Origin of the sequence: Massilia sp. CFBP 13721, assembly GCF_014842025.1 — a bacterium.
Taxonomy (GTDB): Bacteria; Pseudomonadota; Gammaproteobacteria; order Burkholderiales; family Burkholderiaceae_D; genus Telluria.
The window spans coordinates 163,582-220,229 of record NZ_JACYUY010000008.1; the positions used below are offsets into that span (position 1 = coordinate 163,582).

Sequence of the window (56,648 nt, forward strand, 5' to 3'; positions counted from 1 at the left end):
CGGCTGGACGCCGTCGCCCACGCCATCGCGGCGCACAGCTTCTCGGCGGCGATCGCGGCGACCACCATCGAAGCGAAGATCGTGCAAGATGCCGACCGCTTGGATGCCCTGGGCGCGGTCGGCCTGGCGCGCATGTTTTACGTCGCCGGCAGCATGGGCCGCGCGCTGGCGCACCCGAGCGATCCGCTGGCCGACGCGCGCCCGTTCGATGACCGCGCCTGGACGCTCGACCACGTCATGGTCAAGCTGGCGCGCTTGCCGGACATGATGCAGACCGAGGCCGGGCGCGCGCTCGCCAACGAGCGGCTGGAGCGCCTGCTGGCGTTCCGGCGCGAGTTCGCGGCCGAGTGGCTGGGCGAATTTCCAGAAGCGGACGCGTGAACGCGCCGGCGCCGACACCCGAGCCACACAGCACAGCCAGCGCGGGCAAGCTCAACTTCGTCCTGATCAGCGTCTTCCTCGACATGCTCGGCATCGGCCTGATCGTGCCGGTGATGCCGGTGCTGGTTGGTCAGTTCGTACCCGGACGCGACGAGCAGGCGCTGTGGTACGGCATCCTCGCCGCCGTGTTCGGCCTGCTGCAATTCCTGTTCATGCCAATGGTAGGGGCTGTGAGCGACCGCGTCGGACGGCGTCCGGTGCTGCTGTATTCGATGGGTGGCATGAGCCTCAGCTTCCTGGTCACGGCCTGGGCGCCCAGCCTGGGCTGGCTGTTCGTCGGACGCGCCATCGGCGGCGTGTCGGCGGCCAGCATGTCGGCGGCGATGGCCTACGCCTCGGACGTGTCGACGCCGGAGAACCGCGCCCGCAGCTTCGGCAGGATCGGGGCGGCATTCGGCGCCGGTTTCATTTGCGGCCCGGTGCTGGGCGGCCTGCTGGGAGAAATATCGCTGGCGCTGCCGTTCTGGGTGGCCGGCGGCCTGGCCGCGGCCAACCTGGCATATGGCGCCCTGTTCGTGCCCGAGTCGCTGCCGCCGGGTCCACGCGCGCCGTTCGACCGCAGCCGCATCAATCCGCTGCGCGCGCTGCGCCGGCTGCTGGCGCGGCGCGCGATTCGCCCGCTGGTGCTGGTGTTCGCGCTGGCCACCTTCGCCCAGATGATGACGCAGGGGACTTGGGTGCTGTACACGACCTTCCGCTTCGGCTGGACCCCGCGCGACAATGGCATCGCCATGTTTTGCGTGGGGCTGGCCACCGTCGTCGTCCAGGCCTGGCTGCTGGCGATCCTGGTGCGCCGTTTCGGCGAAGCACGCCTGGCGGTGTTGGGCCTGGCCTCGGGCGCGCTTACCTATCTGCTGTACGGTCTCGCCACCCAGGGCTGGATGATGTATCTCTTCATCTGCTGCAACCTGCTGGCCTTTGCCGCCGGGCCCGCGCTGCAGGCGCTCATTTCGCGCGAAACCGATCCCGCCGCGCAGGGCGAGCTGATGGGTTCACTGCAATCGATCAGCAGCCTGGGCGTGGTCGTGATGCCGCTGCTGGGCGCGGCGATCCTGGGCGAAGTGAGCCACCTGCCGGCAGGCGACTGGCGCATCGGCAGCAGCTTCTACGTCACGGCGGCGATGCAGGCGCTGGCGGTGCTGGCGGCGCTGCGCTACTTCCGGCGGCGCCGCGCTGGAGAGTCCATTTGAACGAGCGCTTGTCATGTCCGATCCTGTCATCGCCGCCGTCCTCTGCGCGGCGCTGCTGCACGCCGGCTGGAACACGCTGATCAAGGCCCATGGCGGCGCCGTGGCGACCATCCTGGTGGCCGTCGGCGCCGGCCTGCTGTGCGCGCTCGCCCTGCCCTTCGTGACGGCGCCCGCTCCGGCCAGCTGGCCGTATATCGGCGCCTCTGCGTTGGCCCAGGTCGGGTACTACTTCCTGCTCATCGCCACCTACCGCAGGGGCGACCTCAGTCACCCTGAGAGCCTATCCCAGTAGCCCGGAGTCGCAGCGAGCGCGCCTGACAAGCGGGTGCTGCGTTGCTTGTCGGTTGCATGGCCCGCCATGCGCCCTCCTCGTGCCTTGCCCGCGCTTGCCATGCATCGCTCGCTGCTTCCCCCGGTCTACTGGCATAGGCTCTTGTCCGCTGATGCGCGGCTGCGCGCCGCTGCTTGTCGCGCTGGTCGGTGCGCTCGGCGGCGAAGTCCTGGGCGCATCGCAATGGCTGGCCGTCGGCTTGATCTGCGGCGGCGTGTTGGCGATGGTCGGCGGCGGTCATTCCGGGTCGCGCCGTACGACGCTGCTCGCACTCGGCACCGCCGGCGTCATCGCCCTGTACACGTTGATTGACGGCGCCGGGGTGCGCCGCTCCGGCGCGCCCGCCGGCTACACGATGTGGATTTTCGTGCTGACCGCCGTGGGCGTGCTGGCATTGGGATGGCGCCGCCATGGCCGCGGGCTGCTGCCATTCGCGCGGCGTCACCTGGGCGTGGCGCTGGGCGGCGGCCTGATGACGGCGGGTTCCTACGGCATCGCGCTGTGGGCGATGACGGCGGCGCCGATGGCGGCGGTAGCCGCGCTACGCGAGACGGCGATCCTGTTCGCGACGCTGATCGCGGCGCTGCTGCTGCGCGAACGGGTCGGCCCGGCGCGCGTGATCGGCGCCGTGCTGATCGCCTGCGGCGCAGCGGCGATGCGGCTTACCTGACGCTTAAAACTTCATCTCCAGCGTCGCCCGCGCGCTCGGCCCGGCCTTGAAGCGCGACTCGCGCAGCACCAGGCCGCGGCCCGCTTCCACGAAGCTGCTGCGGTTGACGAAATCCTGGCCGAGCAGGTTCGACAGCGCCACGCGCAGCGCCTGCTTCTGGTTGAACTTGTAGAGCACGTAGGCTTCGAGATCGCGCCGCGGCGTGATGAACGACGTCTGGCGCTCGGACACGCGCACCGTGCCGCCCTGCTTGTAGGCGAAGCTGGCGCCGGTGGTGATGGCGGCGCGCTTGTAGTCGATGCCGAGGTTGCCGGACAGCGGCGTCTGGCCATCGAGGCGGTTGTCCGGTCCCGGCACGCCGTCCACGCGCGACCAGTTGGCCGACAGGCTGGCGCGCAGGTCGATCGCCGGCGCCTCCTTCATCAGCGCCTTCAGCGGGAACTTGGTTTCCAGTTCCAGCCCGCGCGTGGTGGCCCGTCCCGCATTCATCGGCATCGCCACCCAGCGCGCGCCGTCGAAGTCGACCAGGTGGCGGATGTAGCCGTCGATGCGGCGTGTCGAGGCGCTGACCGAGAACAGCGCGCCCTCCGCCCAGTAATGCTCGTAAGACGCGTCGAAGCCGAGCGCCAGTTCGGGCTGCAGGTCGGGGTTGCCGGCGTAGTCGGGATCGGTCGAGCGGTTGTCGACCGAGGTCTGGCGGCGCGGGATCAGCTGCTGGAAGCTCGGCGCTTTATAGGTGCGGGTGACGGCGAAGCGGACCTGGTCGCCCTTCGTACCCGGGATCTTCCACAGGGTCTGCATCACCGGGCTCCAGACGTTCGAGCTCGAACGGCCGGTAACAAAAGTGTTGCCGGAGGTGGTCGTGCGGATGCCTTCCCAGCGCGCGCCCAGGTAGACCGACCAGCGCGGTGTCAAGCTCCATTCGTCCTGCGCGTACATGGCCAGGCGCGTGACGCGCGATTCGGAGGTTTCGCCGTCCGGCAGCGCCGGATACAACGTGCGCCCGGCCTCGAATTCCTCGCGGCTGTCCTCGCGTACCGACCAGCCGGCATCCCAGCCCATGCCGAGCGCGTGGTCCTTCAGGATGGTCTTGCTGAACTTGCCGACCGTGGTCGCACCGACTTCGTCGGCTTCCAGGTGGACCTGGTTGTCGAGCGCGCGCGGCGAGCCCGGCGCCGTCCAACGCCAGTTGTCGGTCGTGTTCTGGCCGCCCACCAGGCTGGCCTTGACGTCGAGCTTGGCGCCGTCGGCCATCTTGTGCACCCAGTTCAATTCGCTGCGCAGCACGTCGTTATTCGAGCGCAGCGCCGTATCGAGCTCGGGATAGAGCGGGGCCGCGCCCAGGGTCGTGCGCGTGCTCTCGTGGCTGCGGTTGCGAAAGCGCACCAGGTTCACGAAGGTTTGCGATGTCACGGTGTCGCCGTTCTCCAGCGTCCAGTTCAGGCGCGGCGCCAGGTTGAAATGGTTGAAGCGCGCGCGCTCGTCGCCGTCGCCCTGGCGCACCAGGTTGGGGTTGCCGGCCAGGTCGAAGCCCTGCTCGTCGCTGCTGGTCTCGCGCCGGAACTGTTCGAACATGGCGCTGCCGGCGATCGAATACGACATCTTGCCCAGCTTGTCGGACAGCTGGATATTCGCCGTCGGGCCGGAAAAGCCGCTGCCGGCGCGTGCGCCGAGCTTGAATTCGCGCTGGCCGCTGCGTACCGCCTTTTTCAGCACGATGTTGACGGTGCCTGCCACCGACTGGGTGGAAAACTCGGCGCTGGCGGCGCGCAGCACTTCGATGCGCTCGATCACGTCGGGCGACAGCGAATCGAGCGTGAAGCCGTTCGGCGCGCGCTCGCCGTTGATCAGGATCTGCGTGTAGCCGGCGCCCAGGCCGCGCATGCGGATTTCGGCGCCGCGTCCGTTCGGGCTGCTGACGGTAATGCCGGGAACCCGCTTGAGCACGTCGGCGACGTTGGTGTCGCCGTACTTCAGGATCTCTTCCTGCCCGACCACGATCCTGGTGGCGGTGTCATCGCGGCGCGGATCGTAGCTGTCGGCATTGCCGCGCACTTCGACTTTCTGCATTTTCTGCTCAGGCGCAGCCTCCTCGGTTTTCGAGACATTGGACGTGGCCTGCTGGGCAAACACAGGGAAGGCGGCGGCCAGCGCGGCGGCCAGCAGGGTCAGGCGGATCGGTGCGAGGATATACATATCAGAAAGCCAAGTTTATGAGGATGTATTGTCCTCGAACTGACAGACGAATAGATGCCTTAGGGAATATATTTTCGATATGCATGTCCGGTACACCCTGCGCTGGCGCGCCCGCCGTGGGCGATGCGCTACACTGCTGCGCAGGGCTGCCGCCAAACAAAGATATGCAGCGCCACGTCGCTTATTTATAATTCGCCATCATCACAAGTAATAAGGGCTGCCATCGTGTCCGATCGTTTCAAAGTACTGCCGCAATATGTCCTGCCGAAGCAGGCGCTGACCTCGTTCGCCGGCCGCGTCGCCGGCCACCGCGGCGGCAGGATGACGACCCGCCTGATCCGCTGGTTCGTGGCCAAGTACGGCGTCAACATGGACGAGGCGCACAATTCGGACATCGCCAGCTACCCGAGCTTCAACGAATTCTTCACGCGCCCGCTGAAGGATGGCGTGCGTCCACTGGCGCAGGCTGATTTCGTCTGTCCGGTCGACGGCGCGATCAGCCAGTTCGGCGCGATCGACGACCACCACATCCTGCAGGCCAAGGGCCACAAGTTCACCACCACCCAACTGGTCGGCGGCGACGCCACGCTGGGCGCCCAATTCCAGCACGGTTCCTTCGCCAACCTGTACCTGAGCCCGAAGGATTACCACCGCCTGCACATGCCCTGCGACGGCCGCCTGACGCGCATGATCTACGTGCCGGGCGCGCTGTTCTCGGTGAACCCGACCACCGCGCGCGGCGTGCCGGGCCTGTTCGCGCGCAACGAGCGCGTGGTGTGCGTGTTCGAGTCCGAGCAGTTCGGCACCTTCGTCATGGTGCTGGTCGGCGCCACCATCGTCGGCAGCATGGCCACGCCATGGCACGGCGTGGTCAATCCGCAGCGCACCGGCCGCATCTCGGAATGGACCTATGAATCGAAGCCGGTCGTGCTGAAAAAGGGCGAGGAGATGGGCCGCTTCCTGCTCGGCTCCACGGTCGTCATGCTGTTCAAGGCGAAGACGATCGCCTTCAATGCCGACTGGGCGCCCGAGCGCAAGGTGCGCCTGGGCGAGATGATGGGCAACCGGCCGGTTTGATGTTGTACTGACAAGGCTTTCGTGGGAGTATGACGCATCCATTCTCCTGCGGAGCCTGCCCATGAGCGCCCTGCCCCGGACCGCCACCGCCATCCCGGCTGACCTCACCATCGCCGACGCGCAGCGCGACATGCGCCACGCCTACATGGATGGCGCGCCCGGCATCCTCACCTCCGGCACCGTCTGGTGCATCGCCGGCCTCGCGTGCATCCTGCGCTCGCCCGCGCAAGCCGTGTGGGCCTTGTTCATCGGCGGCATGCTGATCCATCCGGCCGCACTGGTCCTGCTCAAGCTGTTCGGGCGCCCGGCGGCGCATGCACGCGGCAATCCGCTCGGCATGCTCGCCTTCATGACGACGATCTGGATGATCCTGTCGCTGCCTCTCGCTTATGGCGTATCGATGCTGCGCATCGACTGGTTCTTTCCGGCGATGCTGTTCGTGATCGGCGGGCGCTACCTCACCTTTGCGACGCTCTACGGCATGCGCATCTACCTGCTGTTCGGGGCGGTGCTGGCGCTGGCCGGCTATGCGCTGGGGTCGCAAGGCGCCAGCGCGGCGGCGGGCGCGTTCGCGGGTGCGGCGATCGAGGTGGGCTTCGGCGCCTTCGTTCTCATCACGGCGCGCCGCAGTAGCGTGGGCTGAGCGCGGCCTTGCGGCGGCATCGTCAACGCCTCAAGCTAGTTCGACTGCCGCACATTCGCGAGCGCCACGCGCAAGTCGGGGTTGCCGGCTTTTTTGCCAGCGCCGCTGCCAGCGGCGCTGCGAAATCGGCCGGCAAGGGGCCGATACGGGCGAGCGCATATGCCGCATGTGCGCTGCCGTGGCGCGTCGCCTCGAGCAGCAGTTGGCGCTGTACCGGCGGCGACGCAGGCGCGATCGCGGCCAGCGCGCGCACGATACCGACCGCCTTCCCTTCGTCGCCACGACTGCGCTGGAGCTTGTCGATCAGGAGCGGCACCGCCCTTGTACCTGCGCTGCCGAGGGCCCCGAATGCGTCCACCGCAGGCGCGTCCAGCACGGGGTCGCCGAGCAGGCCGATCAGGACCGGGACGCTCTCGCCAGGCGTGCCGATGGCTACCAGGGCATCGAGCGCCGCGGCGGCCTGTCTGCCGTCACGCCTGACCTTTGCCTGTTCGAGCGCACCCAGCACGGCGGGCAGCGCGCCGCGCGCATCCTTGCCGATCGCGGCCAGGGCGGGCAGCACCCACAGGTCGCCCGTCGAGTCGATCAGCGTCGCGCTCAGGTGGGGAACCACACGGCGGCTGTCGTACTTGCCCAGTTTGCCGAGGATGCGCAGCGCCTGGACGCTATGGTCCGGGTCGCGGGTCCTGTCCAACAGCAGCGGGATCGCCGGCCTGGCCGCCGGGCCGAGGGCGCCCACCGCGTCGTAGAGCTCGCGGTACAGTCCGTTCAGCGCCGCGGGCGGTTGCCGCACGTGCGCCATCAGCAGCGGCAAGGCGGCATGCGCAGCGGGGCCGATGGCGGCAACGACCTCGAGCGCCCCGATCAAGGGCGCACCTTGGTCGGAACGGAGCATGGCGACGACCACCGGCATGGCGGCGCCGCGCGCAGCCAGGTCCTGGACCGCGCATTGCTGGACATGCGAGTCAGTATCGGCCGCAATGATCGCACCCAGTGCAGCGGCCGACACGCCCGCCTTCGCGGGAACGCAAGGCGGCGCCGGGGGTGGCGCGGTGAAGGCGCGCCCCGGCAGCGGCATCACGATGGCGAGCATCGATGCCGCCAGCAGAAGTACGGGGCCGGATCGCGTCGTCATGTTCTCTTTTCCAGGTTGGCGGTGAAGGGCTAGCTGTCGCCGCCCGCTTCGCCGCAAAACATCTCTTCCATCATATCGAGAAACGCCCGCGTCTTGGCAGGCATTAATCTCCGCCCCGGAAAGACAGCCCAGCCGACCGCGGGCGGCAGGTCCCATTCCGGCAGCACCCGCACCAGTTCGCCCTTCTTCACCAGCGGCGCGGCGAACAGTTCGGAACTGGCCGCGATGCCGGCGCCGCTGCAGGCGATGCGCGCCAGCAGGTCGGGAGAATTGGCCGTCAGGCGCGCCGGCAGTTCGCGCTGCCAGCGCAGCTTGCCGCGCGTGAGCGTCCACGACAGCGCGCCGCCGGCCCGGCTCAAGAGGCACAGCAAGTCGTGGCCGAGCAGGTCGTCCGGATGCTCGGGCAGGCCGCGCACGGCTGTGTACGACGGCGCGGCATACAGGCCGAAGCGCTGCAGCGTGACACGGCGCGCGGCCAGCGTGGCGTCGTCGGGCAGGTCGCCCATGCGGATCGCGATGTCGAAATTTTCCGCCACCAGGTCGACCCGGCGCGGCGACAAATCGAGCTCCACGCTCACCGCCGGATAGCGCGCCAGGAAGCGCCCGATCATGGCGCTCATGCCGAGGTTGGCGAAATCGGCCGGCAGCGAGATGCGCAGGCGCCCGCTGGGCGCGGCCTGGCGGTGCTGGGCGAGGGCGCCGGCCGCTTCCGCTTCTTCCGCCACCTTGCGCGCGTGTTCGAGCAGGCTGGCGCCGAATTCGGTCACCATCAGTTTGCGCGTGGTGCGCTGCAGGAGCCGTTCGCCCAGGCGCGCCTCCAGCAGCGCGATGCGGCGCGAGACCGTCGACTTCGGCAGGTTGACGCGCAGCGCCGCCGCGCTGAAGCTGCCGGCTTCGACGATGCGTGCGAACAGCAGCAGGTCGTTCGGTTCGACTTCCATGGCATTGTTCCACTGGCTGAATAATGTTATCCATTCTAGCGTCTTCTGGATTGATTTTGGAACTGCTAAAGTAGCTCCATCGAATCACCGAACCCTCACCACAAGGAACGACATGAACATCCTGCAGATCACCTCCAGCCTGCGTGGCGCCGACTCCGAATCGAGCCGCGTCACCAACAGCATCGTCGCCCGCCTGCTCGCCGCCACCCCGGACGCGACCGTCGTCAGCCGCGACCTGGCGCGCGATCCGCATCCGCAGCTGGACGAAGCGGCGCTGGGCGCCCTGTTCACCCCGGCTGAATCGCGCAGCGCCGACCAGGCTGCCCGCGTGGCGCTCGACGACGCCCTGATCGCCCAGGTGCAGGCGGCCGACGTGGTCGTGATCGGCGCGCCGATGTACAACTTCGGTATTCCGGTGCAGCTGAAAAGCTGGTTCGACGCGATCGCCCGTGCCGGCGTGACCTTCCGCTACACCGAGAACGGTCCGGAAGGCCTCCTGAAGGGCAAGAAGGTGTACGTGGCCACCGCGCGCGGCGGCATCTATCCGGCGGAGGCCGACCCGCAAGTACCGTTCGTGCGCATGCTGCTGAACTTCCTGGGCATGACCGACCACGTCTTCATCCATTCGCCGGCACAGTCGATGGGTCCGGAAGCGTCGGCCAAGGGCCGTGCGGAAGCGGATGCCACGATCGCAGCGCTGGCCTGAGTTGTTCAAGCGGCGCAAACTAGGAGAACATGATGAATGCAGTGATGACTAAACGCGTGGCGCGGCCGCGCGGCGTTGAACGCGTCATCGCAGGCCAGTTCGTGATGGACGGCGCCGGCGTCAGGATCAACCGCGTCCTCACGCAAACCTTGCAGCGCCGCCTCGATCCCTTCCTGATGCTCGACGCCTTCGGCAGCGAGAAGGCGGGCGACTACATCGCCGGCTTTCCCGAGCATCCGCACCGCGGTTTCGAGACCGTCACCTACATGCTCGCCGGGCGCATGCGCCACCGCGACAGCGCCGGCAACGAAGGCCTGATCACGGACGGCGGCGTGCAGTGGATGACGGCCGGCCGTGGCGTGATGCACTCGGAGATGCCCGAGCAGAACGAAGGCTTGATGGAAGGTTTCCAGTTGTGGCTGAACCTGCCGGCGAGCGAGAAGATGCGCGACCCGTGGTACCGCGACATTCCGAATGCCGAGGTGCCGCGCTTCACGCTCGATTCCGGCGTCACCGTGCAGGTGATCGCCGGGAGCACGCACGGCGTCGACGGCGCGGTGCAGCGCGCGGGCACCGAACCGCTGTATCTCGACATCGAACTGCCGGCGGGAGCGTCTTTCGAGCAGCCGCTGGCGGCGGGACACAACGCCTTCTTGTACGTGTTTCGCGGCGAGGCAGTCGTCGGCGGCAAAGGCGTGGCGCAGGCGCGCATGGCGATCCTCGACAATGCCGAAGGCGCGGATGGGGTCGTCATCAAGGCCTCCACGCCGACGCGCCTGCTGCTGATCGCGGGCCGTCCTTTGAGGGAACCGATTGCGCAGTACGGTCCGTTCGTGATGAATACCCAGGCCGAGTTGCAGCAGGCGGTCGAGGATTTCAGAAGCGGACGCTTTGCCGCCTGAATAGCAGTTTTATGCGCGCCCGGACTGCCCGGGCGCGCTTGCGTTACACTGCCGGCATCCGCATTTTTATCCACCTGCCATGCCCCTGATGCCCGTCGTCCTCGACCTGCTCTCGCGCGCCAGCCATGCGCTCGGCTTCGAGACGCTCGACCGCTTCCCGCGCAACCACCTCCATGCGCGCACGCACTGGGACCGGGCCTATTTCGACATCGCCTCCGATTTGAAACCCGAGGCCATCGAGCGGTCGCTATGCGATTCGATCGCCAACACGCCCTCCATCTTCGCCCACATCGCCAACCCGACCCCGGCCATGCAGCGCACCCTGCTCGGCGTGATCGACACGCGCCTGCGCCGCTCCTGCGGCGCGCCGTCCGACCTGGTGCTGCTGCTGATCGAGGCCTACCGCAGCCCGTACACGATGGAAGCGCGGCCGGGCCTGCGTACGGCGATCGAAGCGAGTGCCGGGCAAGAGCCGCGCGAACGGGTGCACGCGACGCTGGCTTTCCTGGGCGCGATGCCGGCCGCCTTTGACGTCATCGAAGCGTCATAGCCTGCACGAGATTGCTCGGCACATAGCGTTCGCGCAGCGCCATGAACGGCGTTTCCACCAGCCGGTAGAGGATCCAGCCCGACAGCACCGACAGCGCCAGCAGCAATCCGATCGCCACCATCGTCTGCGGTCCGTAGCCAAGCGCCTGCAAGGGTTTATAGGCGACCGCGCAGGCGCCGCGGTGGGTCAGGTAGATGGCGTAGGACCAGACGGCCAGGCGCCCGGCGCCGGGGATGCGCAAGTCGCGCAAGAGCGAGCGCTCCGACAGTGCCGCCAGGATCAGCAGGCCGAACGCCAACCCGAGCAGCGAAAAGCCGAACACGGTCGGCGCGAAACCGTAACGGTCATCCAGGAACAGCCAGAAGGCCAGGCCGGTCACGAGCAAGCCCGCCGCCAGCAGGCCGTTGCCGTGGCGCGTGGCGCGCGTCCACACATCCGGATGGCGGTTCTTCAGCAGCGCCAGGGCGACGCCGGCCACCAGTTCGTCGAGCCGGCATAAGCTGGCGTAATAGATGAGCTTGTAATAGAAGTAAGTCCCATAGGTCTGGCCATCGACCTGCGCCGCCCACAGCTGCGCACGCAGCAGCATGCCGCCCACGACGACGCAGGCGATGAAGACCCAGGCGAACACGATGCGACCGCGCAGCGCGGCCCCGAGCAGGGCCAGCGCCGGCAACAGCAGGTAGAACTGCTCTTCGATCGCGAGCGACCAGCTGTGCGAGAACGCGGTGCCGGGTTTCAAGCCGAGGTTCTGGGTAAAGCTCAGGTAGCGCAACAGCGGCGCCAGCGGCGCGTTCTCGCCCCAGGCCGGCCACAGGACATACAGCGCCAGCACCACCAGGTAATTCGGCAGCGTGCGCAGCAGACGGCGCGCGTAAAAGGCCCGCAAGGACAGGCCGGCGTCGGTCGCCATCGCCTTGAAAATCTGGTTGCCGATCAGGTAGCCCGACAGCGCGAAGAACAGGTCGACGCCGGCCCAGCCGATGCGCCCGACCCAGCCGAAGGTAGCGTCGTCGTTCGAGACGAACAGCGTGTAATGGTGCAGCACGACCAGCGTGACGGCCAGCGCGCGCAGGGTATCGAGGCCGTTCAGGCGGGCGCTGCGGGGATCTTGCATCGGATCGTTCGAAAGGAAGAGTGGCGGATCATGCCATGCCCTTTTCGCATGTGCCAGTGATTCCCGATAAAATGACGGCACCGAAAATTCCCTGGATCACCACGCATGGCTTCCGCCCCGAATCTGCAGTTCAAGTTTGTCAACTATACCGGCCTGGACGATGGTCCGAGCGTGATCATCATGGGTGCGACCCATGGCAACGAAATCTGCGGTACCGAAGCGATCCGCCGCGTCATGGCCGAGCTCGACAGCGGCGCGCTGCGCATCGCCGCCGGCAGCGTCACCTTCGTACCGATCGTCAATCCGCTCGCTTATTTTAAAAACCAGCGCAACGGCGACCGCAACCTGAACCGCAACCTGTTCCCGAAAGACGACCCGCAGGATTTCGAAGACCGCATCGCCAACTGGCTGTGCCCGCTGCTGGCGCAACACGACGTGCTGCTCGACCTGCATTCCTTCAACGCCGCGCACGGCGAACCGTTCGTGATGGTCGGCCCGGTCAACAATGACGGTCCGCTCGAGCCCTTCGTCCATGCGGACAAGGAACGGGCATTGGCGCGCCGCCTCGGCGTGCGCCGTTTCGTGACCGGCTGGATGGCGGCCTACGGCGGCGGCGTGCAGCGTCGCTCGCGTGGCAACGCGGCCGAGCTGGAAACGGTGCTGCGCTACGGCGTCGGCACCACCGAATACATGCGCAGCACCGGCGGCTATGCGCTCACCCTCGAATGCGGCCAGCACGTCGACCCGCAGGCGCCGGAAGTGGCCTACCGCGCCATCATCAACACGCTGGCGCACCTGGCGTTGATCGAAGCGCCGCAGCCGGAACCGGTGCCCTTCGACGAAATGGAAGCGCTGCACATGGTCGCGGTGTACGACAAGCTCGACGCCGGCGACAGTTTTGTGCGAAGCTGGGCCAGCTTCGATCCGGTGACGGAAGGCGAACAGATCGGCACGCGCGCCGACGGCACACCGGTGCTGGCCGAGTTCAGCGGCCGTATCCTGTTCCCGGATGCCAAGGCGGGGGCGAATTCGGAGTGGTATTACCTGACGCGGGCGAATCCGGAGTTCGGGCGCGGCTGAAACCCATAAGGCGTACAAGCGTGCGCCGTTGTCCCCGACTGCGTTCTAGTGGATAATTCGACACCATGACCGATACCGCAACCCTCCCCCCTCTCCCCGACCGGCTCTCGATCGATCCGAGCAGCCCTTTCCACAACCGCGACGTGTTCCAGCATGACGTCGGCATCCGCTTCAACGACAAGGACCGTTTCGACGTCGAAGAGTATTGCCTGAGCGAAGGCTGGATCAAGGTCGCCGCCGGCAAGACGCTCGACCGCAAGGGCAAGCCGATGCTGATCAAGCTGAAGGGCAAGGTCGAGGCGTTCTACCGCTGAGCGGCCACGCCGGCAAGCGTGCCGGCATGTTGACAATTCATCTTTCGAATACGAAAACGGCGCATTCAGGCGCCGTTTTCCATTGCAATATTCCCTGTACAACGCTCGGCTTGATTGTTAAATAAGAGCTGTCGCCACGTCACAACGGAACATGTTTCGGTGCGGCAAATTGCTTGCCCACGCTAAACATCGTCCATATCATCGGGTCCTCTCATTGCCACACGGCAATCCATCGCCCGCACCAGCGCTTGCTGGGATATTGGACATCACATGAAATTCCCCAAGATTTTTTCGATCGCCCTGCTCTCGCTGGCGACGGCAACCGTGGCCCAGGCCGCCGACATCGCCACGACCGTCGACCTCGGCACAACCGGCCTCGGCCTGCACCTCAGCGCGCCTGTCGCGCCGAAACTGAACGCCCGTGTCGGCCTGAACTACGCGACCTATTCCTACGACGGCCACACCTCGGACGTGAACTACGATTTCAAGCTGAAACTGGCCACCGTCGACGCCCTGCTCGACTACCACCCCTTCGACGGCGGCTTCCGTTTCAGCGCCGGCCTGGTCCATAACGGCAACAGCATCGACGCCAGGTCGCGTCCGGACGCCAACGGCAACTACACCATCAACGGGCGCAGCTACGACGCCGCCGTCGCCGGCAACCTGATCGGCAAGGTCGAATTCCGCAAGAATGCGCCCTACCTGGGCATTGGCTGGGGCAATGCCGTCAAATCGGCGGGCTGGAGCTTCGGCATGGACCTGGGCGTGGCCTTCCAGGGCGCACCAAAGACGAGCCTGGCCTTGCGCGGCTGCACGGCGCCGGCGCTGGTCTGCTCGCGGCTCGCCGACGACGCGGCCGGCGAGAACGCGCGCCTGGCCAAGGAAGTGAAGGATTTCAAGCTGTACCCGGTGCTGCGCGTGGGGATCAGCTACCGCTTCTGAAGCGGCTGGCATGTGTGAAGAGGCAGGCCATGGGCCTAATGCCGTTCAGTTAACCTACGCGAACCGTTTTATCTGGCGCTGAGCTGGCCACATTAAGTGAGTTTCGATAATTGTAGGGTGGACTCCCGAGTCCACGCGGTACGTGCCCTTGCATACCTTGACGCTTGGGGAGGCCTGGGCGTGCGCACTCCCAGGCATGTGGCGCATCTCGGCATCTCGATATGCATAAAAAGGGCCGTGGACTCAGGAGCGGTTCGCCGCCCGGTCCACCCTACCTATCGCGCGACTCGAAGTGCGCGACCGGGGTTAGTGTTAGCTAAAAGACGTGGCCGATCGCTTAACTGAACGGCATCGAGGCCGCAGGCCTGCCTTTTTCGTTTCGGCTCAGGCCGGCGTCAACAGTTTCAAGCCGGCGATCCCAAGCGCGATCAGGCCGATCGAGCCGATGCGCAGCGCGCCGGCCGGTTCGCCCAGCATCATCATGCCGAAGATGGCCGTGCCGATGGTGCCGATACCGGTCCAGACCGCGTAGGCGGTGCCCAGCGGCAGGTTACGCAGCGCCAGGCCCAGCATGCCGACGCTGAGCAGCATCGCCAGCAGCGTGAAGGCGGTCGGGATCGGTTTGGTGAACCCTTCCGTGTATTTCAGACCGGCGGCCCACGCCACTTCCAGCAGCCCCGCCAGCACCAGGTAAAACCAGCTCATCATCGACCTTTCGCGGGGCGTGCCCGTTCATAAAAACGGGCGCAAGTATAACATTCGTCTACGCCAAGGCCCGGCGGCCGGCGAAATCCGGCCGTGCCCGGCAGGAATTCGTGGCGTCCCGTAAGATGCCCGGACCGACACACCGAGGATTGCACATGACGACACTGTTTGACCCGATCACCATCGGCGCGCTCGCGCTGCCGAACCGCATCATCATGGCGCCGCTGACGCGCGCCCGCGCTATCGGCCCGGACCGCGTCCCCAACGCGCTGATGGTCGACTACTACGTCCAGCGCGCCAGCGCCGGCTTGATCCTGTCGGAGGCGACCTCGGTCACGCCGATGGGTGTGGGCTATGCCGACACGCCGGGCATCTGGTCCGAGGCGCAAGTCGCGGGCTGGAAGCAAGTGACCGAGGGCGTGCACGCCGCCGGCGGACGCATCGTCATGCAACTCTGGCACGTGGGCCGCATTTCCGATCCGGTCTTCCTCGACGGCGCGGCGCCGGTCGCGCCGAGCGCGGTCAAGCCGGCCGGCACCGTGAGCCTGGTGCGTCCGAAGCGCGACTACGCCACGCCGCGCGCGCTGGAAACGCAGGAGATCGCCGGCATCGTCGCCGCCTACCGCCAGGGCGCGGAAAATGCGAAAAAGGCCGGCTTCGATGGCGTCGAGATCCATGGCGCCAACGGCTACCTGCTCGACCAGTTCCTGCAAGACAGCACCAACCTGCGCAGCGACGAATACGGCGGCTCGATCGAGAACCGTGCGCGCCTGCTGCTGGAAGTGACCGACGCCTGCATCGACGTCTGGGGCGCCGACCGCGTCGGCATGCACCTGGCGCCACGGCGCGATGCCCACGACATGGGCGATTCGACCCCGGTCGAGACCTTTGGCTACGTCGCGCGCGAACTCGGCAAGCGCGGCATCGCCTTTATCTTCGCGCGCGAAGCGGTCGGCGAGGACAGCCTGGGACCGCTGCTGAAGAAGGAGTTCGGCGGCCCCTTCATCGCCAACGAAAAGATGACGGTCGAAACCGCCGAACGCCTTTTGAGCGCGGGCGACGCCGACGCCATCGCCTTTGGCCTGTGGTTCATCGCCAACCCGGACTTGCCGCAGCGTTTGCAAAGCGGTGCGCCGCTGAACCCGCTGCGTCCGGAAGTGATCTACGGTAGCGGCGCCGAAGGTTATACGGATTACGCGTCGCTGAAGCAGGCCTCATAAGGACCGTATGAGAACCGGTGCGCGGGCTCGCCTGCGCACTGTGTTTACATGTATGTATGAGGTATGTACGCCCCGTAAAACACCTTTTTTCCCCTGCAAATCCTGTTGCACTCATGATATTCTTGCGCGATTCGCATAGCGCGCCGGTGGCCGGCGCCTGCTCACCAGGAATCCGTCTTGAAGATTTTTGTTCCCCGCGTCATGGCCTTCGCCATCGCCTCCGCACTTGCCTTCTCCGCCGTCCACGCCGCACCCGCCGCCAAAGCCTCTGCCTCGACCCCACGCGCCGAAAATGCCTTCCTGTCGCAAGAAGACGCCGCTGCCCGTTCGGCGCGCGTGTCGAACGTCGACTATGCGCTCGAATTCACGCTGACCGGCCAGCCGACCTTCAGCGGCGTCACCACCGCCACGTTTGATCTGACCGACAACGCCCAGCCGTTGACGATCGACCTCGACAAGGCGACCGTGAAATCGGTCAGCGTCAACGGCAAGAAGGTCGAGACCAAGTACAACAACTGGTTCGTGACGATTGCCGCCGCCGACCTGGCCAAGGGCCGCAACACTGTCGTGATCGCCTACGAGCGCCTGCACAGCACGAACGGCGAAGGCTTGCACCGCATGGTCGATCCGGTCGATGGCCGGGTCTACACCTACTCCCACTTCGAACCGGCCGCTGCGCACCAGATGTTCGCCGTCTTCGACCAGCCCGACCTGAAGGCGACCTACCAGGTCACGGCCACTGCGCCGGCCGACTGGCATGTGGTGTCGACCACGCGCGAGACGCGCATTGAAGAGGCTGGAACGGCTAAACGCTGGATCTTCCCGAAATCGAAAAAGCTGAGCCCGTACAATTTCTCGCTGCACGCCGGCCCCTACAAAGTGTGGGAAGACAAGAGCGGCAAGTACCCGATGCGCCTGTTTGCGCGCCAGTCGGTCGCCGCCCAGGTGACGCCGGAAGACTGGTTCCGCTACACCAAAGACGGCCTGGCCTTTTTCGACAATTACTTCGGCATCCCTTACCAGTTCGAGAAGTATGACCAGCTGCTGGTCCCCGACTTCCTGTACGGCGCGATGGAAAACGCCGGCGCGATCACCTTTGCCGAAGGCGGCTTCCTGCACAAGGCGAAGATGACCGACGCCCAGCGCCAGTCGCTGGCGTCCGTCATCATGCACGAGATGGCGCACCAGTGGTTCGGCGACCTGGTCACCATGCAGTGGTGGAACGGCCTGTGGCTGAACGAAAGCTTCGCTTCCTTCATGGGCACGCTGGCCACGGCCGAAGCGACCGAGTTCAAGGACGCCTGGCAGCATTTCTATTCGACCGGCAAGCAGGCGGCCTACGTGCAGGACCAGAAGTCGAATACGCACCCGATCGAGGTGCCGGTGCCGTCGACCGCGAACGCCTTCGACAACATCGATGCGATCACCTATTCGAAAGGCGCCTCGACCCTGATCCAGCTGCGCCACCTGCTGGGCGCGGAAGTCTTCCGCAAGGGCGTGCACAATTACCTGACCAAATACTCCTACCAGAACGCCAGGCTCGACGATTTCATCGGCAGCCTGGGCGAAGCGGCCGGGCGCGACCTGTCGGGCTGGACCAAGCAGTGGCTGTACGAGCCAGGCGTGAACACGATCGCGGCCAACTTTACCTGCAGCAGCGGCAAGATCAAGTCGTTTGCCTTGCAGCAGACGGCGCCGAGCAAGGCCTTGCCGACGCTGCGCGAACAGCGCGTGCAGGTTGCCACCTTCAAGGTCGAGGGCGGCAAGTTCACGCAACTGCAGAACGTGCCGGTAACCTATGCCGGCGCCAATACCCGCGTGCCGGCCCTGGTCGGCAGCGCCTGCCCGGACATGGTGTACCCGAACTACCAGGACTGGGGCTTCGTGAAGGTGCAGCTCGACAAGCGCTCGTTCGAGACCGCGCGCGCCAGCCTGGCGGGCGTCGAAGACCCGCTGCTGCGCACGATGCTGTGGCAGAGCCTGTGGGATGGCGTGCGTGACGGCAAGCTGCCGCTGAACGAATTCATCAAGACCGCGCTGGCGAATGCGCCGCTGGAAAAGGATTACACCCTGCTCGGCGACGTGCTCGGCAAGGTCGGCATGGCCAAGTACTATCTCGATGCGATGGGCCTGCATTCTGGCTGGGCGCAGCAGACCCGTGCCGACCTGGAAACCATGGCATGGAACGGCGTGCTTGCGAACAAAGGCAACGACAACTTCCAGCGTCGCTGGTTCACGACCTACATCGGGCTGGCCAGCACGCCGGCGGCGCTCGAGCGCCTGGCGGGCATGCTGGGCGGCACGGTCAAGGTGGAGGGCCTGGACCTCAACCAGGACCTGCGCTGGACCATCGTCGCCCGCCTGAACCGCTACGACCACGCCGGCGCCGCCGCGCTGGTCGAGCAGGAAGCGCAGCGCGACAAGTCGGACAGCGGCCAAGCCGCGGCGCTCGCCGCCACCGTGGTGCGTCCTGATCCGCAGGTCAAGGCCGAATGGCTGGCAACGGTCGAAAACCTGAAGACCGAGCTGCCGTTCTCGAAGATCCGCACGGCGATGGGCAGCCTGTATCCGGCCGAGCAGAACGCGCTGGCCGAACAGACGGCGGCCGCGCGCCTGGCCAAGCTGCCGGCGATCGACAAGGCGGCCGGCCCGGTCTACATGCGCAGCTATGCCAACACCTTGATTCCTGCCAGCTGCACGCCGGCCAGCGTCAAGCGCCTGACCCAGGCCGCGGACAGCATGAAGGACCTGTCGGCCGGCACCCGCCGCTCGCTGCTCGACGTCCAGCAGGAAGACCAGCGCTGCGTGACGATCAAGCAGGCCATGACGGCGCCGAAGTAAACGTTGGCGTACGCCATCGTGCCAGGCTATGCGGCGTCCCGCTCGTGGACGCCGCTGGTCCTGACGGTCGGGCTGCACCTGCTGCTGGTGCTGGCCTGGCTCACCGGCGTGCAAGGCCCGGCGCTCCAGCCAACGCCGGCCGAGCGTACCTCGACCCTGGTGCTGGTGCAGCCGCTGGCCCGGCCCCGGCCGGCGCCAGCCGAACCGCCTCAGATTCCCAAACCGCGCACGCGCAGCCCGGCAGCGATGTCGGTTCCTGTGCTCGTCTCGCCTGCGCCTGTCGTTCCATCCTCCCCTGCCCCCGCACCGGCGGACGCGCCGCAAGCCGACCCGGCCCCCGATTCGCCCTCCGCAGCGGCGCTGCCCGGCGAGCTGCTCGCCACGTCGAAGGCGATGGCAGGCAAGGTCGACCGTGAATTGCGCAACGGATCCAGCCCGATCACGGCCGAACCCGAGCGCAAATGGGAACGCTTTGCCGAAGCCTTTGCCGCCGCGCGCAAGGGCGCTCCGCCCGGCGTCACCCTCGAGAGCTACACCGAGCCGGACGGCGTGATCATTTACCGCAAGACGGTGGCCGGCAAGACCAGGTGCTACCGCAGCGGCAGCGTCGGCGGCCTGACCACGCAATTCGGCAATGCCGACCTCCACGGCGGCGGCAACACGACCTGCCCCACGAGCGTCAGTTGGTCCCGCCACTGATTTTTCGTCAGGCACTCAACCTCCTTTCGTTACAGGTTTACCGCCCGTGCCCGGCACGCACAGCTCGGCCAGGCGGCGCCAGGAACCGTCGGCAAAGCACTCGCCTGGCGGCGGCGCGCGTTCGAACAGCTGGCCCAGGCCCTGCGGCGACACGTCGTTCACTTTCACTTCCCGATCGATCGGCAGACACACCGCGTCGTGCCAGGCGGCGGCATAGGTGCGCGGCGTCGGCAGCGGTCCGCGCAGGCGGGTGGCGGCCGCCTCGCATTCGGCGCGCGTGAGGTAGGCGCCGCGCAGGCTGCTGCCCTCGAGCGTCACCTCGAGATGCTGCTGCAGGTACAAAAGCAGGACGATCGTGAACACTGAGTCCTCCACTTGCTGTCTGTCGGTTGGAGTCGTGTTCCAGGGGCGCGGTTCGGCGCGCACGGCTGACCTGGATCAGGTCGGAGCAGCACACTCCGGGTCACCCAGGGCTGGTCGGCAGCGCGACGGCCGAGCGGCTAGAATGGGCGCTTTGGCGGCGCCACAAAGCCGCTTCGACCGAGGAATGACTTTGACCTGGGATTATCCGCAACCCTTCCTGCTGTCCCTGGCGCCCGGCGCCGCGGACATCGATGGCCTGAACCACACCAATAATGCGGTCTACGTGCGCTGGTGCGAGCAGGCCGGCTGGGCGCACTCCGAGGCGCTGGGCCTGGGCATCGACGATTACCGGCGCCTCGACCGGGCGATGGCGATCCGGCGCGCCGAATACGATTACATCCTGCCGACGCTGCTGGGCGAGGCGCTGACGCTGGCTACCTGGCTGGTCGGCGGCGACGGCAAGCTGTCGATGGAACGGCGCTTCCAGCTGGTGCGCGAGGGCGATGGCGCGACCGTGCTGCGCGGGCGCTGGGAACTGGTCTGCATCGACATCGGCGGCGGCCGGCCGCGCCGCATGCCGCCCGAATTCCTGGACGCCTACATGCCGCAGGTGGTGAAAAGCGCCTGAACCCACCCGGGCGGTACGCTATGCATGGGTTAGCTTGAGACACCTTGCGCCTGCTCAAAGGCAAACTTGAGCAAACCGCGCCGGGGGGCGTTCGCGCCGGGGGACACTGCATTGGTGTCCGCCGTCCACGAGGTTTTGCCATGCCCGGTCCAGCCAATCGTCCCGCCAATCCCTCCCTCGCGGTATTGTTCTGCGCCATCCTGCTCGGGCTCGACGGCTGCCGCCTGAGCGAAGGTTCGTCCGAACAGCTGGTCGTCCCCGAAGTCGTGCGCACCAACCTGTTCGTCGCGCCCAACGGCTCGGACGCCAATCCGGGCACCCAGTCCGAGCCCTTCCGCACGATCGCGCGCGCGGCCCAGGTCGTGACCGCCGGTACCACCGTGTACGTGGCGCCGGGCCAGTACACGGGCGGCTTTCGCACCAGCGTCAGCGGCACCGCCGAGGCGCGCATCATCTTCGTGTCGTCCGAACGCTGGGGCGCGAAAATCGTCCCGCCGCTCGACTCGCGCACCAGCAGCGCCTGGGACAACCGCGGCAACTACGTCGACATCGTCGGCTTCGACGTCGACGGCTTCCAGTACCAGAGCGGCACCAAGTGGCTCAGCGGCATCTACAACGGCGGTTCGTACAACGGTATCCGCCACAACCACGTGCACCACATCGGCCTCGACGTGCCTTGCGAGGCGGCCGGCGGCGCCGGCATCGGCGTGGACAGTTATTACAAGGGCAAGCACGGCGAAGTCATCGGCAACAACGTGCACGACATCGGCCCGCCCGAGTGCCGCTTCCACCACGGCATCTACGTCAGTACCCAGGCGCGCGTGCGCAGCAACGTGATCTACCGGATTTCCGGCGCCGGCATCCACTTGTGGCACGACGCCCAGCGGGTCGACATCACCGGCAACACGATCTCCACCTCCGGTTCCGGCATCGTCGTCGGCGGCGGCGATTTCTACTATTCGAAGGGGCCGAACGACAATACGGTCGTGGCCAACAACATCGTCTTCGACAACAAGCACGGCATCCTCGAACAGGGCGCCACCGGCAAGAACAACCGCTACGTGCACAACCTGGTGTTCCAGAACAGCGCCGCCGACTGGCGCCTGGCGCCGGGACGCGAGCACGTGGGCACCGTCGCGGCCGAACCGGCCTTCATCGAGTACAGCCGCACCGGTACGCCCGATTTCCGCCTCAGCAGCCGGTCGCCGGCGATCGCGCGCGGCGCCGTCATCGAGGCCCCGGAACCCGATTTCGAAGGCAAGCAGCGCAGCGTCTCCACCGGCTTCGATATCGGCGCCTTCCAGCACGAGCAGCTGCCCGACTCCGAACTGTCGCGCAACGAGGATCCCGACGCGGTGCGCTGACGCTTTCACACACCTGCTTCAAAAACCTGCTCCACAAACCTGCCTCGCAAACCTGCGCCGCAGTGTCCCGCACTGACGTCCGTTACAGGATTTCCCGCACCTTCTCCGGCGGCCGGCACAGGCGCACGCCCTTCGGCGTCACCACGAAGGGCCGGTTCATCAACCGTGGGTGCGCCAGCATCGCATCGACCAGGGCGTCTTCGCTCGTGCCCTCGGCATCGAGCCCGAGTTCCGTGTACAGGCTTTCCTTGGTGCGCATCGCCGCGCGGGCGGACAAGCCGGCGGCGGCCAGCATGCGTACCAGTTCATCGCGCGCGGGCGGCGTCGCCAGGTAGTCGACGACGTGCGGCTCGAAGCCGGCGGCACGGATCGCGGCCAGTGCGCCGCGCGAATTGCTGCACTGCGGATTGTGGTAAATCGTAATGTCCATGATGATCAAACTGACAAAGAGGCGGCCATGATACGGCCCGCCCCCGCACCGGACCAGCTTTTTTGCTTGTCGCTCTCGGCCTTGCCCTATAAAATCCCCCGCTCGTTTTCCGCAAGGTAATTTCCCATTCACGCGAACGCCTTGCGCGCCACAACACAGGACAAGATCGCCGCTTTCCAGCGCGGCACGACGGAGAAATGATGAGCGACACCCTGATGCATCCAGCCGCCCTGCCCACCTGGCGCCAGCGCACCGCGCTGCGCCTCCTGAACCTGTTCGGCTGGAAGCTGCGCTATCGGCCCCTGCCCGGCCCGCACGGCATCGCCGTCGTCTATCCGCACACCTCGAACTGGGATTTCCCGATCGGGCTGCTAAGCAAGTGGGCGCTCGGCCTGCCGTTCCGCTGGCTGGCCAAGGACTCGCTGTTCCGCGGTCCGTTCGGCCCGCTGATGCGCTACTGGGGCGGGATCCCGGTCGACCGCCGCGCGCCGATGGGCGCGACGCGCCTGCTGGCAGACAACATGCTGGCCGAAGAGTGGTGCTGGGTCGGCATCACGCCGGAAGGCACGCGCAGCTACCGTCCGCACTGGAAGAGCGGCTTCTACCACCTGGCGATGGCGGCCAAGGTGCCGCTGGTGCTGGTCTATATCGATTATGGCAAGAAGGAACTGGGCCTGGTCGATTCCATCCACCTGAGCGGCGACCAGGATGCCGACATGGCAGCGATCGCCGCCGTCTACCAGGAGCGCCAGGCGCTCAACCCGCAGGATGCGGCGCCGATCAAGCTGGCGCCGCCGCATATCGGGCCGGATCGGCGCAAGGGCTGATCGTCCCGACGCGTTTATGCCTGAATAAACGCGTGGACGGCAGAGCCGTCCACCCTACGGCTGATTGTAGGGTGAACCGGGCCACGAGAGGCGGGTTCCCCCTCCACGCGTCAACCCGTGCTCACACCTGCCGCGCCTCCTTCCGCTCGCGCACGAACAGCGTCTTGTACCAGATCGCGGTGGCGCGCCAGGCGCCGTTCGGGGTGGCGCAATATTCGGGCAATTCTCCTACCCGCGTATAGCCGAGCCGGGCATACAGCGCTTCGGCGTCCGAGCCGGCCTCGGTATCGAGGAACAGCAGGCCGCGGCGCAGCGCCAGCGCCTGCATCTCGGCCGCCGCCATCAGCGCGGTGGCGGCGCCGCCGCGGCGCGCGCCGCTGTGCACCAGCAGCTTTTGCACCTCGGCGCGGTTGCCGCCGTTGGGCTTCATGCACAGGTCGAGCTGCACCGTCCCCACCAGCACGTGGTCGCGCCAGGCAGCCAGCAGGATGCGCGAACCGCCCGCGACCGCCTCGGTCACGTCGCCCCAGTAGGCGTCGACCACCGCCTGGGCCAGCGGCATGACGAAGCCGACCGAGGCGCCATGCGCCACCGCGTCCTGCAACAGCGCGCGCAGTTGCGGCGCGTGCGCCCTGGCGCCGGCCGCATCCAGCATTCTTACCTGCATGTCGTCTCCTCCCTGTCGATACGCGAGAGTGTGCAGGATTCGTGCCCGCCTTCCAAGCCGGATGGGCGCCACACCTGCACTATGCCGGTGCAGAACGTGCCATCGTGCACCGGAAACGACATCCGCAGCGAGCGCCAGCTTAGCGCGAACCGTGCGCCTCTTCCGCCGACAAGGCATCCCAGGCCATTGCCGTACTGAGGAACAGCCGGCCGTTGAGCGCAGCGAGCAGTTCGCTCTGTTTCAAGCGGTCCATCACCGGCCCCTTTACCTCGCTCAGGTGCAGGCCGATGCCGCGCGTGCGCAGCATCGCGTTCAGTTCGCCGAGGGCGAACAGTGCCGAGGTGTCGATCGCATTCACCGCCGACAGCACCAGCACCAGGTGGCGCGTGCAGGGACGCGCCGCGATCTCGTCTTCGATGCGCTCGTTGACCGCCTCCACATTCCCGAAAAACAAGCCGGCATCGACCCGCAACAGGAGCAATCCGGGCGCGGTGTCGGCCGTATAGCGGTCGACGTTGCGGAAGTGCTCGGTGCCCGGAATGCGTCCCAGCACCGCGATGTGCGGACGGCTGGCGCGCCAGATCAGCGCGCCCATCGACAGCGCCACCCCCACCACCACGCCGGCTTCCACGCCCAGCGCCAGCACGCCGGCGGCGGTGGCGATCAGGGCCAATGCATCGGCGCGGTCGTAGCGCCAGGCGGTGCGCAGGGTCGAGGTGTCGAACATGCCGAGCACGGCGACGATGATGGTGGCGGCCAGCGCCGGCAGCGGCAGCAGCGCCAGCCAGCCGGTCGGCACGCACAGGGCCAGCGCCAGCAGGCTGGCCGTGATCAGGCTGGCGAGCTGGGTATTGGCCCCGGCCGCGAAATTCACCGCCGAGCGCGAGATGCTGCCGGTGACGGGAAAACCGCCGGTCAGCGCGCTGCCGACGTTGGCGGCGCCGAGGCCGATCAGTTCGTAATTGCTGTGCAGTTTTTCGGCGCGCTTCAGGGCCAGGGTCTGGGCGCCGGACATGCTGATCAGGAAGACCATGAAGCCAGTCAAGAGCGCCGGCTGCAGCAGCGCCTGCCAATGGTCGTGCGAGGCCGCCAGGTGCAGGAAGGGCAGCCCGGCCGGCACGTTGCCGGTGGTGCGCACGCCCAGCGCTTCCAGCCCGAGCGCCGGCACCAGCGCGGTGGCGCCCAGCACCACGGCCATCGGCGCGAGCTTGGCGCCGATGTCGGCCACGGTCGGACTAAACCCCAGGTGGCGCAGCAGCGACGCGAGCCAGCTGCGCGCCGCCAGCAGGAGCAGCAGCGCGCCGCCGCCGAGGATGGCGCTCGGCAGGTGGACGTCGGGAAGCCAGGCGCCTGCCCGGCTGGCGCCGAGCAGCGCCGGCAGCTGGCCGAGCGCGATCACGACCGAGGAGCCGATGGTAAAACCGCTCATCACCGGGCGCGAGAAGAAGTTGGCCATGAAGCCGATGCGCAGCAGGCCGCAGGCCAGCAGCACCAGGCCGGACAGCAGGGCCAGTTGCGCGGCCAGGGTGGCGTACAGGGCGCTGCCGGCGGCGGCCAGCGGCGCCAGCGTCGAGGCGGTCATCAGCGAAATGATCGCCATCGGCCCGACCGACTGGGTACTGCTGGTGCCGAACAGGGCATACAGGACGGGCGGGACGATGCTGGCATAGATGCCGACCACCGGCGGCAGTCCGGCCACCAGGGCGTAGGCCATGCCTTGCGGGATCATCATCATCGCCACCACCACGCCGGCGCTGATGTCGCCGGGCAGCATGGCGCGCCGGTAGTGCCTCAACCAGTGCAGCATTGCTCGTCCGTTTCAAAAGGCGCAAGGGTAGCACGCGGCGGGGCGGCGACGACGTGGCCGCTGCGAGCGTTTGTCATATGCAGGAGTCACAGGCGGGCATGCCCGCCCTACACAAGCGTGGCAGCGGCGTACGCAGGGTGGGCATGCCCACCGGGGGTGTTCGAAGGATCGCCGACGCGTTCCGCAACACCACCCCCGGCACACCTATCCCATTGCCAATTCCACGCAATTGCGCCCCGCCCGCTTGGCCCTTGCCAGCGCCGCGTTCACGCGCACCGTGAGCGAATCGGCGCTCTCATGCTCCCCGAGCTGCGCCACGCCCAGGCTGATGGTGACCTGGTCGACGCCCGGCATGGCAGTCGCCTCGATCGCCGTGCGCAGCTTTTCGGCCACCTTCAGGCCGTCGATGGCGCTGGTGTGCGGTGCGATCACCTGGAATTCCTCGCCGCCGGAACGTACCAGCACGTCGCTGGCGCGCACCAGCTTCTGGGCGGCCTCGGCCACGGCGCGCAGCACCATGTCGCCCACCGGATGGCCATAGCGGTCGTTGACGCCTTTAAAACGGTCGATGTCGAAGGCGATCAGGGCCAGCGGATGCTTGTAGCGGCGCGCGCGCTTGATTTCCTGTTCCAGCAGGGTTTCGCCATGGCGCCGGTTGGCGATGCCGGTGAGGGCGTCGAGCGTGGACAGGTGCGTCACCTGCGCCAGCATCGCTTCGCTCTCGCGGTTCATATCGGCCAGGCGCAGGCCGACCGCGGCCAGGTCGCACAGCTCGGCCAGGGCGTCGAGTTCGTCGCGCGAAAAGGCGCGCGCGTCGCGAAACAGCAGGCACAGCGAACCGCGCGGCGCGCCGGGGCCGTCGGACGGGATCGGCAGCGCCAGCACCATCCCGACGCCGTGTTCGCGCAGTGCTTCGGCCAGTGCCGGTTCGCCCGGCTTGTCGAGGTCGTCCAGCAGCGCGATCGTGTTGCCGGCGGCGGCGACCAGGCCCGGAAAAGCATGCCGCAGCGGCGACTGCAGCAGGCGCTCGGCGCGTCCCAGCACTTTGGCCAGGTTCAGGTTGCGCTCGCCCTGCTGCGCCTGCAGCTGCAGGTCGCCGCCCGGCTGCAGGTAGAACAGCGCGGCGTGGAGTACGCCGGGCCAGCCGCACAGGGCCTGGCACAGCCGCTCGGCCAGGGCGTCGAGCTCCTCCCCTTCGGCCAGGGCCTGGCGCACGCGCGCCCGCAAGGCTTGCAGGGCGTCGAGTTCCTGCTCGCGCGGCGTCGGCGCCGCAAGCACGGTCGGCCCGGCGGCGAGACGCGCGCCGATCGCCGCGCGCAGCGCCTCTTCGCCGAGCGGCGCGATCGCGTACTCGACCGGACCGCAAGCCATCAGCGCCGGCAGCCAGCGCGCATTCGCGAACGGGCACAGCACAAACGTGGGCGCCCCGGCGCGCGCCGTCACCAGGCGGGACAGGCCCGCATGGTCGAGTTCCGGGTCGAAGCGCTCGAGGTCGATGACGAGCAGGTCGATTGGCTTGAGGTCGACCTCGGCCAGCGCGGCGTCGGCGCTGTCGACCAGCGCCAGTTGCGCGAACTGGGCGCCGCAGGCGGCCTCGAAATCGGCACGGCGCCCGGCCGCCGGGTTGACGAACAGCCCGGTGTGTTGGCCTTGCGGCGTGACCTGCTGGGACATGGTGCTCTCCTTGACGTGCATATTTGTTACACAACGATGCCGATTTTGACATAAACGGGGTTCGCCGAACAGGCAAACCGCGCGCGAAGTGGCCGCCTGTGTGTGGGAGCGCACCGTCGCGTCCAATTGTGCGGCCGATACTGGGCCGGTCTCGAACAATGCAGAGGGAAGGAAGCGCAATGGCCAACCAGGACGATGTAGCGAACCACCAGAAGGCAATCCAGAACCGCCAGGACCAGATCGACGCCAGCGGCAAGGAGGAGGAAGGACAAAAACCGGTGCAGATCGGCGCCCAACAGCCGGTGCCGCCGATGCCCGAACAGCACCTGGCCAAACCCGGCCTCGAAGCGCAGATGGAAGTGCGGCCCCGTTTCATGGCCGAACATTACAAGGGCAGCGGCAAGCTCGAAGGCCAGGTCGCGATCGTCACCGGTGGCGACTCCGGCATCGGCCGCGCGGTCGCGGTGCTGTTCGCGCGCGAAGGCGCCGACGTCGCCATCCTCTACCTGAACGAACACGAAGACGCCGCCGAAACCCAGCGCTGCATCGAAGCCGAGGGCCGGCGCTGCGTGACGATCGCCGGCGACGTCAAGGACATGGACTTCTGCCAGCAGGCGGTCGACGCCGTCGTCGGTCAGTGGGGCCGCCTGGACGTGCTGGTGAACAACGCCGCCTTCCAGATGCATGCCAACACGCTGCTGGACATCACCGAAGAGCGCTTCGACGAAACGATGCGCACGAATATCTACGGTTACTTCCACATGGCGAAAGCCGCCCTGCCCTACCTCAAGCGCGGCGCAGCCATCATCAATACCGGTTCCGTGACAGGCCTGAAGGGTTCCAAGCTGCTGCTCGACTATTCGAGCACGAAAGGCGCGATCCACGCGTTCACCATGTCGCTGGCGGCCAACCTGCTGGACAAGGGCATCCGCGTCAACTGCGTCGCGCCCGGCCCGGTGTGGACGCCGCTGAACCCGGCCGACCAGTCGCCGGACAAGATCGTCCACTTCGGCGAGAGCACCACCTACGGGCGCGCCGCCCAGCCGGAAGAGCTGTCGCCGGCGTATGTGTTCCTGGCTTCGAACGCCTGCTCGAGCTACATCACGGGCATCGTGCTGCCGGTGACGGGCAGCGTGGGCGAATAACGACGACCAACACAAGGAGAATCGTATGGCACGCAGCTTGTGGAAAGGTGCGATCAGCTTCGGGCTGGTGCACATCCCGGTCGATATGTATCCGGCAACCAGCAACAAGGGGCTCGACCTGCACATGCTGGACCGCCGCGATTTCTCCCCGATCGGGTTCAAGCGCTACAACAAGAACACCGAGAAGGAAGTCGGCTGGGACGACATCATCAAGGGTTACGAATACAGCGACGGCGAATACGTGGTGCTGTCCGACGAAGACCTGCGCCGCGCCAATCCGGAAGCGACCCAGACCATCGACATCCTCGCCTTTGTCGACGCCGGCGACGTGCCGCTGCTGTACTACGACCAGCCCTACTACCTGGCGCCCGGCAAGGGCGGCGACAAGGTGTACGCGCTTTTGCGCGACACCCTGAAAAAGGTCGGCAAGATCGGCATCGCCACCGTCGTCATCCGCGTTAAGCAGCACCTGGCCGCGCTGCACTGCGTCGGCAACACGATCGTCATGAACACGCTGCGCTACGCCGACGAGATCCGCGACCCGGGCGAACTCAAGATCCCGACCAAGAATGCGAAAGGCGCCGCCGTCACCGACAAGGAACTCAAGATGGCGATGGCCTTGGTCGAGGGCATGAGCGAGGAATGGGAGCCGGAGCAATACCACGACACCTACCGCGAAGACGTGCTGGCCCTGATCGAGCGCAAGATCAAGGCCAAGCAGACCAAGACCATCACCATGCCGGACAAGGAAGAGAAACCGGCCAAGGCCACCAACGTGATCGACCTGGTCGCGCTGCTGCAGGCCAGCCTGGGCAAGAAGCCGGGCAAAACCGCGGCCGCGGACGACGACGAGGACGACGAACCGCCGCCACCGAAGCGCGCGCGCAAGCCGGAAGCGGACGACGAGGACGACGGGGATAACGACCCGGCGGCGCCGCGTGCACGCAAGACCGCGGCGAGCAGCCGCGAGGCGGTCGCCGCCAAGGCGGCGCCGAAACGGACGACCGCGGCCAAAAAGCCTGCTGCAAAGAAAGCCACGGCCACCACCGCAACCAAGGCGCCCGCGCGCCGCAAGAAGGCAGCCTGAAGGATGGATGGATTCCTCGACTTCCTCCAATGGCCCGCGATGGCGGTCAGCCTGTATGCCGCCTTCATGATCGGTTCGAAAAATGCAGGCAAGCGTATCTTCGGCTTCTGGATGTTCATCCTCAGTAATGTCCTGTGGATCATCTGGGGCGTGCACGACGAAGCCTGGGCGTTGATTTCGCTGCAGGTGGCGCTGATGGCAATGAACATCCGCGGGATTTTCAAGAACGAGTCGCCGGGGTGACCGATCCGGCGGCCAGGAGCAGCAACCCATTCAACCGGACGGCAAGCGCCGTCCACCAACAAGGAGGTTTTCCATGCGTAAGATGATCATGATGGCAATCGCTGGATTCATCTGGAAGAAAATCCAGGCCAAGATGAACAAGCAAACCTACAACGGCACCACGAGCGGGCGCCGCTATTGATGTTCCCGGCGCCGCGATACAAAGTCGCGGCGCTCCTATTTCCACTAGGTCTTTAGGAAAATGCTATCGATCTCATCTAATCAATCAAATTTATATTTCACTCAGCCATACGTAGAATCTCCTCATCAATTTCGTCAATTGCAATGAGGAGCAAGCATGACCCGCAGTTCGCCCGACCAACGCATGACCACCGCTTCCGGCATCCCGGTCGCCGACAACCAGAATTCGCTCAGCGCCGGTCCACGCGGCCCGCTCCTGCTGCAAGACTTCCACCTGATCGAAAAGCTGCAGCACTTCAACCGCGAGCGCATTCCCGAGCGCGTGGTGCACGCCAAGGGGTCGGGCGCCTACGGCAGCTTCACGGTCACCCACGACATCCGCCATCTCACCACTGCGAAGCTGTTCGGCGAGGTAGGCAAGAAAACCGATACCTTCCTGCGCTTCTCGACCGTTGGCGGCGAAAAAGGCAGTGCCGATACCGAACGCGACCCGCGCGGCTTCGCCCTGCGCTTCTACACCGAAGAGGGCAACTGGGACCTGGTCGGGAACAACACGCCGGTCTTCTTCATCAAGGACCCGATCAAGTTCCCCGACTTCATCCACACCCAGAAGCGCCTGCCCGACAGCAACCTCAAGTCGGCCAACATGATGTTCGACTTCTGGAGTCGCGCGCCTGAAAGCCTGCACCAGGTGACGATCCTGTTTTCCAGCCGCGGCACGCCCGACGGCTATCGTCATATGGATGGCTTCGGCAGCCACACCTACAGCCTGGTCAACGAGGCGGGCGAACGGGTCTACGTAAAATGGCATTTCAAGACGCGCCAGGGTATCCGCAACCTGAGCAATGACGAGGCAGTCGGAATCGCCGGCACCGATCCGGACCACGCCCAGCGCGACCTGTTCAACGCGATCGCGCAGGGCGACTTCCCGCAGTGGGACGTCAAGGTGCAGGTGGCGACGCCGCAGCAGCTGGCCGACTGGGAAGCACGCACCGGCTGGAATTCGTTCGACCTGACCAAGGTCTGGCCGCATCGCGACTTCCCCCTGCAGCCGGTGGGCGTGCTGGAACTGAACCGCAATCCGCTGAACTACCACCTTGAAGTCGAGCAGGCGGCGTTCTCGCCAGCCAACGTCCCGCCCGGCATGGGCTATTCGCCGGACAAGATGCTGCAGGGCCGCCTGTTCGCCTACCATGACGCCCAGCTGTACCGGGTCGGCACCAACCACCAGCACCTGCCGGTAAACGCCCCGCGCTGTCCGTTCCACAACCAGCAGCGCGACGGCGCGATGGCGTTTCATAACGGCGGCAATGCGCCGAACTATGCGACGATCGATGCGGTGGGCCGGGGTGCGACCGGCATGGGGCATGGTGAGCAGGAATTGCCACTGGCGGGCAATGCGGGCCGCTTCGACTTCCGCGGGCAGGAAGACGACACGACGCAGCCAGGCAACCTGTTCCGCCTGATGTCGGCCGAGGAAAAGCAGATCCTGTGCGACAACCTGGCCGGGCCGCTGGCGCAAGTGACGGACGAGATCCTGGCGCGCCAGCTGGCGCAGTTCGATAAGGCCGATCCGGCGTATGGACGTGGGGTGCGCGCGGCGCTGGAGCGGCGGGGACGCGTCGTGGCGTAAGGTGTTCGGCGGCAGGTGGGGCTGTTGCCTGCTCAGCTAGTGGTATCTCTGATCCGCATGGGCACGAGTGCGCATCCTACGGTCACCGCCAACAGCGAGATCCTACAAGATACGTACCGTCTCTCGTAGGATGGGCTCTTGAGCCCATGCGGATTCAGCCTACCGCTAGCGGCTCAGGCAACAGCCCCACGTCAGCCTGCATTCAACCTTTATACCCCAAGGCCTTCATCGCCGCCGTCAGCGTCTTGGCCGCCTTGTCATACCCTTCCCACGGATCGTTGCCCTGGTCCAGGCGCGTGTGGGCATTCTTGACGTTCCACTGGTCGCTCGATTTCATGCCCGGCAATTCATCCCAGGACAGCGGCACCGAGATGCCCAGGCCCGGCCGGGCGCGTACCGACCAGGCGCTGACGGTGGTGGCGCCCTGGCCGTTGCGCAGGTAGTCGATGAAGATCTTGCCGACCCGGTTCTTGGCGCCGCTCTTGGCCGAAAAGCGGTCGGGGAAGGTCTTGGCCAGGTGGGTCACGATGGCCTGCGAAAAACCTCTTACCGTATCCCAGTCCTTGCCGCCCTTGATCGGCACCACCACGTGCAAGCCCTTGCCGCCGCTGGTTTTCAGGAACGCCGGCAAGCCGAGTTCCTCGAGGAAGGCGCGCATGACGAAGCCGGCTTCCTGCATCGCCGGCCACTCGGCGCCTTCGCCCGGGTCGAGGTCGAACACCATGCGATCGGGCTTGTCGTAGGACTTGCCGAAGGCATTTTGCGTGTGGAACTCGAGCGCGTTCCACTGCGCCGCCGCCAGGATACCGGCGATGTTGTCGACCGTGAGCATGGGCGGATGATCCGGGTCGAGCGCCTGGGGTAGCTGCTTCATGCCGGGCAGCTTCTTGATGTCGGCGTGCTTCTGGAACACCAGGTCGCCCTTGATGCCGGACGGCGCCCGCACAAGCGATACCGGGCGGCCCTTCAGGTGTTCCAGCATCAGGTTGCCGACCAGGGCGTAATAACGGACCACGTCCATCTTGGTGGCGCCGCTTTTCGGGTCGACGACGCGGTCGCCATTGGTGATTTTCAGGGTGGCCGGCAGCGTGCCCTCGACCATGCCGGGCGCGTCGGTGGTGCTGGCGCCTGCGTCTTCATCGCTCATTTCAATCTCCTTCACGGGTGTCGGCAGTTCGCGCGTGATGCCGGCCGCCGGCTTGTCGCTGCGCAGGCCCTGGAATACCGGATGGCGCACGGCGCCGGCCTCGGTCCATTCCGAAAAGCTGACCTCGGCGATCAGTTCCGGTTTCACCCAGTGGTGCTTGCGTCCGGGCACCGTGCGCGGCGGGAAGGGGCTGGCGTCGGTGTCGAGCGCCGCCAGCTTGGCCCGGATGTCGCGCAGGCTCTCGGCATTGAATCCGCTGCCGACGTTGCCCGCGTAGCGCAGCACGCCATCCTTGTCGTGGGTAGCGAGCAGCAGCGCGCCGACGCCCTTGCGCGAACCCTTGGGATCGGTGTACCCAACAATCACGAATTCCTGGCGCAGCCCGCATTTCAGCTTGATCCAGTCCGGCGAGCGGCGCGAGACATAATGCGAATCGCGGCGCTTGCCGATCACGCCTTCCAGGCCGATCTTGCAGGCGGCCACCACCAGCCCTTCCGGATCGGTGCCGAACTCGGCCGAGAAGCGCACGATCTCCGACGCCTTCGCCTGGTTGAGTGCGCCTTCGAGCAGTGCGCGGCGCTCGACCAGCGCCACCTTGCGCAGATCATAGCCGCCAAGATAGGGCGCGTCGAAAATGAAGTACATGATCCGGGCCCGGTTGCTGCCGTCGAAGGCGAGCTGCAGCAGGCCGAAATTCGGCCTGCCTTCCGCATCGTGCACGACGATCTCGCCGTCGTACCAGCCATCCGGCAGCCCCATGCGTTCAATTTCCTGCTGCAGCGGGCGCAGTTTGTCGGTCCAGTCGTTGTTGTTGCGGGTGATGAGGCTGACCTCGCCGCCCTCGATGCGCGCGAGCATGCGATAGCCGTCGAACTTGACCTCGAACACCCACTCTTCCGGATTGGCCGGCGGACCGTCGACCAGGGTCGCCAGTTCGGGAGCGAATTCCTTCGGCGGCGGCGCCTCGACCACGCCTTCGGGCAGGCTGGCGTCGCGCGCCTTGTCGGCCGCTTGCGCGGCGGCGGCGTCGGCTTTCGCTTTGGTGGTGCGGCCTTCCGCCCTGGCGGCGGATTTGGCAGCGGATTTGGCGGCGGGTTTGGCCGCCTCCTCCGCCTTGGCCTTGGTGGTGCGTCCTCGCTTCGGCGCGGCGGCCGACGCGTCGTCTTCCGCCTTGGCCTTGCCCTTCACCTTGGCCGGCACCTTTTCCCTCGTGCCCGGCATGGGCAGCGCCTTGACGCTGTCGGGCATCTCGTCGACGACCGAAAATTCGTCGGCCGGACGTACGTACTCGTCCTTTTCCTTGATCAGCAGCCAGGGTTCCTGCTTGTGGTCGCCGCGTCCCTTCATGCGCACCAGCACCCAGTTGCCGTGCATCTTGTGCCCATGCAGGCGGAATTTCAGGTTGCCCTTGCGGTAGCCTTCGTGCGGATCGCTCTCGGGTTCCCAGGTGCCCTTGTCCCAGATGATGACTTTGCCGGCGCCATACTGTTTTTCGGGAATGGTGCCCTCGAAATCCGAATACGAGATCGGGTGATCCTCGACGTGCACGGCCATGCGTTTGTCGTGGCTGTCGTAGCTCGGCCCCTTCGGCACGGCCCAGCTTTTCATGGTGCCGTCGAGCTCGAGCCGGAAATCGTAGTGCAGGCGGCTGGCCCAATGTTTCTGGATCACGAAAGTAAGCGCCTCTTTCCCGGGTTCGCCGCCTTCGGCCGGCTCGGAGGTGATCGAAAAATCGCGCTTGGACTTATACAGCTTGAGGGCATCGGGCATGGCGAACTCCTGCGTTTTCCGTTGATGCCAGTGTAGGCAGGAGGCGCCGACACGACTGTACGGCAGCTAACGGTCGTGCTGTGCGCATACGCGGGCACGGTTTGTAACCGGATGTAAATTCGCGTCAACCTTGCCGGGTCAGCCCGCGTTATCGGAGGCAGCAGCACCGGGAACGCAGCGCAGGTTCCCAATCCGATGGGTCCAAGCATTTCCACTCAATGAAGGAATGACCACCATGAGCAAAATCGTCGCTACCCTGATCGCCGGCCTGTTCGCCACCTCGGCATTCGCCCAGAGCACCGCTACCCAGACGACCACCCCGGCCACCAAGGCGGAAGCCAAGGAAGCGAAAGAAGTTGCAAAGGCCGATGCCAAGGTAGAAAAGGCATCGGCCGAAGCAAAGGCCGACGTCGCCGAGGCGAAAGCCGACGCCGCGAAAGACAAGGCCAAGGCCACCAAGAAAGCGGCCAAGAAAAAAGCCGACGCCAAGGCCGACGCCGCCGAAGCGAAGGCCGAGCACAAGGCCGACAGCCACGCTGCGCACACCACCACCACGACCACGAATACAGCCAGATAATTACAGGCCGCTCGAGCCCCACCATAGCCCAAAAAGGACAGGGTTCGCCCTGTCTTTTTTCGTCCCGGCTCTCGTTCCATCAGTTTCACCAAAGCCGATTTTCACCCCGCCCCGGCGCATGCTCTACAATATGCGCACCCCTTCCTGGAGCGCGCCATGCACAAGATCGTCTTCCTCGACCGCGACAGCCTGCTTGCCAAAGTACGGCGTCCCGTTTTCGACCACGACTGGCAAGACCATCCCGCGACCGCGCCCGACCAGGTGGTCGAGCGCCTGCGCGGCGCGACGATCGCCGTCACCAACAAGGTGCCGCTGCGCGCCGAGGCGCTCGAGCAGTTGCCGGACCTGCGCATGGTGGCGGTCGCCGCCACCGGCACCGACAACGTCGACCTCGCCGCCTGCCGCGCGCGCGGCATCGCGGTCGCCAACATCCGCAATTATTCGGGCGTCTCGGTGCCCGAGCACTGCTTCACCCTGATGCTGGCGCTGCGTCGCAACCTGCGCGCCTACGCGACCGACGTCGAAGCGGGCCGCTGGGAGCGTTCGAACCGTTTCTGCCTGCTCGACCACCCGATCGGCGACCTGGCCGGCAGCCGGCTCGGCATCGTCGGCTACGGCGCGCTGGGCCGGCGCGTGGCGCAGATCGGCCAGGCCTTCGGCATGACGGTCGCCACCACCTCGCGCTCGCCGGTGAACGAACCCGGCGTGACGCAACTCGCACTGGACGCATTGCTGGCGACGTCGGACGTGATCAGCCTGCACCTGCCCCTGGCCGAGGCCACCCGCCACCTGATCGGCGCGCGCGAACTGGGCCTGATGAAGCCGGGCGCGCTCCTGATCAATACCGCGCGCGGCGGCCTGGTCGACGAGGATGCGCTGGCCGAGGCGCTGATGCGGCGCACGATCGGCGGCGCCGGCTTCGACGTGCTCAGCAAGGAACCGCCCTCGCAGGACAATCCGCTGCTGGGCCTGCGCCTGCCGAATTTCATCCTCACCCCGCACGTGGCCTGGGCCAGCAGCGGGGCGATGCAGACGCTGGCCGATATGCTGGTCGATAACATCGAGGCGTGGCAAGCGGGACGGGCGACGAATCTGGTGAGCTGAGCGGGTTTTCGTAGGGTGGGCACTTGTGCCCACGCGGTATGGCACCGTGGCGTACCACACCGTATGTCCCAAATCGCGGTCTGCGGAAACTGTGCGGTTCGCCGAGGCACGACCGCGTGGGCACAAGTGCCCACCCTACGGCTTATTGCAGCCGGATCGTCATATCGAAAATCCACGTGCGACGGATTTCAACCACATCGTACTGGCGCGCCAGCGCCGGCGGGAACGGCCCATAAGGCGCCTGGCCCGCCACCACCTGCCTGATCGCCTCGTCGATGGCGGGCACGCCGCTCGAGACCACGAAGGTCACCTTCTCGACCGAACCGTCGGCGCGCACCGCGACCGTCACGACCGGCTGGGTGTGCCGCTGCTTCACCAGTTCGCGCACCGTGTCGAAAGCCATGTTCATCTCGATCTTGCGGCTCATCGCCTGCGCGTACTGGACCAGGTCGGCGTTGGCGTCGGCACGGCCGAACAGCCAGCCGCGGCGCAGGCTGCTGGTCGTGGGCGTGCGCGCGGCGTCGCGCTGGACGGCTTCCTGGTTGAGTTGCCGGCCGATCGCGCGCAGGCGCTCCTCGCGCTCGGCCTCCTGCGCGGCACGCTCGCGTTGGGCCTGTTCCTGGCGTACCTGTTCCTGGCGCGCCGCCTCCTGCCTGGCCATCTCTTCGCGTGCCGCCGCCTGCTTTGCGGCGTCCTGGCGCGCTGCTTCCTGACGGACTGCTTCCTGACGCGCCGTTTCCTGCCGCGCGGCGTCCTGGCGCGCTGCTTCTTGACGGGCTGCTTCCTGCCTTGCAGCTTCTTGTCGTGCCCCTTCCTGTCGTGCAGCCTCCTGTCGTGCCGCCTCCTGTCGCGCGGCTTCCTGACGTGCCGCTTCCTGTCGCGCGGCTTCTTGACGTGCAGCTTCCTGCTTCGCTGCCGCTTGTCGTAGCGTTTCCTGCCTTGCTGCTTCCTGTCGCGCGGCGTCCTGCCTGGCGACTTCCTGACGGGCCGCTTCCTGACGCGCGGCTTCCTGCCTGGCGACTTCCTGACGGGCCGCTTCCTGACGCGCGGCTTCCTGCCTGGCGACTTCCTGACGGGCCGCTTCCTGACGCGCGGCTTCCTGCTTCGCCGCCTCTTGTCGCAGCGCCGCCTGCCTTGCTGTTTCTTGCCTCGCTGCGTCCTGACGCGCGGCTTCCTGCCTGATCGCTTCCTGGCGGGCCGTCTCCTGCTTCAATGCGTCCTGCCGCGCCGCTTCCTGTCGTGCGGCTTCCTGCTTCGCCGCCGCTTGGCGCAGCGTATCCTGCCTTGCTGTCTCTTGCCTCGCCGCGTCCTGGCGCGCAGTTTCCTGTCTGATCGCGTCCTGGCGCGCCGCGTCCAATCGGGCTTGCTCCTGGCGCGCAGCCTCGGCGCGTGCCAGTTCCTGACTGGCCGCTTCCTGCCGCGCCAGTTCGTCCAACCGGGCCTGTTCCTGCGCTGCGGCCGCCAACCGCGCCGCTTCGTTCCTGGCCGCTTCCTCGGCGCGCGCGGCTTGCTCGCGCCGCTCGGCCTGCGCCGTCAACTCGGCCTGTCGTCGCGCCTGCGCCTGCCGCGCGTCCTCGAGCGGATCGCTCGCCTGCAGTGGCAGGTCCGGCGCCTTGTCATCAACGGCAGCACGCACCCGGGGCGCCGCGGGCGCAACCGGCAGGTTCACTTCGGGCCGCTTTGCCGGCGGCGGCACAGGCGCCCCAGGGGCAGCAGGCGCAGGATCGAGGGCGATGACTGGTAAGGGGATCGACACCAGGGCGGGCACGTCGTCGACAGCGGCGGGCGGCACCATGGCCAGCGCGGTCACGGTGGGCGCAGCGGCGCGTTCGCCGACGGCGGCCGGCGCCACGCCCCGTGGGAGCGGCGCGGTGGCCGCCGGTGCAGGTGCAGGTACAGGTACCGTTACCGGCGCCGGCGCCGGCGCCAGCACCACGCGTAAGTCGTCGGCGCCCAGGCGCCTTTCCTGCCATGGCAAGTTCAGCCCGGGCAGGCCCAGCGTATCGCCGCCCAGCGCGATGCTGAGCAGCAGCGCGTGCGCCAGCAAGGACACCGACACCGCCGTGCCCAGGCGCCCGCGGCTGCGCGCCGCCGCGAAGACCGGCGCCACCTCGACGCCGGCCGGCGGCCGCTCGGCGTCCTCTAGCGGCGCGGGGATAGGTACTTGGACGAGCTGGAGCGGTTTGGCCATTGGGACGAATGCGGACGAGTGCGGAGATGCCGGCGAGGCAACGAACTCAGCGATGCTATCACAGCGCTGCCATCAACCGGACATCAGGCAGCGGCCGGCGCCGGCGCGCGCGCCTCGGCCACGCGCAAGGGCAGCTCGAGGATGAAGACGGTCCCGCCGCCGGGCGCACCCTCGACCCGGATCGCGCCTTTCATCAGCGAGGTGGCGATGGTGTGGGCGATGTTCAGTCCGAGGCCGGTACCGCCCTGCCCCATGCGCGTGGTGAAGAAGGGATCGAACACGCGCGGCAGGTGCTCGCGCGCGATGCCGCGACCGTCGTCGGCGAACACGATGCGTACCCAGTGCTGGTCGATGGGTTCGGCCGACAGGCGCATGCTGCCGCCCGGACCGTCGAAGGCGTGCAGCAGCGCGTTGTTGACGAAGTTGATCAGCACCTGGCCGAGCGGCCCGGGATAGCTGTCCATGATGATCCCGCCCGGCACCGCCAGCGTCAGGGTATGGCCGGCCAGGCGCACCTTGTTCATCAGGGTGGCGAGGATTTCCTGGCAGGCCTGGGCCAGGTCGAAGCGGCGCCGCTGGGCGCTGGCCTGGTCGACCGAGACCTGGCGGAAGCTGTTGACCAGGTCGGCGGCCTGGTGCAGGCTGCGCACGATCAGCTGCGACGCTTCGCCGGCGGCCTCCATGTAGCCTTCCAGCTCCGCGCGCCGCAGCGCCGCGCTGTCGAGCGCCTGCATGATGTGCAGCGTCTTTTCGTGCAGGGTGCTGGCCATCAGCAGGCTGTTGCCGATCGGGGTGTTCAGTTCGTGCGCGACGCCGGCCACGAGCGAGCCGAGCGAGGCGAGCTTTTCCTGCGCCGCAAGCTGGCCCTGCACGTCCTTCAGCTGGCGGTAGGCCTGGGCATTGTCGAGCGCGACGGCGACGTAGGCCGCCAGCGTGCGCAGCATGTCCAGGTGCACGCGCTGGTAGGCGCGCGGCGCGAAGCTCTGCACCCCGAGCGCGCCCAGCACGCGCTGACCGACCGCGACCGGTACGTACAGGAAAGACTGCGGTAACGGATGCGCAGAGCCGGCATCGCGCGCGCACGGCAGCGCGTACGCCGCTACTTCCTGCGGGTCGACGCCCGGCAGGTAGCGCGCGGCGTCCTGGGCCAGCTCGTTGATGAACACCTCGCGCCCGTGCTCGATGCACCACGCGGCCAGCTGGCGCTGCTCGACTTCGCCTATGCGCCGGTCGCCCTGCGCACTGGGGCAGCGGCGCCCATCGACCACCGCATAGGCGAAGTCGAACAGCGCGCCATCCGGCCGCGCCACCGCGACCGCGAATACCGGCGCTTCCATCAGCACCTGTACGTGTTCGTAGAGCGTGGCCATGATCGCCTCGGTGTCGAGGTTGGCGGTCAGGCGGCGGCCGATGTCGGACAGCAGCGCGATGTTGCGGCGCGCGCTGTCGGCCGCCACTTCCTGTTCCTCGGCTTCGCGCTTGCGCAGTTCGGCCGCGTCCTTCTGCAGCATCAGCTCGGCCGTGCGCGCGCTCACCTCGCGCTCGAGCATGTTCTTTTGCTGGGTCAGCGCGCGGATGCGCATGCGGTAGCCGGCCGCCAGCAGCGCGGCGCCGAGGGCCAGCGCCAGCAGGCGGAACCACCAGCTCTTCCACCAGGGCGGCGTGATCGTCACCGTCACCGCCGCCGGCACGTCGCTCCAGACGCCGTCCTTGTTACTGGCCCGCACCCGGAACACGTATGTCCCCGGATCGAGGTTGGTATAGGTGGCGAAGCGGCGGGCGGCATCGGTATCGACCCAGCCCTTGTCGAAGCCCTCGAGCTGGTAGGCGTAGCGGTTGCTGCCCGGCGCCGCGTAGTGCAGGCCGGCGAACTCGAACGAGAACACCGATTCGCGCTGGGTCAGCGTGATCTCGCGGGTGCGGTCGACCGCCGTGGCGAGCCGCTGCGGCTTGTTAAAGACCAGGAAATCGGTGATCCGCACCGCCGGCGGATAGGGGTTGTCGCGGATCGCAGCGGGCATGAACGAGACCAGGCCGTTGACGCCGCCGAAATGCAGCTGGCCGTCCGGCCCGCGCGCGCTCGAGCCGACATAGAAGGTACCTTCGTTCAGGCCATCCTTGGCCGTGTAGTGCTTGTACTGGCCGCTGGCCGGGTCGTAGCGGCCGATGCCGTCGGTCATGCTGGCCCACAGGCGTCCCTGGCCGTCTTCGAGCACGGCGCCGATCGGCAGCGGCTCGGGCGCGTCGCGCAGCCGCACCAGGCGAAAGGCGGCCCTGCCCGCGCTGTCGCGGTCGAGCAAGTGCAGGCCGCCGGCGGTGCCGACCCAGAGCTGGCCGCGCCGGCTGACGGTGACGGCGTAGACGCGGTTGTGGCGCAGGCTGCCGGGATTGTGGGGATCGTGGCGGTAGTGGGTGAAGACGCCGCTGCGGCGGTCGAAGCGGTCGAGGCCATTGTCGGTGCCGATCCAGAGCATGCCTTGCGCATCCTCGACCATCTGGAACAGGGTGTTGTCGCCGATGCCGGCCGGATTGCGCGGGTCGTGGCGCCAGCTCTGGCGCACCCGCAGGTCGTCGTCCAGCTGGTACAGGCCGGCGCGCGTCACCGCCCACAAGGTGCCATCGCGCGTGCGCTGCACGTCTTGCACCACGGTCGTACCGAGGCCGGGCAGCGCGACCGGGTGGAACGGCCCGCCGCGCACGTCGCTCCAGGCCAGCGCCCCGGCGCTGCCGACATACAGGCGCTCGCCGACGATGGACAGGCTGTGCACGACGTCGCTCGGAATGGTGTCGGCGCGGCCGGGCTGGTGGCGCAGCTGCGTGGTGGCGCCGCTCTCCGGGTCGAGCAGCACCAGGCCGCCGCCGGTGGTGCCGATCCAGACCTTGCCGTCGGCGCGCACGGCGACGTCGCGTGCCTTTTCGAAGCCGATCCGGTAGCCGCCGTCGGGACGGAAGCTGAAGTTCGAGAAGCCGCCGCTGGCCAGGTCGGTGCGCGACAGGCCGCGCACCCGGGTGCCGACCCAGAGCGTGCCACTGCGGTCGATCCGGATCGCGCTGACCTGGTTGTCGGACAGGCTGTGCGGGTCGAGCGGCCGGTTACGGTAGGAGACGAAACAGCCGCTGGCGGGATCGCGCCGTTTCACGCCGTCGAGGTCGGTGCCGACCCAGAGCGTGCCGCCGGCGTCGTGGTAGAGCGCGGCCACGCGCGTCTCGCCCACGCCCTCCTGCCCGGCGAGCGCGCGCCGCTGGGGCGTGCCTTTTGCGAGGTCCCAGGCTTCCAGCCCGGCGTCGGTGCCGACCCAGAGCGTGTCTTTCGCCCCCGCCCCGTTGGGTCCCACCGAGAGCGCATTGATGCGCACGCGGCGCGGGTCGGCGTCGGGCGGCGCGAAGTGTTCCAGCTGGGCGGCGCCGGGCGCCAGGCGCGCCACGCCACGCGCCGTGCCGACCCAGAGCGCGCCGCCGCTGTCGAAGGCGAGCGCTCCGACGGCGTCGCCGCCGAGGGCGCCGTCGTCGCCCGGATGGCGGATCGTGGCAAAGGCGCCGCTGACCGGGTCGAAGCGTTTCAGGCCGTCGCTGGTGCCCAGCCACAGCAAGCCCTTGCGGTCGGCGGCGATCGCGTTGACGCTGCGGTTGGCGCTGGCGGGCGTGCCCGCATCGGCCAGCGCATAGCGCACGAACTTGCCGCTTCCCGGGTCGAAGCGCGCCAGCCCGCCCTTGGTGCCGAACCAGAGGCGCCCTTCGGCATCCTCGAACGAAGCGTTGATGAAGGCATCGGGCAGCGAGCCGGGGTCTTGCGGGTCGGTCCGGTAGACGGTCATCTTGTAGCCGTCGTAGCGGTTCAGGCCGGCCTGGGTGCCGAACCACATGAAGCCCTGGCGGTCCTGCAGGATGTTCAGGACCGATTCCTGCGACAAGCCATGTTCGACCGACACGCGTTCGAAGCGCAGGTTGCGCTGGCTTCCCTGTTGCGGGTCGCCCCCGGCGGCGCCGGCGCTGCCCGCCAATGCCAGCGCAAGCAGCAGGCCCGCGCGCAAGATAGTGCCCAGCATAGTCTCAAAAGAATCGGATTCAGAATGGGTAATCTACCAGAGCTTCTTAAAGAGTTGAAATAAATTAAGACTTCCGCAATGCCGACGCCGCTGCTATAATGCGTCTCACGGGCGGCTGTAGCTCAGCTGGATAGAGTACTTGGCTACGAACCAAGGGGTCGTGGGTTCGATTCCTGCCAGCCGCACCACGAAATACGAAGGCCAGATCGCGAGATCTGGCCTTTTTCGTTGTGGGCGCGCTCTCGCGGCGCTGCTGGATGACCGTAGGGTGGGCGCCCTGTGCCCACGCGGAAAGTCGCGCTTTGCCGACAATTCAAGAACCGTGATCGCTGCAGTGAAACGCGTTTCGTCAATGCCCGGTTCCGCGTGGGCACGGGGCGCCCACGCTACTTTTATCGACGCCAACACAAGCCTTCCCATTTCGCCAACGCCCCGCTATAATGCGTGCTTCGGGCGGCTGTAGCTCAGCTGGATAGAGTACTTGGCTACGAACCAAGGGGTCGTGGGTTCGATTCCTGCCAGCCGCACCACGAATACGTAGGCCAGATCGCGAGATCTGGCCTTTTTCGTTATGGGCACTCCCCTTGCAACGCCCTTGGATTATTCGTAGGGTGGTCGGCTCCACCACCAAAGTAGGCGCATTGGCTCCACATGCGCCGCCCACGCGTCCAACCAGTGTATGAACAATCGTGCAGTTGCTTGAAAGCCGCCTGAACGCGTGGGCGGCGCGCATGCAACCTAGTTGCGAGCGCCCGGGTGGAGCCGACCACCCTACGGTTTTGCAAGCGCCAAGTCGACACTTCCCATTTCGCCAATGCCCCGCTATAATGCGTGCCTCGGGCGGCTGTAGCTCAGCTGGATAGAGTACTTGGCTACGAACCAAGGGGTCGTGGGTTCGATTCCTGCCAGCCGCACCACGAATACGAAGGCCAGATCGCGAGATCTGGCCTTTTTCGTTTGGGAATGGAATACCGTGGAACGCAACAATTTCCGGTGCCGGCGCAAACACTTCCCATTTTGCCAATGTCCCGCTATAATGCGTGCTTCGGGCGGCTGTAGCTCAGCTGGATAGAGTACTTGGCTACGAACCAAGGGGTCGTGGGTTCGATTCCTGCCAGCCGCACCACAGTTTCAAGGAAATGGCTCAGAAGAGATTCTGAGCCATTTTTCTTTTCCGCTTCCTGTATTCCATACTTCCTCCCCACCAGCGAGCGCGACCGGCATGCACATGTTCCGAGTCTTAAACGAGGCTTAGCTCAGCACAGGAACATCACCTCTCTTCATGTAGGACCAGGACGACATTACCTGAGCAACATCTCAGCGTTTTCCACTCAACAATTGCTTTGAAATTCGCCTCCTATGAGAAATAGTGGTTTCGCCAGCGCCATGCCGTGAATTTCGTTGTGGAATCGACTGTCGCCGCAGAGTCACACGGCTTGCAAATGCGCTGCGTTAGCGCTTGCCTTTGCTAGCATGAAGTCCCCGATTGCATAACCCTGCCGCAGGACGCGGCTGATATCGCGAGAGGACGTTATGAAAAAATCATTATTAGCTGCAGTGGTATTGGCGAGCGCTTCGTTCGCTGCCCCGGCCGCATGGGCGCAGACGGACATCAGCAGCCCGCCGCAGGCCCTCGACCTGATCGACGGTTCCGCCTTCTTCGGCGACAGCTTCGACGCCGGCAACAGCGGCAACACCTTCGCCGACCAGTTCAGCTTCAGTGTGACCGGCACCGTCGGCCAGAACCTCGATGCCATCGTCGCTTCGGTCAGCCGTACCGCCGATGCCGGCCTCGACATCACCGGCATCTGGCTGTTCGACGGCGACGACACCCTGCTGAGCGAGGGGACCTCGATGGAGAGCGGCGCGGTGGACGTATGGACGGTCGCCGGGGGCAACCTGAGCGCGGGGGATTACTACCTGCGCGTCAACGGCACGGTGGTGTCCGACGACGGCGCCTCCTTCGGCGGAGCGATGATGCTCATGCCGGTGCCGGAACCCGGCGCCTACGGCATGATGCTGGGCGGCCTCGGCATCCTGGGCTTCCTGGCGCGGCACCGCAAGGCCAAGCGCGACCAAGCGTAACGCGCCCGGTGCGGCGCAGCGCAAGCTCCGCCGCACCTTTCATCCCTTCAGGTACGCAGCTTCTTGATGATGCTGCGGTTGCCGAGGATTTCCTCGATCTGCTCGAAGCGCACCGGTTTCACCATGTGGTGGTCGAAACCGGCCTCGAAGGCGAGCTGGCGGTCCTTTTCCTGGCCCCAGCCGGTCACCGCGATCAGGGTCGTCATCGGGCCGCAGGTCAGCTTGCGGATGCCGCGCGCCAGGTCGTAGCCCGACATCTGCGGCAGGCCGATGTCGAGGAAGGCATAGTCCGGGCAGAAGCGCGCCGCCGCCGCCAGCGCGTCGGCGCCGTTGTGGGTGATGACGACGCTGTGGCCCATGGCGGTCAGCAACGCGCCGATGCTGTTGACGAAGTCGACGTTGTCGTCGGCCAGCAGGATCCGGTAGGTCTCGGTGCTGATGAAGGCGGCCGGGGTCGGCTTGGTCGGCAGCTCCGGCTCGACCACGATCGGCAGGCGCACGGTGAAGCGGCTGCCGCGGCCCAGGCCCTCGCTGCTGGCGGCGATCGTGCCGCCGTGCAGTTCGACCAGTTTGCGCGCCAGCGACAGGCCCACGCCCAGGCCGGCGTTGGTGCGCTCGAGCGTCGAATCGACCTGCACGAACATCTCGAACACCGAATCGAGCATGCCCGGGTCCAGGCCGATGCCGGTATCGGCCACCTCCAGCACCAGCGTCTTTTCCTCGACGTGGCCGGACAGCGTCACGCGCCCGCCGCGGTTGGTGTACTTGGCGGCGTTGTTGAGCAGGTTCGACAGGATCTGCGCCAGGCGCGTGGCGTCGCCATGCAGGAACACGGGCCGGTCCGGCAGGTCGAGCGCCAGTTCGTGGCCGTGCAGCTCGATGTACGAGCGCACCACCTCCAGCGCATCGTTGACCACGGCTTTCAGTTCGACGCGGCCCATCTTGATCGCGAACTTGCCGGTATTGATGCGCGAGACGTCGAGCAGGTCGTCCACCAGGCGCACCATCTGGCGCAGCTGGCGTTCCATGATGTCGGTCGCGCGCTGGGTGGCCTGGGCGTCGCCGCTGCGGATGCGCAGGATGTCGAGGCCGGTGCGGATCGGCGCCAGCGGATTGCGCAGCTCGTGCGCCAGGGTGGCGAGAAATTCATCTTTCCTGCGGTCGGCCACGATCAGGGCGTCTTCGGCCTTCTGGCGCACGTCCATTTCGTGTTCGAGCGTACGGTTGGCCGCCTGCAGGGCGTCGGCGCGGCGTCCGATCTCGGCCAGCATGTCGTTGAAGGCTTCGACCAGCACCCCGATCTCGCCGCTGTTATTGCCCGGCACGCGCAGCGTGAAGTCGCGCTGCTGCATCACCTGGCGCGCCACGTTGGTCACCGCTTCCAGCGGGCGCGTGATGGCAGCCTGCAGGCGCGAGGCGACCAGGGCCGCGATCACCAGCGCGCCGAGCATCACACCGCCGAGGATGGCGCCGTAGTTCAGCAGGCGCTCGACCAGGCCGTAGCGCGAGCGCAGGAACAGGGTGCCGACCGGTTCGCCGTTTTCGACGATGTTGTGCCAGACCTCGAGTTCGCCGCGTTCGATGCGGTAGCCGGCCGCTTGCGGACGCGGCGGCAGCGCCTGCGCACTGCCCGCCTTGGCATAGGTGGCGAAGCGCGCGCCGGTATTCGCGTAGACCGCGCCGGCCAGGATCTGCGGACGCGCACGCAGCACCGACAGCTGCTGCTGGGCCGCCGCGGCGTCGTTGAAGGCGAGCGCCGGCGCCGTGACGCTGGCCATGATGTCGGCTTGCGTGGTCAGGTCGTCGACCCAGTAGCGCTGGAAGGTGCGCAGGTCGAGCAGCAGCATGGCAATCGAGGCCGACAGCAAAGCCGCCAGCGTCGTGAAGACCGCCATCTTTATCAGCTTGCTGCGGACCGAACCGGCGCCGTGGGAATACTGGCTGGATTGCATCAGCTGCTTCCCTTGACGACACGATTGGCGACCGTAAGCAGGCGCGAACTGAGTTTCACGTTATTCCTCTCTGCCGAGTCGAGCGAGACGTCGAACCGCACCCGCTCCTCGATAATCCTGAAATTGATGACGCTGCCGCTCTGCAGGCCGAGGTCGCACTCGGTGACCGTCAGCAGGGCCGCCGGCGCCTCCGCAGTTGCCCCGGCGGCCCCCCGCAGCACCCGCGCCGCGCGCGCATTGTCGGTGCCGGCCACGAACAGCAGGTGGACCGGGGCCGGCTCGTTCTCGCGCAGCGTGCGCACCACGACCGGGCGGCCGCGCACCTGGCGTCCCGCCACCACGCGCGCCAGCTCGGCCGCCATGTCGTCGGAACCGACCACGCCGATCGTCAAGGGCGAAGCGCCGTCGGCGAACGCGGCGGCGGGAAAATCGGCATAGCCGAGAAACTTGTAGAGAAAGGCGGCCTTGACGCGGCGCTCGAGCATCTGGCTGCTCCCGCCCTGCGCGACTGCCGGCACGACCGGCAGCACGCCGCCCGCGAACACGGCCGCGGCGCAGGCCAGCGCCCAGCCGGCGACGCGCCGGCGCGCGGGAGAAGATTGCTGCGAGGTTCGGAAAAAGCGATGTCGGGTCATTGGCCGGGGTTAAATTTGCAGGTCACGCTCGTGCATGGCGCTGGAACGGCTGGCGCACACCCGGTTCGCCAAGCTCGTCAAGTTTGCCACATCGGCCATGCACCATGCATCGAACACATGATAGCCGGGCGAGAACAATATCGGCAGTGCGGACATAGGGCAAGTTGCAGCGGGCATACCCGCCGGATCTTGCGTCCAATGTTGCAAAGCCATGAATTGTTTCGTGACATATGTCATGGTAAAACATTTTCTCAAATGCACCAAGGAGTGTGGAGTAGGCGTGCGCATTTACCGCCCTATACAACATCAATGACAGTCATCAATAATCTCAATTGGCCTGCATTATTGCAATGCAGCATAATCCGTCCTGTCTCCTCTATTTTCCTCCCAGGAAATTAGATTCAGCCCGCTCCCGTGAGCGGGCTTTTTTTTGGGCGCTGTCACCGTTCGCTATGGATGAGGCTTGAACTGCTGAGCTGTTTCGCGGTCGAACCCATATCGCCATCGATAGGGATCTGCCATGAAAGCGCCAGCGTTCAAGAGGTGGTTCGCGGCATTGCCGACACTGAATCAGCCGCAGCGGCTACGGGTACTCGAGGCCTTGCGGCCGGCGGCCGGGCTGCACCAGCTGCTCGCGCTGATCGACCAAGTGCGCGGCCCCGGGCGCCGCTGCCCGCATTGCTGCTGTTCCGGCTGGCACCGTCATGGCCACGCGAACGGCCTGCAGCGCTATCGCTGCCGCCAGTGCCAGCGCACTTACAACGACCTCACCGGCACGCCGCTGGCTCGGCTGAGGTTGCGCGCCAAATGGCTGGACTGCTTCTCTGCGCTGCTCGCGTCGCGCCCGGTGCGCGCAGCGGCAGAGCAGCTGCAAGTGCACCGCAATACCGCATTCAGATGGCGCCACCGTTTTCTCGAGCGGGTCAAGGACGACCGGCCCTCGTGCCTGAACGGCATCGCCGAGGCCGACGAAATGTTCCTGCTCGAATCACAGAAAGGGTCACGCAAGCTCGACCGGGCACCGCGCAAGCGCGGCGGCGCAGCGGGCAGGCGCGGCATCTCGCGCGAGCTCGACTGCATCCTGGTGGCGCGCGACCGCAGCGGCCGGACAATCGACGCCGCCACCGGACGCGGCGCCCTGAACAAGGCGCAACTCGAGCGCCATTTGCTGCCTTACCTCGACCGGCAAGTGCTGCTGGTCACCGACGCGCATGCGGCTTACCGCGCCTTCGCACGTGCGCACGGCATTGCGCACCAGGCCGTCAATCTGCGCGCCAGCGAACGCGTCCGCCGCGAGGCGGCAGGCGCTATCCACGTTCAGAATGTGAATGCCTATCACCGCCGCTTGCGTGAATGGCTGGCGCGGTTCCACGGCATCGCGTCGCGCTACCTGCCGAATTACCTGGGCTGGCGCCGGGCGCTCGATGGCGGCAAGGTCACTTCTGCCGATCAATTGCTGCGCCTGGCGATCGGCCCCATCCACAGCGAACGGTGACAGCGCCTTTTTTTGCGCCGCATGCCTTTGCCTGCGCGACTGGCAGCGGCTCCCGCCGATCGGGCCGCCCGCTTTGCCTCCCGCGCTTCACCATGCCGACAGGCAGCCACCTTTTAGTGTACGATTCGGCCATGTTTTTGAATATACAACAGGCCGTTCCCCATGTTCGCTTCCGGTAACCCAGCGTCGTCCGCCGCCCGCACCGCTTCTTCCTATGACTGGCGCGCCAGCGCGCTCGGCGATCCGGCGCAGTGGCCGCAGCCGCTGCGCACGGCCGCCGATCTGATGTTCAACACGCCGTTGCCGATGCTGCTGGCCTGGGGCGAGCAGCCGCTGGTGCTGTACAACGAAGCCTACGCGGCGCTGGCCGGTCCCGGCCTGGCGCGCGCGCCGGGCGGTACGGTGCCGGCGCTGCTGCCGCCGCCCCTGGCCGCTGCGGCCGAGGCGCTGGCGGCGGCGCGGCGCGGCGAGCCGGCCTGCGTGCCCGGGGCGCAGCTGGACTTCGGCGGCGCAGCGGCGCGCTTCGACCTCTACTTCACTCCGCTCAGCGAAGCCCACCAGCCCGGCGGCGTGCTGTGCGCGCTCGCTCCAGCTACCGACGCAGTGCAGGCGCAGCCGGCCGAGGAGCCGGGCACCCTGAGCATCCTGGTGGTCGAGGACAATCTCGATTCGCAGTACCTGGTGTGCGAGATGCTCAAGGCCTTTGGCTACGAAGCCGACGGCGTGGCCCACCCGGACGACGCGCTGGCGCACCTCGCCGCGCGCCATTACCACGTGCTGTTTACCGACGTCAGCCTGCCCGGCATGTCCGGCGTCGACCTCGCGCGGCTGGCGCTGCAGCGCTATGCGCACATGAAAGTGATCTTTGCCTCTGGCTACGGCGATATGCTGCTGCGCCACCTGGACTTCCCTTACCAGTCGCTGCAAAAGCCCTACGAGCTCGACCAGCTGCAAGATGCGCTCGGGCAAGTCAGCAGCGCATTACGGACGGGCGCCTGAGTGGCGCCCAGGCGTGTGCAGTCAAACCGCCCGGCCGGGCTAGAATGGCCGGGTGCGGCCTTTCGTCGCATCCGCACCGACGCTTGCGCGCGCCATGCCGCCGCCCAGCCCCTGATCCAGTCCAACTGCAGCCGAATCCCTGCTTTGCCCATGCTTTCCACTAATACGCTACCGTGCCCTCCCCGCCCCGCCGCTGCCGCGGGCGCGTCCGCCATGCCGGTTGCCGGAGGCGCCGCGTGAGCGACCGCGACGACCTCGAACTCATGCGCGCGGCGGCCTTGCGCAACGCCACCACCGTGCTCGCCGCGCGCCAGCAGGCCGAGGCCGAGCTGGCGGCCGCGAAGGAAGCGCTGCGCCAGGCCAACGAGCGCACGGAAAACATGCTCGAGAGCCTGACCGACGCCTTTTGCGCGGTCGACTTCGAATGGCGCATCACTTACGTCAACGGGCGCGCCTTGCAACTGCTGGCGCCGCTGAACAAGTCGCGCGAAGGCCTGGTCGGCAAGCGCCTGTGGGAAGAATTCGAAGAGCTCGGCGGCACCAACCTGGCGCTCGAACTGGAACGCGCGATGCGTTCGCGCCAGACCGGCAGCCGCGAATTCTTCTATCCGCGCCTGGCGATCTGGCTGGAAGCGCGCATGTACCCGTCGCCGGACGGGCTGACCCTGTATTTCCACGACATCACGCGGCGCCGCGCTGACCAGCAAGCCCTGATCGACGGCAACAGCCGGCTGCAGGTGGCACTGGCCGCCGGGCGCCTGGGCGACTGGCGCTGGGATGCCGCCACCGACCGCGTCAGCCTGGGCGAACGCGCCGCCGAAATCCTCGGCCTGGATCCGACGCAGCCGCATGCCTGGGCCGAACTGCGCGCACGCCTGGACGAGCCGGACCGCGAAGCCGTGCGCCGCGAAGTGGGCCATGCCTTCCACACGCGCACCGACCTGAACATCGAATGCCGGCTGCTGCCCGACGGCGGCCCGGCGCGCTGGATCGCCCTGGTCGGCCGCGCCGACGTCGCCGATCCCGCCCTGCCCGGCAGCGTTACCGGCATGACCGGCGTGGTGCAGGACATCAGCTCGCGCAAGAGCGCCGAAGACAGCCTGCGCCAGAGCGAAGAGGTCTTGCGCGCGCTGGCCAACACGATTCCACAACTGGCCTGGATGGCGCGCGCCGACGGCGCCATCGTCTGGTTCAACGAGCGCTGGTACGAGTACAGCGGCACCACCCCGGAAAACGCCACCGGCTGGGGCTGGCAAGACACGATCGAGCCCGACGCCCTCCCCGCCATGCTGGAACACTGGCGCTCCTCGATCAGGAGCGGCGAGCCGTTCGAGATGGAATACCCGATCCGCGGCGCCGACGGCCAGTACCGCTGGTTCCTCACGCGCGTCAATGCCGTGCGCGACCGCCATGGCAAGGTGGTGCGCTGGTTCGGCACGAATACCGACGTCGACCAGGTCAAGCGCGTCGAGCAGGCGCTGCGCGAAGAATCGAAAGTGCTCGAGCTGCTCAACAACACCGGCAGCGCGCTCGCCTCCACGCGCGACCTGCGCTCGCTGCTGCAAGTGGCCACCGACGCCGCCAGCGGCATCGCCGGCGCCCGCTTCGGCGCCTTCTTTTATCACGGCAAGGAAAGCGAAGGACCCAAGTTCTCCTTGTATACGCTCTCGGGTGGCACCGCCAACGAATTCCAGAGCTTCGGCGAGCCGCAGGCCAGCGCCCTGTTCGGACCGAGCTTCCGCGGCGCCGGCCTGGTGCGCCTGGACGACATCATGGACGATCCGCGCTATGGCCGCAGCCCGACGCAGTTCAGCCTGCTGTCGGGCCAGCCGACCGTGCGCAGCTACCTGGCCGTGCCGGTCATGGCCGGCTCGGGCGAAGTGCTGGGCACGATGTTCTTCGGCCACCCGGAACCGGGCATCTTTACGGAACGCACCGAACGCATCGTGCGCGGCATCGCCGCCCAGGCCGCGGTGGCGCTCGACAACACCCGGCTGTACGAAGCGGCGCAGCAGGCCGCCGAAGAGCGCAAGGTCTTGCTGGAAAGCGAACGCGAGGCGCGCGCCGAGGCCGAACGCTCGAGCCAGATGAAGGACGAGTTCCTGGCCACGCTCTCGCACGAACTGCGCACCCCGCTCTCGGCGATCCTCGGCTGGGCGCAAGTGCTGCGCCGCGGCGGCAAGGACGAAGCCGACCTGCAGCGCGGCCTGCAGACGATCGAACGCAATGCGCGCGCCCAGGCCCAGCTGATCGAAGACTTGCTCGACATGAGCCGCATCACCTCCGGCAAGGTGCTGCTCGACATGCAGACCCTGAAGCCCGAAGGCTTCCTCGACGCCGCCATCGAAACGGTGCGCCCGGCGGCCGACGCCAAGAACATCCGCATCGAGAAGCGCTACCAGCCCGACCCCGGCATGGTCGCCGGCGACGCCGCGCGCCTGCAGCAGGTGGTGTGGAACCTGCTGTCGAACGCGATCAAGTTCACCCCGCGCGACGGCCTGGTCACGGTCGAACTGGCGGGACGCGACGGCTCGGTCGTGGTCACGGTGCACGATACCGGCAGCGGCATCCGCCCGGAATTCATCACCCACGTGTTCGAGCGCTTCCGCCAGGCCGACGCCTCGATGACGCGCCGCCACGGCGGGCTCGGCCTGGGCCTGGCGATCGTCAAGCACCTGATCGAGCAGCATGGCGGTACCGTGCGCGCGGAAAGCCCGGGCGAGGGGCAAGGATCGCGCTTCTCGTTCGAACTGCCGCTGGCCAAGGCCATGACCCGCGCCGAGCGCCGCAGCGCCATGATCCTCGGCAGCCCGCCGCCGGCCGCGCCCGACCTGACCCTGCGCGACCTCTCCGGCGTGTCGGTGCTGGTGGTCGACGACGACCGCGATGCGCGCGAGCTGATCCTGCGCATCCTCACCGATTGCCAGGCCAGAGTACGCATCGCCGCCAGCGCGCGCGAAGCCTTCGAAGCCTTGCAGGCGGACATGCCCGACCTCCTGATCAGCGACCTCGGCATGCCCGAAGTCGATGGTTTTGAGTTATTGTCTTGGGTACGGGCCCTGCCGCGCGACCGCGGCGGCCTGTTGCCGGCGGTGGCGCTGACCGCGTTCGCCCGTTCCGAAGACCGCCTGCGCGCGCTGGAAGCGGGCTTCAGTTCGCATATTTCGAAGCCGGTCGAACCGAACGAATTGATCGAAGCGGTAGGCTCCCTGGTACGCCGCCCAAGTGTAAGAAAACGTTAATGAAGTTCCTACCGTAGGACGCGGCGCTGTCCTACAAGAAATTCTTTTGGGTTTGTTAGACTACTTGAAGTGGGAAAGTTGGATTGACTTAACGAAATTATTTTCCTTCAAGTACCTTTCGAAGAGACTAAGCATGCCGAGCAGACAAGAAATTTTGAACGCCAAGATCCTGGTCGTGGACGATTCGCCAGACAATATCGAATTGATGGAAGAGATATTGCGCGAAGAAGGCTACAGCAATGTCAGCTCGACCATGGAGCCGGAGCAAGTCTGCCCGCTGCACCGCGAGCACAACTACGACCTCATCCTGCTCGACCTGCAAATGCCGGGCCTGAACGGTTTCCAGGTCATGAAAAGCCTGAAGGAAATCGAAAAAGGCGGCTACCTGCCGGTGCTGGCCCTGACCGCGCAGCCGAGTTTCAAGATCGCCGCCCTGGAAGCCGGCGCGCGCGACTTCATCAGCAAACCGTTCGACCTGCTGGAAGTGCACAAGCGCATCCACAACATGCTCGAAGTACGCCTGCTCTATAAAGAGCTGGCCCAGTATTCGAAAGCCCAGCAGGAACTGGCCCTGCACGACGCCCTCACCGGCCTGCCCAACCGGCGCCTGCTGGAAGACCGCATCGAAACCGCCCTGCAGCACGCCAACCGCAGCCATGCCAAGGCCGCGATCATGTATCTCGACCTGGATGGCTTCAAGGCGATCAACGATACCTATGGCCATGCCTATGGCGACGAGATCCTGAAAATGGTGTCGCAGCGCCTGCTGGCCAACTCGCGTAAGGAAGACACGGTCGCGCGCCTCGGCGGTGATGAATTCATGGTCGTGCTCGGCGACATCCACAGCCTGGCCGACGCCCAGGGCCCGGCCGCCAAGCTGGTCGACGCCCTGGTCGAGCCCTTCTTCATCAACGACCTCACCTTGCGCCTGTCGACCTCGATCGGCATCAGCATCTATCCGGACGACGCCGAATCGGTCGACGCCCTGATCAGCATCGCCGACTACGCGCTGTACGAAGCCAAGCGCGCCGGCAAGAACCGATATTGCTCGACCGGCAGCAAGCCGCAGGCGGCGGCGGTCAAGACGCCGGCCAAGCAGGTGCCGGAGCTGGCGCCGCACAGGTAGTTTGTTTTATTTTCAGGAGAGCCCGGTTCGAGTTTGAATCGGGCTTTTTTACGTTCGGGCTTGTGGAAGCGGTGCGGTGTGCCGTGGGACGTACCGGTGGGCATGCCCACCGGTTACGGCGGTTGATCATTGGCCGCACAAACGACAACGGCGCACCGACCCACATGACTGCAGATCGGTGCGCCGTTCGGTTGGACCGATTGACAGCTACATTACGCCGTGCCGATATCCTTCGACCCGGTCTGCGTGCTGCCGACGTTGGTCTGCCCACAAGCTTGCTCATTGTGCGCAGCGATTTCCAAAGCATGCTGGTGGTCGCGCGCCGCTTCTACTTTCTCGGGGGCGACTTCGATGCGGGTAATACCCGAATCGACCGAAATCGGGTCGCTGGCCGGGAAGGTCATCTCGACGGCATCATCGAGCAAGGTTTCCTTGGCCGTTTCCGAGGCCGACAGGGAGCCGGGGGCGGCAATCATTTCGATGGCGAAGGCATTCGCGATGACCTGGTGGCGCGCCAGCTGGCCGATGGTGGTCACATTGAAGGCTTCCTGCAAGGCGCGGGCTTCTTTTTCGCCGATGCCATGCAGGGCGGTGAGCGGTGCATCCACCAGTTCCGCAAACGATTTGTCGCGGTACTGCTCGGTAACGATGGTATCGATATTCATTTTTTTCCTTTCTAGTAAGCAGCCTGTTCCTGACGTTCGACATGGTTGAACGGGACACGGTTCCACTATCGCATCCGGCGCCGCTTTCGTATGTGCGCTGCCGAACATGCACCAGCGCGCACGATTACTCGCAGTTGCTTGCGATTACCATAAATTGCCGTGCTATCATTTCGACAGCTTGATTCGTGTCTTTACTTTGGAAAACAAAGGCGGTCTGCTATCCTTTCATTCCGCGAAAATTTCGGCCATTCCGACGAACGCAGCAGGAACGACGTGCCAACTACCGACAAACCTAAAATTCTGGTCGTGAACGACGATGCGGCCAGCCTGCTCGCTCTTTCCAGCCTGCTCGATCAATGGGCCGACGAGACCGGCTATACGGTCCTGTCCGCGCGCTCCGGCCAGGAAGCACTGCGCCAGGTGCTGCTGCACGACTTCGCCGTGATCATCCTCGACGTCAACATGCCCGGCATGGACGGCTTCGAAACCGCCGAGGCGATCCACCAGCGCGCGCGCTCGGCCGACATCCCGATCATTTTCGTGACCGCCTTCCTGGCCGATGAGATCGACCGCCTGAAGGCTTACCAGCGCGGCGCCGCCGACTTCCTGTTCACGCCCGTGATCCCGCAGATCCTGCACGCCAAGGTGTCGGTGTTCGTTGCCCTCGCCAACAAGAACGAGCAGCTGCGGCGCCAGACCGAAAAACTCTCGCAGCGCACCGAGGAACTGACCGGCACCAACGAGCGCCTGATGCGCGAGATCGAGGACCGCCAGGCGGCCGAGGCCAAGAGCCATGCCAAGGACGAATTCCTGGCCATGCTCGGCCACGAGCTGCGCAATCCGCTGTCGGCCATTTCCAGCGCCGCCGCCCTGATCGACATGCCGGGCGCGCACGCCGAGATGGCCTCGCGCGCGCGCCAGATCATCCAGCGCCAGACCCAGCACCTGTCGCGCATCGTCGACGACCTGCTCGACCTGTCGCGCGCGATGTCCGGCAAGATCCTGCTGGCCCGCAAACCAGTCGACATGGCCAGCCTGGTCGGCGCCTGCCTCGACACCTTCCGCGCCACCGGCCGCACCGGCGGCTACCGCATCAACGTCGACCTGGCGCCGAACTGGGTCGACGGCGACCCGACCCGCCTGGAACAGATCGCCACCAACCTGATCGACAACGCGATCAAGTACACGCCGGCCGGCGGCACGATCGACATCACCATCGGCCAGGACGGCGACGAGGTGCTGCTTACGGTGCGCGATACCGGCGTGGGCATCGCCCCCGACCTGCTGCCGCACGTGTTCGACGTCTTCGTGCAGGGCTCGATCAGCCTCGACCGTGCGCAAGGCGGCCTCGGCATCGGCCTGTCGCTGGTACGGCGCCTGGTCGAACTGCACGGCGGCAGCGTCGGCGCGGCCAGCAGCGGCGCCGGCGAAGGCAGCGCGTTCACCATTCGCCTGCCGCGCGCCGACGCGGCCCAGGCCGCAGTGACAACGCCCTCGGCGCAGCCTGCGGCGGAACCGGGCAAGCCGCCGGTGCTGCTGATCGAAGACAACGAGGATGGCCGCGAGATGATGGCGACCATGCTCGACGTGTATGGCTATCCGGTGCTGCAGTCGGGCGACGGGCTCGACGGCGTGGCGCAGGCGACGGCGCACCTGCCGACGATCGCCCTGGTCGACATCGGCTTGCCCGGCATCGACGGCTACGAAGTGGCGCGGCGCCTGCGCGCCAATCCGGCCACCAGCGCCATGCGCCTGATCGCCCTCACCGGCTATGGCCTGGCGGACGACCAGCGCCGCGTGCTGGAAGCGGGTTTCGACATGCACTTGGTGAAGCCGGTCGACATCGCCCAGCTGCTGGGAGCGCTG

47 protein-coding genes and 4 tRNA genes (2 of these 51 only partly in view) are annotated in these 56,648 nt (G+C 66.6%); 34 read left to right on the top strand and 17 right to left on the bottom strand.

Translation table 11 applies throughout. From position 1 onward, the window contains the following. From IFT60_RS10455 to IFT60_RS10470, 4 genes are all read left to right on the top strand, one after another. Positions 1-381: the 3' portion of an HD domain-containing protein gene (locus tag IFT60_RS10455; protein ID WP_192051910.1), read on the top strand. 297 nt of this gene lie to the left of the window's left edge; only the last 381 of its 678 coding nucleotides appear in the window; the start codon falls outside the window, past its left edge; the stop codon is at positions 379-381. Next, complete coding sequence (locus IFT60_RS10460) at positions 378-1,631, top strand: MFS transporter (RefSeq protein ID WP_374001224.1); 1,254 nt, start codon at positions 378-380, stop codon at positions 1,629-1,631. The genes IFT60_RS10455 and IFT60_RS10460 overlap by 4 nt, the downstream gene beginning before the upstream one ends. A gap of 13 nt (positions 1,632-1,644) precedes the next feature. Beyond that, on the top strand, positions 1,645-1,923 hold the full coding sequence (locus IFT60_RS10465) for a hypothetical protein (RefSeq protein WP_192051911.1): 279 nt from the start codon (positions 1,645-1,647) through the stop codon (positions 1,921-1,923). Positions 1,924-2,074: 151 nt separating this feature from the next. After that, positions 2,075-2,632, top strand: a complete 558-nt coding sequence (locus tag IFT60_RS10470) for an EamA family transporter (protein ID WP_192051912.1) — start codon at positions 2,075-2,077, stop codon at positions 2,630-2,632. A gap of 3 nt (positions 2,633-2,635) precedes the next feature. On the opposite strand, the gene IFT60_RS10475 is transcribed toward IFT60_RS10470, so the two are convergent. Further along, entirely contained in the window at positions 2,636-4,828 is a 2,193-nt protein-coding gene (locus IFT60_RS10475; protein ID WP_192051913.1) for a TonB-dependent receptor plug domain-containing protein, read from the bottom strand. A gap of 225 nt (positions 4,829-5,053) precedes the next feature. Here IFT60_RS10475 and asd point away from each other — a divergent pair, with 225 nt between their 5' ends. Beyond that, entirely contained in the window at positions 5,054-5,905 is an 852-nt protein-coding gene (gene asd, locus IFT60_RS10480) for an archaetidylserine decarboxylase (RefSeq protein ID WP_192051914.1), read from the top strand. Positions 5,906-5,966: 61 nt separating this feature from the next. Beyond that, on the top strand, positions 5,967-6,548 hold the full coding sequence (locus IFT60_RS10485; protein ID WP_192051915.1) for a DUF7010 family protein: 582 nt from the start codon (positions 5,967-5,969) through the stop codon (positions 6,546-6,548). A 22-nt stretch (positions 6,549-6,570) separates the two neighbouring features. Here IFT60_RS10485 and IFT60_RS10490 read toward each other — a convergent pair whose 3' ends face one another. Together IFT60_RS10490 and IFT60_RS10495 are read right to left on the bottom strand one after the other, a co-directional pair. After that, positions 6,571-7,683 (bottom strand): hypothetical protein, encoded by a 1,113-nt coding sequence (locus IFT60_RS10490; protein ID WP_192051916.1) that lies wholly within the window; start codon positions 7,681-7,683, stop codon positions 6,571-6,573. A gap of 29 nt (positions 7,684-7,712) precedes the next feature. Beyond that, the gene (locus IFT60_RS10495) at positions 7,713-8,624 is read right to left on the bottom strand and encodes a LysR family transcriptional regulator (protein ID WP_192051917.1); all 912 of its coding nucleotides are present in this window, start codon (positions 8,622-8,624) and stop codon (positions 7,713-7,715) included. A gap of 112 nt (positions 8,625-8,736) precedes the next feature. Here IFT60_RS10495 and IFT60_RS10500 point away from each other — a divergent pair, with 112 nt between their 5' ends. The 3 genes from IFT60_RS10500 (at position 8,737) to IFT60_RS10510 (ending at position 10,782) form a co-directional block, all read left to right on the top strand. After that, complete coding sequence (locus IFT60_RS10500) at positions 8,737-9,330, top strand: FMN-dependent NADH-azoreductase (protein WP_192051918.1); 594 nt, start codon at positions 8,737-8,739, stop codon at positions 9,328-9,330. 32 nt (positions 9,331-9,362) lie between these two features. After that, complete coding sequence (locus IFT60_RS10505; RefSeq protein ID WP_192051919.1) at positions 9,363-10,232, top strand: pirin family protein; 870 nt, start codon at positions 9,363-9,365, stop codon at positions 10,230-10,232. 79 nt (positions 10,233-10,311) lie between these two features. After that, positions 10,312-10,782: a hypothetical protein gene (locus IFT60_RS10510; protein ID WP_192051920.1), complete on the top strand. Its 471-nt coding sequence runs from the start codon at positions 10,312-10,314 to the stop codon at positions 10,780-10,782. Here the strand turns inward: IFT60_RS10510 and IFT60_RS10515 are convergent. After that, complete coding sequence (locus IFT60_RS10515) at positions 10,766-11,899, bottom strand: acyltransferase family protein (protein ID WP_192051921.1); 1,134 nt, start codon at positions 11,897-11,899, stop codon at positions 10,766-10,768. The genes IFT60_RS10510 and IFT60_RS10515 overlap by 17 nt on opposite strands. A 105-nt stretch (positions 11,900-12,004) precedes the next feature. Here IFT60_RS10515 and IFT60_RS10520 point away from each other — a divergent pair, with 105 nt between their 5' ends. The 3 genes from IFT60_RS10520 (at position 12,005) to IFT60_RS10530 (ending at position 14,235) form a co-directional block, all read left to right on the top strand. Next, positions 12,005-12,979 (top strand): succinylglutamate desuccinylase/aspartoacylase family protein, encoded by a 975-nt coding sequence (locus IFT60_RS10520; RefSeq protein WP_192051922.1) that lies wholly within the window; start codon positions 12,005-12,007, stop codon positions 12,977-12,979. A gap of 65 nt (positions 12,980-13,044) precedes the next feature. Then, entirely contained in the window at positions 13,045-13,293 is a 249-nt protein-coding gene (locus IFT60_RS10525) for a DUF3297 family protein (protein WP_192051923.1), read from the top strand. Positions 13,294-13,563: 270 nt separating this feature from the next. Continuing rightward, positions 13,564-14,235 carry a hypothetical protein gene (locus IFT60_RS10530; RefSeq protein WP_192051924.1) on the top strand — a complete coding sequence of 224 codons (672 nt, stop codon included), beginning with the start codon at positions 13,564-13,566 and terminating at the stop codon, positions 14,233-14,235. 384 nt (positions 14,236-14,619) lie between these two features. Here the strand turns inward: IFT60_RS10530 and sugE are convergent, their stop codons facing one another. Continuing rightward, the gene (gene sugE / locus IFT60_RS10535) at positions 14,620-14,940 is read right to left on the bottom strand and encodes a quaternary ammonium compound efflux SMR transporter SugE (protein WP_192051966.1); all 321 of its coding nucleotides are present in this window, start codon (positions 14,938-14,940) and stop codon (positions 14,620-14,622) included. Positions 14,941-15,095: 155 nt separating this feature from the next. Between sugE and IFT60_RS10540 the strand changes: the two genes are divergently transcribed. From IFT60_RS10540 to IFT60_RS10550, 3 genes are all read left to right on the top strand, one after another. Further along, positions 15,096-16,160 (top strand): alkene reductase, encoded by a 1,065-nt coding sequence (locus IFT60_RS10540; protein ID WP_192051925.1) that lies wholly within the window; start codon positions 15,096-15,098, stop codon positions 16,158-16,160. A 177-nt stretch (positions 16,161-16,337) separates the two neighbouring features. Continuing rightward, positions 16,338-19,001, top strand: a complete 2,664-nt coding sequence (gene pepN / locus IFT60_RS10545; RefSeq protein ID WP_229510782.1) for an aminopeptidase N — start codon at positions 16,338-16,340, stop codon at positions 18,999-19,001. Positions 19,002-19,004: 3 nt separating this feature from the next. Continuing rightward, on the top strand, positions 19,005-19,700 hold the full coding sequence (locus IFT60_RS10550; RefSeq protein ID WP_192051926.1) for a hypothetical protein: 696 nt from the start codon (positions 19,005-19,007) through the stop codon (positions 19,698-19,700). 15 nt (positions 19,701-19,715) lie between these two features. On the opposite strand, the gene IFT60_RS10555 is transcribed toward IFT60_RS10550, so the two are convergent. After that, on the bottom strand, positions 19,716-20,063 hold the full coding sequence (locus IFT60_RS10555; RefSeq protein WP_192051927.1) for a hypothetical protein: 348 nt from the start codon (positions 20,061-20,063) through the stop codon (positions 19,716-19,718). A gap of 184 nt (positions 20,064-20,247) precedes the next feature. Between IFT60_RS10555 and IFT60_RS10560 the strand changes: the two genes are divergently transcribed. After that, the gene (locus tag IFT60_RS10560) at positions 20,248-20,691 is read left to right on the top strand and encodes an acyl-CoA thioesterase (protein ID WP_192051928.1); all 444 of its coding nucleotides are present in this window, start codon (positions 20,248-20,250) and stop codon (positions 20,689-20,691) included. A 140-nt stretch (positions 20,692-20,831) separates the two neighbouring features. Next, the gene (locus IFT60_RS10565) at positions 20,832-22,055 is read left to right on the top strand and encodes a right-handed parallel beta-helix repeat-containing protein (protein ID WP_192051929.1); all 1,224 of its coding nucleotides are present in this window, start codon (positions 20,832-20,834) and stop codon (positions 22,053-22,055) included. Positions 22,056-22,137: 82 nt separating this feature from the next. Here the strand turns inward: IFT60_RS10565 and arsC are convergent, their stop codons facing one another. After that, a complete protein-coding gene (gene arsC, locus IFT60_RS10570) occupies positions 22,138-22,485 on the bottom strand; it encodes an arsenate reductase (glutaredoxin) (RefSeq protein ID WP_197986275.1) in 348 nt (115 codons plus the stop codon). A 200-nt stretch (positions 22,486-22,685) separates the two neighbouring features. Between arsC and IFT60_RS10575 the strand changes: the two genes are divergently transcribed. Then, entirely contained in the window at positions 22,686-23,312 is a 627-nt protein-coding gene (locus IFT60_RS10575; RefSeq protein WP_192051930.1) for a 1-acyl-sn-glycerol-3-phosphate acyltransferase, read from the top strand. A 121-nt stretch (positions 23,313-23,433) separates the two neighbouring features. Here IFT60_RS10575 and IFT60_RS10580 read toward each other — a convergent pair whose 3' ends face one another. From IFT60_RS10580 to IFT60_RS10590, 3 genes are all read right to left on the bottom strand, one after another. Beyond that, positions 23,434-23,979, bottom strand: coding sequence for a GNAT family N-acetyltransferase (locus tag IFT60_RS10580; RefSeq protein WP_192051931.1), 546 nt, complete (start codon positions 23,977-23,979; stop codon positions 23,434-23,436). Between the two features lie 139 nt (positions 23,980-24,118). Then, positions 24,119-25,786, bottom strand: a complete 1,668-nt coding sequence (gene sulP / locus IFT60_RS10585) for a SulP family inorganic anion transporter (protein ID WP_192051932.1) — start codon at positions 25,784-25,786, stop codon at positions 24,119-24,121. A gap of 204 nt (positions 25,787-25,990) precedes the next feature. Then, positions 25,991-27,460 (bottom strand): GGDEF domain-containing protein, encoded by a 1,470-nt coding sequence (locus IFT60_RS10590; protein ID WP_192051933.1) that lies wholly within the window; start codon positions 27,458-27,460, stop codon positions 25,991-25,993. A 179-nt stretch (positions 27,461-27,639) separates the two neighbouring features. Between IFT60_RS10590 and IFT60_RS10595 the strand changes: the two genes are divergently transcribed. From IFT60_RS10595 to IFT60_RS10610, 4 genes are all read left to right on the top strand, one after another. Continuing rightward, complete coding sequence (locus IFT60_RS10595; RefSeq protein WP_192051934.1) at positions 27,640-28,605, top strand: SDR family oxidoreductase; 966 nt, start codon at positions 27,640-27,642, stop codon at positions 28,603-28,605. A 25-nt stretch (positions 28,606-28,630) separates the two neighbouring features. After that, entirely contained in the window at positions 28,631-29,692 is a 1,062-nt protein-coding gene (gene ku / locus IFT60_RS10600) for a non-homologous end joining protein Ku (RefSeq protein ID WP_192051935.1), read from the top strand. 3 nt (positions 29,693-29,695) lie between these two features. Continuing rightward, on the top strand, positions 29,696-29,935 hold the full coding sequence (locus tag IFT60_RS10605) for a hypothetical protein (protein WP_192051936.1): 240 nt from the start codon (positions 29,696-29,698) through the stop codon (positions 29,933-29,935). A gap of 337 nt (positions 29,936-30,272) precedes the next feature. Further along, on the top strand, positions 30,273-31,748 hold the full coding sequence (locus tag IFT60_RS10610) for a catalase (protein WP_192051937.1): 1,476 nt from the start codon (positions 30,273-30,275) through the stop codon (positions 31,746-31,748). 202 nt (positions 31,749-31,950) lie between these two features. Here the strand turns inward: IFT60_RS10610 and ligD are convergent, their stop codons facing one another. Beyond that, positions 31,951-34,665 carry a DNA ligase D gene (gene ligD, locus IFT60_RS10615; protein WP_192051938.1) on the bottom strand — a complete coding sequence of 905 codons (2,715 nt, stop codon included), beginning with the start codon at positions 34,663-34,665 and terminating at the stop codon, positions 31,951-31,953. 235 nt (positions 34,666-34,900) lie between these two features. Between ligD and IFT60_RS10620 the strand changes: the two genes are divergently transcribed. Then, complete coding sequence (locus tag IFT60_RS10620; RefSeq protein ID WP_192051939.1) at positions 34,901-35,242, top strand: hypothetical protein; 342 nt, start codon at positions 34,901-34,903, stop codon at positions 35,240-35,242. 156 nt (positions 35,243-35,398) lie between these two features. Further along, a complete protein-coding gene (locus IFT60_RS10625; RefSeq protein ID WP_192051940.1) occupies positions 35,399-36,346 on the top strand; it encodes a D-2-hydroxyacid dehydrogenase in 948 nt (315 codons plus the stop codon). Positions 36,347-36,488: 142 nt separating this feature from the next. Here the strand turns inward: IFT60_RS10625 and IFT60_RS10630 are convergent, their stop codons facing one another. Both IFT60_RS10630 and IFT60_RS10635 read right to left on the bottom strand, forming a co-directional pair. Next, the gene (locus tag IFT60_RS10630; RefSeq protein WP_192051941.1) at positions 36,489-38,537 is read right to left on the bottom strand and encodes a histone H1-like repetitive region-containing protein; all 2,049 of its coding nucleotides are present in this window, start codon (positions 38,535-38,537) and stop codon (positions 36,489-36,491) included. An 83-nt stretch (positions 38,538-38,620) separates the two neighbouring features. Continuing rightward, a complete protein-coding gene (locus tag IFT60_RS10635) occupies positions 38,621-42,583 on the bottom strand; it encodes a sensor histidine kinase (RefSeq protein WP_192051942.1) in 3,963 nt (1,320 codons plus the stop codon). A 111-nt stretch (positions 42,584-42,694) separates the two neighbouring features. On the opposite strand from IFT60_RS10635, the gene IFT60_RS10640 reads away from it, so the two are divergent. The 5 genes from IFT60_RS10640 to IFT60_RS10660 all read left to right on the top strand — a co-directional run bounded on the left by IFT60_RS10640 (position 42,695) and on the right by IFT60_RS10660 (position 44,668). Next, a tRNA-Arg gene (locus IFT60_RS10640) sits at positions 42,695-42,771 on the top strand. A 265-nt stretch (positions 42,772-43,036) separates the two neighbouring features. Continuing rightward, positions 43,037-43,113: transfer RNA gene (locus IFT60_RS10645), tRNA-Arg, on the top strand. A gap of 310 nt (positions 43,114-43,423) precedes the next feature. Beyond that, positions 43,424-43,500, top strand: a tRNA-Arg gene (locus IFT60_RS10650). Between the two features lie 132 nt (positions 43,501-43,632). Beyond that, a tRNA-Arg gene (locus IFT60_RS10655) sits at positions 43,633-43,709 on the top strand. A gap of 431 nt (positions 43,710-44,140) precedes the next feature. Next, on the top strand, positions 44,141-44,668 hold the full coding sequence (locus IFT60_RS10660) for an FxDxF family PEP-CTERM protein (protein ID WP_374001227.1): 528 nt from the start codon (positions 44,141-44,143) through the stop codon (positions 44,666-44,668). A gap of 47 nt (positions 44,669-44,715) precedes the next feature. On the opposite strand, the gene IFT60_RS10665 is transcribed toward IFT60_RS10660, so the two are convergent. From IFT60_RS10665 to IFT60_RS10675, 3 genes are read right to left on the bottom strand one after another with little or no spacing between them, the layout of a single operon-like run. Beyond that, positions 44,716-46,620, bottom strand: a complete 1,905-nt coding sequence (locus tag IFT60_RS10665; RefSeq protein ID WP_192051944.1) for a sensor histidine kinase, YfiR-like protein-associated — start codon at positions 46,618-46,620, stop codon at positions 44,716-44,718. Continuing rightward, a complete protein-coding gene (locus tag IFT60_RS10670; protein ID WP_192051945.1) occupies positions 46,620-47,255 on the bottom strand; it encodes a TOL_0243 family YfiR-like periplasmic protein in 636 nt (211 codons plus the stop codon). The genes IFT60_RS10665 and IFT60_RS10670 overlap by 1 nt, the downstream gene beginning before the upstream one ends. A gap of 9 nt (positions 47,256-47,264) precedes the next feature. Then, complete coding sequence (locus tag IFT60_RS10675; RefSeq protein WP_192051946.1) at positions 47,265-47,468, bottom strand: hypothetical protein; 204 nt, start codon at positions 47,466-47,468, stop codon at positions 47,265-47,267. Positions 47,469-47,775: 307 nt separating this feature from the next. On the opposite strand from IFT60_RS10675, the gene IFT60_RS10680 reads away from it, so the two are divergent. The 4 genes from IFT60_RS10680 (at position 47,776) to IFT60_RS10695 (ending at position 54,117) form a co-directional block, all read left to right on the top strand. Then, the gene (locus IFT60_RS10680; RefSeq protein WP_192051947.1) at positions 47,776-48,750 is read left to right on the top strand and encodes an IS1595 family transposase; all 975 of its coding nucleotides are present in this window, start codon (positions 47,776-47,778) and stop codon (positions 48,748-48,750) included. A 162-nt stretch (positions 48,751-48,912) separates the two neighbouring features. Further along, on the top strand, positions 48,913-49,749 hold the full coding sequence (locus tag IFT60_RS10685; RefSeq protein ID WP_192051948.1) for a response regulator: 837 nt from the start codon (positions 48,913-48,915) through the stop codon (positions 49,747-49,749). A gap of 236 nt (positions 49,750-49,985) precedes the next feature. Then, positions 49,986-52,991 (top strand): PAS domain-containing hybrid sensor histidine kinase/response regulator, encoded by a 3,006-nt coding sequence (locus IFT60_RS10690; protein ID WP_374001220.1) that lies wholly within the window; start codon positions 49,986-49,988, stop codon positions 52,989-52,991. Between the two features lie 133 nt (positions 52,992-53,124). Next, on the top strand, positions 53,125-54,117 hold the full coding sequence (locus IFT60_RS10695; protein ID WP_192051949.1) for a GGDEF domain-containing response regulator: 993 nt from the start codon (positions 53,125-53,127) through the stop codon (positions 54,115-54,117). A 212-nt stretch (positions 54,118-54,329) separates the two neighbouring features. On the opposite strand, the gene IFT60_RS10700 is transcribed toward IFT60_RS10695, so the two are convergent. Beyond that, positions 54,330-54,782: a hypothetical protein gene (locus tag IFT60_RS10700; protein WP_229510784.1), complete on the bottom strand. Its 453-nt coding sequence runs from the start codon at positions 54,780-54,782 to the stop codon at positions 54,330-54,332. Between the two features lie 273 nt (positions 54,783-55,055). Here IFT60_RS10700 and IFT60_RS10705 point away from each other — a divergent pair, with 273 nt between their 5' ends. Continuing rightward, a protein-coding gene (locus IFT60_RS10705) for a response regulator (RefSeq protein WP_192051950.1) crosses the window boundary here: on the top strand, positions 55,056-56,648 show its 5' portion. It continues 36 nt past the right edge of the window; only the first 1,593 of its 1,629 coding nucleotides appear in the window; its start codon is at positions 55,056-55,058; its stop codon lies off the right edge, out of view.

What these genes read in the sequence shown, in the direction of transcription:
- IFT60_RS10510 (WP_192051920.1), top strand. Translation starts at nt 10,312, where the DNA reads ATGCCCCTGATGCCCGTCGTCCTCGACCTGCTCTCGCGCGCCAGCCAT.
- IFT60_RS10495 (WP_192051917.1), bottom strand. Translation starts at nt 8,624, where the DNA reads ATGGAAGTCGAACCGAACGACCTGCTGCTGTTCGCACGCATCGTCGAA.
- arsC (WP_197986275.1), bottom strand. Translation starts at nt 22,485, where the DNA reads ATGGACATTACGATTTACCACAATCCGCAGTGCAGCAATTCGCGCGGC.
- IFT60_RS10680 (WP_192051947.1), top strand. Translation starts at nt 47,776, where the DNA reads ATGAAAGCGCCAGCGTTCAAGAGGTGGTTCGCGGCATTGCCGACACTG.
- sugE (WP_192051966.1), bottom strand. Translation starts at nt 14,940, where the DNA reads ATGAGCTGGTTTTACCTGGTGCTGGCGGGGCTGCTGGAAGTGGCGTGG.
- IFT60_RS10520 (WP_192051922.1), top strand. Translation starts at nt 12,005, where the DNA reads ATGGCTTCCGCCCCGAATCTGCAGTTCAAGTTTGTCAACTATACCGGC.
- IFT60_RS10515 (WP_192051921.1), bottom strand. Translation starts at nt 11,899, where the DNA reads ATGCAAGATCCCCGCAGCGCCCGCCTGAACGGCCTCGATACCCTGCGC.
- IFT60_RS10530 (WP_192051924.1), top strand. Translation starts at nt 13,564, where the DNA reads ATGAAATTCCCCAAGATTTTTTCGATCGCCCTGCTCTCGCTGGCGACG.
- IFT60_RS10560 (WP_192051928.1), top strand. Translation starts at nt 20,248, where the DNA reads ATGACTTTGACCTGGGATTATCCGCAACCCTTCCTGCTGTCCCTGGCG.
- IFT60_RS10580 (WP_192051931.1), bottom strand. Translation starts at nt 23,979, where the DNA reads ATGCAGGTAAGAATGCTGGATGCGGCCGGCGCCAGGGCGCACGCGCCG.
- IFT60_RS10620 (WP_192051939.1), top strand. Translation starts at nt 34,901, where the DNA reads ATGAGCAAAATCGTCGCTACCCTGATCGCCGGCCTGTTCGCCACCTCG.
- IFT60_RS10610 (WP_192051937.1), top strand. Translation starts at nt 30,273, where the DNA reads ATGACCCGCAGTTCGCCCGACCAACGCATGACCACCGCTTCCGGCATC.
- IFT60_RS10575 (WP_192051930.1), top strand. Translation starts at nt 22,686, where the DNA reads ATGAGCGACACCCTGATGCATCCAGCCGCCCTGCCCACCTGGCGCCAG.
- IFT60_RS10675 (WP_192051946.1), bottom strand. Translation starts at nt 47,468, where the DNA reads ATGGCTTTGCAACATTGGACGCAAGATCCGGCGGGTATGCCCGCTGCA.
- IFT60_RS10595 (WP_192051934.1), top strand. Translation starts at nt 27,640, where the DNA reads ATGGCCAACCAGGACGATGTAGCGAACCACCAGAAGGCAATCCAGAAC.
- IFT60_RS10670 (WP_192051945.1), bottom strand. Translation starts at nt 47,255, where the DNA reads ATGACCCGACATCGCTTTTTCCGAACCTCGCAGCAATCTTCTCCCGCG.
- IFT60_RS10665 (WP_192051944.1), bottom strand. Translation starts at nt 46,620, where the DNA reads ATGCAATCCAGCCAGTATTCCCACGGCGCCGGTTCGGTCCGCAGCAAG.
- IFT60_RS10540 (WP_192051925.1), top strand. Translation starts at nt 15,096, where the DNA reads ATGACGACACTGTTTGACCCGATCACCATCGGCGCGCTCGCGCTGCCG.
- IFT60_RS10505 (WP_192051919.1), top strand. Translation starts at nt 9,363, where the DNA reads ATGAATGCAGTGATGACTAAACGCGTGGCGCGGCCGCGCGGCGTTGAA.
- IFT60_RS10470 (WP_192051912.1), top strand. Translation starts at nt 2,075, where the DNA reads ATGCGCGGCTGCGCGCCGCTGCTTGTCGCGCTGGTCGGTGCGCTCGGC.
- IFT60_RS10590 (WP_192051933.1), bottom strand. Translation starts at nt 27,460, where the DNA reads ATGTCCCAGCAGGTCACGCCGCAAGGCCAACACACCGGGCTGTTCGTC.
- ku (WP_192051935.1), top strand. Translation starts at nt 28,631, where the DNA reads ATGGCACGCAGCTTGTGGAAAGGTGCGATCAGCTTCGGGCTGGTGCAC.
- IFT60_RS10685 (WP_192051948.1), top strand. Translation starts at nt 48,913, where the DNA reads ATGTTCGCTTCCGGTAACCCAGCGTCGTCCGCCGCCCGCACCGCTTCT.
- IFT60_RS10485 (WP_192051915.1), top strand. Translation starts at nt 5,967, where the DNA reads ATGAGCGCCCTGCCCCGGACCGCCACCGCCATCCCGGCTGACCTCACC.
- IFT60_RS10635 (WP_192051942.1), bottom strand. Translation starts at nt 42,583, where the DNA reads ATGCTGGGCACTATCTTGCGCGCGGGCCTGCTGCTTGCGCTGGCATTG.
- IFT60_RS10525 (WP_192051923.1), top strand. Translation starts at nt 13,045, where the DNA reads ATGACCGATACCGCAACCCTCCCCCCTCTCCCCGACCGGCTCTCGATC.
- IFT60_RS10475 (WP_192051913.1), bottom strand. Translation starts at nt 4,828, where the DNA reads ATGTATATCCTCGCACCGATCCGCCTGACCCTGCTGGCCGCCGCGCTG.
- IFT60_RS10695 (WP_192051949.1), top strand. Translation starts at nt 53,125, where the DNA reads ATGCCGAGCAGACAAGAAATTTTGAACGCCAAGATCCTGGTCGTGGAC.
- sulP (WP_192051932.1), bottom strand. Translation starts at nt 25,786, where the DNA reads ATGCTGCACTGGTTGAGGCACTACCGGCGCGCCATGCTGCCCGGCGAC.
- ligD (WP_192051938.1), bottom strand. Translation starts at nt 34,665, where the DNA reads ATGCCCGATGCCCTCAAGCTGTATAAGTCCAAGCGCGATTTTTCGATC.
- IFT60_RS10625 (WP_192051940.1), top strand. Translation starts at nt 35,399, where the DNA reads ATGCACAAGATCGTCTTCCTCGACCGCGACAGCCTGCTTGCCAAAGTA.
- IFT60_RS10700 (WP_229510784.1), bottom strand. Translation starts at nt 54,782, where the DNA reads ATGAATATCGATACCATCGTTACCGAGCAGTACCGCGACAAATCGTTT.
- IFT60_RS10490 (WP_192051916.1), bottom strand. Translation starts at nt 7,683, where the DNA reads ATGACGACGCGATCCGGCCCCGTACTTCTGCTGGCGGCATCGATGCTC.
- IFT60_RS10465 (WP_192051911.1), top strand. Translation starts at nt 1,645, where the DNA reads ATGTCCGATCCTGTCATCGCCGCCGTCCTCTGCGCGGCGCTGCTGCAC.
- IFT60_RS10630 (WP_192051941.1), bottom strand. Translation starts at nt 38,537, where the DNA reads ATGGCCAAACCGCTCCAGCTCGTCCAAGTACCTATCCCCGCGCCGCTA.
- IFT60_RS10500 (WP_192051918.1), top strand. Translation starts at nt 8,737, where the DNA reads ATGAACATCCTGCAGATCACCTCCAGCCTGCGTGGCGCCGACTCCGAA.
- IFT60_RS10605 (WP_192051936.1), top strand. Translation starts at nt 29,696, where the DNA reads ATGGATGGATTCCTCGACTTCCTCCAATGGCCCGCGATGGCGGTCAGC.
- IFT60_RS10565 (WP_192051929.1), top strand. Translation starts at nt 20,832, where the DNA reads ATGCCCGGTCCAGCCAATCGTCCCGCCAATCCCTCCCTCGCGGTATTG.